The organism is Nocardia sienata NBRC 100364 (genome assembly GCF_001613205.1).
Taxonomy (GTDB): domain Bacteria; phylum Actinomycetota; class Actinomycetes; order Mycobacteriales; family Mycobacteriaceae; genus Nocardia; species Nocardia sienata.
Genome location: NZ_BDBX01000003.1, coordinates 344,029 through 401,699, shown reverse-complemented (window position 1 = coordinate 401,699; position 57,671 = coordinate 344,029). Strand labels below are relative to the sequence as shown.

Sequence of the window (57,671 nt, the reverse complement as noted above, 5' to 3'; positions counted from 1 at the left end):
CCGGTGCGCTGTGCTTGGAACTGCTGCCCACCGGAGGCCCCGGCCCGTACCGCGTCTACGAGATTCTGCACACCCCCGCCGACCTCATCACCTGGGCCGGCCGGTCCCGGCTCACCCCCACTCCCGAGCTCACGGTCACCGCGGCCGAGGTCACCGCCGCACGCCACCTCCGCGACACCCTGTTCGAGATCACCCGCGCCCGCTCCCAGGGCGAACCGTCCACCGCGCGCGACCTGGATGTGCTGAACGATTTCGCCACCGCGGCGCCGCTGATTCCCCGGATCACCGCCACCGGCGTCCGCGCCTGGGTCCCGGATACCGGCACCGCACTGCTGTCGACCGTGGCCCGCGACGCCATCGACCTGCTCACCGGACCGCACGCCGGCCGTATCCGGACCTGCTCGGCCGCCGACTGTCAACTCATCTACGTCGATACTTCGCGACCCGGCCGCCGCCGCTGGTGCTCGATGGAGCACTGCGGCAACCGCAACAAAGTACGCGCGCACCGCGCCCGCACCCCCGAGAAAGAAGGATGACCACCATGCCCACCGGACTCACCGCGGACGCCGGCTGGCAGATCGGCGTCTCCCGTACGCTGCCCCAGCCGCCGGATATCGTCTGGCACCACCTCATCGGCGCGGCGGGTACGGCCTGCTGGCTGGGTCCCGGCGCCGACCCCACCTTCACACCCGGTGCGCGATATCGCACCGACACCGGAGTGACCGGTGAAATACGCGGCTACCGCCCCGGTGAGCGCATCCGGCTCACCTACGGCCCCACCACCGTGCAGGTCACACTCACCCCCGCGACCGGGCACCGGACTCGCGTACGTTTCCATCAGGAACGGATGTCGAGCGCCGCGGAGCGCGAACAGCAGCGGGCGCACTGGCAGCGGGTCATGGACGAGCTGGCCGCGGCATTGGACATGTACCGCCCCGGGTCAGCCGGCGGCGACCTCGATACGCGGTGAATGGGTGACCGGGAAATTCACCGACGCCGCGATGAAGCATTTGGCATGGGCGTCGCGGTGCAGCTCCCGAGCCCGGTCTGCCATCTCCGCGGCTGCCACGGTGACCACCGGCCGAAGCTCCACCCCGGTGAAACGGCCACCGCCGTCACTGTCCTCGGCCATGGTCCCCACCGCGTCGTCGTGATAATCGAGCACAGTGACGCCGCCGGTCGCACAGAGGTGCAGATACCACAGCAGATGGCATTGACTCAGCGAGGCGAGCAACAACAGCTCCGGATTCCAGCGGCCCGCGTCGCCGCGGAAGGCGGGGTCGGCGGACCCGAGTAGCTCGGGGCGTCCCGGCACCCGGGAAACGTGGGTGCGGTCGTAGGACCGGTAATCGACCGTTCCGCGTTCACCCGCCCCGGTCCACTCGGTGCGGCATTCGTAACGGTGCGTCTTACCTGTCATGCCTGCGATCGTCGCGCGAGGCGGGGTCGTTTGTCGAATGACGACGTCGCGGCTCAATCGTCCGGTTCTTGCCTCAGATCCAACCCGATCGGGGTGACCGCCGGGATCTCCCCGGACGCCATGACAGCCCGCGCCAGCGGACGCAGCGTACGAAGCAGTTCCGCGCGTTCGCCGGAGGTCAGCCCCGTGTACGCCGTCGCGGCCGCGGCGTCGGTGCGTGTCTCGATCTCGGCTTTCAGCGCCCTCCCTTGTGCGGTGGGGCCGTCGTCGCCGGCCAGCCCTTTGCCGCGCAGCGTGTCCAGCCGGACCGCCCATTCCTCGTCACCGAAATCCCTGGATACCGTGTAGACCTCGCGCGGGACCCGGTTCGCCAGGGCCTGCAGCACATGCGATTCGCGCCCGTCGATTCCGGCGGCGACCAGCGCGGCGATATGCCCGTCACCGCGGTGTTCCCGCAACAGTGTCGCCGCATGCCACAACCGCGCCACCGGGTCCCGCGGTTCGGGCAGTGCCCGGTTGGCGGCGAACAGCGCCCGCCCTTCCGCCGGCGCCGCGGCCGCCGCCCGCGCCGCGAGTTCCGCCGCCGCCGCGACCTCGGGACCTTCGGCGAGCTCCCCGAACTGACGGCGCAGCGCCGCGGCGGCACCGTGCTGCCGGGCGGTCAGCGCGGCGTCCGGGGCCGCGAAATCCCATGCGGCGGGCAGGGCTGCGCGCACGCGCTCGATGGTGAAGTTGTAGAACAGTGCGTGCACCACTTCGGGTCCGGGGGCGCCGAGCGGGGCGGCGCGGCCGGCGAAGTAACCCATCCAGAAGCCGCGATACCCTGCCGTTCTCAGCGCCTGGAGCGGTTCGGGTGAGAAGTAGGTGACGGCGTGCAGCGGTTCGAGCAGCAGCCATGCCTGCCGCGCGAAGGCGGGGAGTTCGGTGCTCATGCCGCCACGCTACTGCGCCCGGCGCCGCGTGGGCCGGGCGTTCATGCGGGCCACTGGAACTCGGGGTCTCGGCTGTAGTCCAGGCGCCGCTGATCCAGTGCCATGGACACCATCTGCCGGGCTCCCGGCCCGATGATCGTGCGCAGCGGCGGGTCGGACAGGTCCACCAGTTCAAGGACGGCCGCGGCGGCCACTGCCGGGTCGGCGTCTGCCCATTCGGACTCTTCGGGTTCGGCCGACCCGGCGGGCCCGGCGTGCGGATCGGGGTAGTCGGGGGTGCCCAGTATCCCGGCGCGCAGGTCGGTGTAGGCGGGGTGCGCGGTGGCGAAACGCATACTGGAACCGGCCCAGTCGGTGGCGAACCCGCCCAGTTGCGCGATGGTGACGGCGACGCCGAACGGGCGGAGTTCGTCGGCGAGTGCCGCGCTGAATCCTTCCAGGGCCCATTTCCCGGCGTTGTACATGCTGAACAGCGGCATGCTACCGACCGCGCCGACGGTGGAGATCTGCACTATGTGGCCGGACCCCCGGGTCCGTAGGTGGGGGAGTGCTGCCTGGCAGACCCAGACGGAGCCGTAGAAATTGGTGTCCAGCTGGTCGCGGATCTCGGATTCGGTGAATTCCTCGACCGCACCGACGAGACCGTATCCGGCGTTGTTGACGATGATGTCGAGGCCTCCGGTGACCTCGACGGCCCGGTGCACGGTGGCCTGTACCTGGTCACGATCGCGGACGTCGAGCGGCAGCACCGTGAGCCGTTCCTGCGCGAGGTCCTGCAGTGCGTGCGGGTCCCGTGCGGTGCCGACCACGTGGTCACCGTTGGCGAGCGCGGCTTCGGTGAAGGCGCGTCCAAGGCCGCGACCGGCGCCGGTGACGAACCATGTTCTGGTCACTAGAACCCCTTTCGAAACGAGACGTTGCGTCTCGATGAGAATGTCAGACGCTCACTCCACTGTCAAGACGAGACGTTCCGTCTCAGAGGGCTGGGGTGGGACAGACGCCTCGGAGATCCGACGCCGAGGACCGAGCTCCAGGCGAGGTGGATCCCAAGCGATTTCAAGTCGGCGCCCACGATGAGGGCGGCTATGGACGTGTCGGGACGAATACGCGGCAGTACCTTCTACTTCGGTGCCCGGAAACCGCCGATCTTCTGCTCGAGCAGTTCGGCCAGCCGCAGCGGGGTGTGGTCCTCGAACATCGGACCGATGAGCTGCACTCCCACCGGCAGCCCCTCGGGCGACCGGCCCGCCGGTACGGCGGTGGCGGGCAGGCCGGGCATGGTGGCCACACCGGCCCAGACGAGCTGGTCGAAGTACGGGTACTCGACGCCGTCGATGTCGATATGGCGGTCCTCCAGACCTCCGTTGTGGTCGTGCGGGAAGGCGGGGGTGGGCGTGATGGGGCACACCACGGCATCGAACTCGGCGAAGAGTCGCCGCCAGCCGTGGCGGTGGAGTTCGCGACGGTTGTGTGCCTCGACCCAGTCACGGTGGCCGAGCACCATGCCGCGCAGCCGCGCCGCATCGAGACTCCGGTCGCCCGCGCTCAGCGCGGTGGCGCGGGTCCGCAGCTGTTCGTACACGTCGACGGGAAGGCCTGCGGCGGCGTTCGACAGCATCAGCAGCATGTAGAGCGTCGCCGCTTCGGTCAGGTCGGGCAGCAGCGGACTGCGCCGTTCGACGCGGGCGCCTTCGTCGACGAGCGCCTCGGCGACCCGGTTCACGCCCGCCCGCACCGCCGATCCGGTCGGGATGAGCGGATGATCCTCGATGATCAGGACACGGAAGTCCGACAGCCGCTCGTGGCGCGGGGGCGGCAGTGCGAGGTCGTAAGCGATGCCGTGGGTCAGCGGGTCCGGTCCGGCCATCACGTCGAGCAGCAGCGCGAGGTCGCGGGCGGTGCGCGCCATCGGGCCGACGACGGCGAGGTCGAGGTCGATCGGCAGGGCCGGCCCGGGCGGCGCGACCATGCCGCGGGCCGGGGCCAGCCCGAGCGTCGGCTTGTGCGCGTATACGCCGCAGAAATGCGCGGGGGTGCGCAGCGAACCGGCGAGGTCGGAACCGATGGACAGCGCGCCGAATCCGGACGCCAGCGCGGCCGCCGAACCGCCGGACGACCCACCCGGCGTGCGGCCGTGATCCCACGGATTGTTGGTGGTGCCGTAGACCTCGTTGAAGCTCTGGATATCTCGCAGCACCAACGGCACATTGGTCTTACCGAGCACCACCGCGCCGGCGGCCTTCAACCGCGACACCTGCACCGCGTCCTCGGTCGGTACATAGTTCGCGTGCTGCGGCAGGCCCCAGGTCGTCGGCAGCCCGGCGATGTCGTAGGACTCCTTGACCGTCACCGGAATACCGAGCAGCGGCCGATCCTCACCGCGGGCGCGCGCCTGGTCGGCGCGGCGTGCGGCGGCCCGCGCACGGTCGAAATCCGGCACACAGATCGCATTGATCGCTCGGTCGTCCCGCTCGATACGGGCGATCGCCTCATCGGTCAGCTCCACCGATGTCACTTCACCGGTACGCAAGGCGGCCGCGAGTTCTTCCGCCGAATGAAAACTCCAATTCATGAAATCCGACGCTATTGGCCTGCCGGAGAGGGCATAAAATGCCGCTTCGCACAACGGAAGGCGGCACCGACCACCTGCTCCGGTTGAAGTCACAGGCTCGTTTTGCCATCGACGAGGTCCCGCCCCAGGTCACAGCGTCGGCAGCGGGCCGGCTCCATGAGCACAGGGCACAAGAATGCCATGCCGTGCAACGGGACAGATGTCTCAATACCTATCCCCGGCGATCTCACGCTCTCACCGGCATCCGGGGCCAGTCTCTGAGTGAACCTGTCGATCACGAGTCGTATCGTGCCGGGCAACCACTTACACCCACGTAAGACATCTTCTCAACGCCGGATCCCGCTCGGATGCACCACCACCGCCTCGTCATGGCCGGCGGTCGAGCGAATGGTGTGTGAGGGAAAGAGATATCTGCCGCTATGGACGGCGATGACACCACATCGTGTCGAATCTGCAGGGAGTTCGCCCTGCGGATCCCGGGCTGGACTGCATACATTCCCAGCTATTGGCTGTTACGAGCCGCCTGGGATCCCGACCGCCGGTTCTTCGAAGGCCCGCTGCACTTCTCCTGCCTCGAGCAGTGGAAACATCGCGAAGCCTTCCAGCAGGAGTTGGCCGGGATCCTCACCGGTCGGGGCCGCGCCCTCACCTTGAGGGGACCGAGTTCACGATGAACCAGCCTGGCTACTACTTCGGTGAGCTGCTTCACCAGGACCCGGACTGCGCCATCCATCGCAACACCGCCAGAGACTGCATACAGGAAGCCTGCTGTGCCTGACCAGGCCGCCGCCCCATAGCTGGGCCAGCTCGATATCGGCTTACGCCTCCACGAGCACCGCATTGGCCGCGGCGAGTGTGTCGAACCGCAGATAGTGCTGGTCGACGTGGTGCAGCCGGTCCAGGGTCAGAGCCCCACCCCGGGCGAGACAACGGGTTTGAACCCGACGTTCATCGCATGCGCGCACAGCACCGCCGCAATCGACAGGGCGAGTTCCGCTACACGGGCGGGGTTCCCGGAGACGAGGGTGAATGCCTCGGTGAACTCGGGCAGCCATGACATCACCTCCAGCGCCAGCTCCGGCAGGTCCACCCGCGGCAACATCGCCTCCACCCGGTGCCGCAGGTCGGTCAGCGAAGGTGGATCCGGTACCGCGGTCAGCGCGGCAACGTGCAGGCGACCCTCGGCGTCCACGCTGGCCGGGGCGTCGTCGCCGAGCCGGCCGATCAGTTCCCTCCCTGAAGGGGTACCGGTAGTAACCGCCGAAAACCAACGGATATGGGTAGCCGTAGCTGATCGCTGGTGAGTTCGGGTTCGGCCTGCGGTGAGGGCTGGTTGCTGGGCAACTACCTGCGCCAGTTCACCCCCGCGGGGCTCGCGTCGGTGGGTTTCGCCGGCGGGGACGTGTACGTGCCGGGCTCACGCCGGTATGCCGACCCGGCCGCCTACCTGCTCACCAGCGAGCAGTGGGAACCGCAACGCACCGAGTTCTGCCGCCTGGTCGGTCGCTCGGCCGACCCTAGTGTCGCCCTGGCCGCAGTCGTCGAGGAACTGAACACCGCGGTCGGTGAACTCGAGACGGTGCTCGCCGAGCGCGAGGGCCCGGTGCGCCTGGACGGGGAATCCGGGGATCTGGTCATCTCCCCGTTGACCGCCGAGGACGTTCCGGCCGAGGCGATCGCGCTCAAGGCCGAGCCGACCGAGATGCTGCCGTTCGCGCCGATCGTGTCGTTGCTGATCGAGACTCCGCGCCAGGCGGCGAAGCCGCGCGGCGATTCGGTGGAGCGGGCTTCCTCATTGGCCAGCACGCGGATCGTGGATGTCTGACCACTCGGTATGCGACATAGGGCGCTCGGGGACATGACCGTGTTGTTCAGTGGCGGTGACAGACTGTGCTGATGACTGACTCGATGCGGCGCCGGGGTCGGCCGGCGAGACTGTCCCGCGAGGCGGTGGTCGCGGCTGCAGAACAGATTGTGGAGTCCGAGGGTATCGAAGCGTTGACCATGCGCCGCGTCGCAGATCGGCTGTCGAGTTCTCCCACGGCGATCTACCGGCATGTGCGTGACAAGGACGAGATGCTGCTGGCGCTGCTGGACGAGGTTGCGGGTGAGCTCGGTCGGCCGGATCTACCCGAAGATCCGCGGCAGCGACTGGTGGTGTTGTGGCGGCTGCTGTACGGCACTCTTGCCGCGCGCCCCTGGGTGGTGGGTGTCCTGGTCGGTAAGGATCTTGCCAGCCGGGCGATCTTGTGGGTGGTCGAGGAGATCTTGCAGGCATTTGTGGCCTGTGGCCTGGACCGTGAGCAGGCGGCGTCCGCATATCGCGCGGTGTGGCAGTTCACGGTCGGGGTCCTAACCATCCGGAGTGGGTCTGATCGAGCCCGCTCCGAGGCGGGTCGGTTCGGCCAGGCGAGCGTGGTCATAGAAGCCGATTCGGAACTGACCCCCACGATCGCCGCGCTGGCCGCTGATTGGCCGCATCCCTGGGAGAACTACGAGTACGGACTCACCGCGTTGCTCGATGGTCTGATCGCGCGGTCTTGACCCTCCACGTCTATTTGTTAACGTGTTAACAAATAGACGTGGAGGAACTCGTGGAAGACGTTGATGTTGTAGTGATCGGTTCGGGGGCGGCCGGCTTGGCTGCCGCGCTCGCGGCCGCGGACGGTGGGGCCGAGGTCGCGGTGCTGGAGGCCTCCTCGCGGTGGGGCGGCTCGACGGCGGTCTCGGGTGGACAGATCTGGGCGCCGGGCAATCATCGAATGCGTCAAGCCGGCTACCCCGACTCCGCCGAGAATGCCCTGGCCTATTGCCGCGCCGCAGCCCCCGGGCGTGAGGACGACCTGGTCGTGACATTCGTCCAGGCGACACCGGAGACCGTGCGATTCCTCGAGGAACGCACTCCAATCGAATTCTCGGTGGTAACGGCATATCCCGACACTTTCGTCGAGCTGCCGGGCGGCCATTCGTCGCGCCACCTCGAAGTCCGCCCGGTGGCCCTCGGGGATCTCGGCGCGGTCGAGGAACTGGTCTGGCCAGCGTCGCTTTTCGCACCAGTACTCACCAACCAAGAAGTGTGCGAACACAGTCTCTTCTCCGGTGGGCAACCACCACTGGAACTGATCGCACAACGCAGCGCGGACGATGTGGTAACCCTCGGAGCAGGCTTGGTCGCCGGACTGCTGCACGGCTGCCGCGCCCTGGGAGTCGGTTTGGTGCGCGGATGCCGGGTGGTCGAACTGCTCCGCGCCGACAACGGCCGGATCGCGGGTGTGCGGGCCGAACAGGACGGTGCCGCCCGCACGGTGCGTGCCCGGCGAGGCGTCATTCTGGCCACCGGGGGATTCGAACACGACGCCGAATTGCGTTCTCGATTGCTGTCCGGGCCGCTCACCCACCCGGTGACCCCGCCGGTGCAGAACGGAGACGGCTTGCGGTTGGCCGGACGGGTCGGCGCGGCGATGGCGTATCCGGGAGAGTACTGGTCCTGGCCCGCCTACCAGGCCCCCGGCACGGTCTGGCCCGACCTGCAAGCGACACCTCAGGCGCAACTGGTGCTGCCGGAACGGTCACTGCCACACGTGCTCTGGATCAACGCCGCCGGGCACCGGTTCGTCAACGAGTCCAGCCACAACTGCGCCGCTGCCTTCGCCGAACTCGACCCCAACACCCACCGGCCCAGAAACCTGCCGGCCTGGGCGATCGGCGACGCTCAATTCCGTGCCAAGTACTCGGTCGCAGGCATCCCCGCAGGCTCGCAGGCACCGGACTGGCTGATCCAAGCGGACAGCATCCACGATCTCGCCGCCCGTCTCGGCATCGACCCGGACGCTCTGGCGGCCACCGTCTCCCGATTCAACACCATGGCCGCGACCGGCCGCGACGAGGATTTCGGCCGCGGACGCTCCCGCTACGAGCATGCTTTCGGAGACCCGGCCGCAGCGCATCCGAACCTCGGTCCAGTGAGCGAGCCCCCGTTCTTCGCCCTCCCCGTACACCCGGGAGCAGTCGGTACCAAGGGCGGAGCCCGTATCGACCGGCAAGCCCGCGTTCTCGATTGGACAGGACACCCGATCCCCGGTCTCTACGCTGCGGGGAATGCAGCCGCGGCCGTCTTCGGGCCCGGCACCATCGCCGGGGGACTGACGATCGCTTCTGCCCTCACCTGGGGCCGCATCGCCGGCCGTGACGCGGCACGAACCCACTGAACTACTTTCCAACCGACAAGGAGTACACGCATGTTCTTGATCACGGCAGCTACCGGAAACGTAGGCCGAGCCCTCGTCGAGCGGCTCCGCGCCGCCGGCGCCGACGTCACAGCCCTCACTCGCAACCCCGCAGCCGCCGGCCTGCCTCCAGGAGTCGATACAGTACCGGCGCTGGATGGACGGTTCCCGCTCGACGGGGTCGACACGGTATTCCTCAACGCCGCCGCGGTACACGGGACCGCCGAGCAGTTCCTGTCTCAAGCGGTTACGCACGGTGTGCGCCGCATCGTGCTGCTGTCCTCCTCGTCGGTGCTCGACAACCATCCCGACAATCACACCGGTGTCGCACACCGCGAACTCGAACGCCGCATCGAACAGACCGGAATGGAATGGGTATTCCTACGCTCCGGCATGTTCGCCACCAACACCGTGTGGTGGGCACCCACGATTCGTGCACACGGCGTCGTTCGCGCCGCCCACGCGAAGGCTCGCATCGCTCCGATCCATGAGCAAGACCTGGCCGCCGCAGCGGCCGCCGCGATGCTGGAAGACAGTCTCGCCGGGACTGCGCCCGTGCTCACCGGCCCGGAGCTGATCACCCAAGCCGGACAAGCGGAGTTGATCGGCGAAGCCCTCGGCCGACCGGTCCGGTTCGAAGAAGTCTCCCCCGCCATCGGTCATCAACTGCTGACCAAGCAGCACACCCCTCCCCACATCGCCGACTCACTGCTGCGGTACTACCACCGCGCCATCCTGCACCCGATCGAACCAACCCCCATTTCGACGATCCTGCCCTCAGAGCAGCCACGCACCTATCGACAGTGGATTCACGACCACCGAGCGAACTTCGCTGCCCCGTAGCGGATGTCCACGGACCGGAATCAGGCCGTTGATTCGACCCGCTGGTCACTCGTCGTCCTCCGGGCCGTCCGGGTCGCGTAGCGGCCGGTGGGTGCCGCCGAGCTCGGGCAGGTTGAAATTGTAGGGGCCAGACGGAGGTGTTTGCGCATGAACGCCGACAGCCGGGTGGCGTCTTCGTCGCGGACCGGATAGTCCTGGGCGCGTAGCGGGTGTACCGCCCGGTCCAGGTACACCGAATTCCACAGCACGATGCAATTCAAGATCAGGCCGAGCGCGGACAGTTGATTCTCCATCCCGTCCAAGTAGGCACGGGTGACCTCACCCTTGTGGCCGTGGAACACCGTACGGCCCAGGTCGTGCCGCCCTTCCTGCAGGTTGGCCTGGGCTTTGGCTTCGCGGCGGTACCCGCTCGGATACACCACTACCCCCGACGACGCGCGAACGCCGACCCCGTAAACGACGGATCGCCCGGGAATCCGAAGACTCCCGGGCGATCCGCTACCGCGGTCCGGTCACACCGGACGGATCAGGCCAGATCGAACCGATCCGCGTTCATGACCTTGTTCCAGGCGGAGACGAAGTCGCGCACGAACTTCTCCTTCGCGTCGTCGGCCGCGTACACCTCGGCCACCGCGCGCAGTTCGGAGTTCGAGCCGAACACCAGGTCGTAGCGGGTACCGGTCCACTTGACCTCGCCGGTCGCGGTATCGCGGGCCTCGAAGGTCTCCTGGGATTCGTCGATCGACTTCCACTCGATTCCCATATCGAGCAGGTTCACGAAGAAGTCGTTGCTCAGCGTCCCGACGTTGTCGGTGAACACGCCCTGCTGCGACTGCTTGTAATTCGCGCCCAGTACCCGCAGACCACCGACCAGCACGGTCATCTCCGGCGCGGTCAGGTTCAGCAGGTTCGCGCGGTCGATCAGCAGGTGCTCCGACGGCAGCCGGTGGCCCTTGCCGATGTAGTTGCGGAACCCGTCGGCGCGCGGTTCGAGCACCCCGAAGGAGTCGACATCGGTCTGCTCCTGCAACGCGTCGTTACGACCGGGCGTCACCGGTACGGTGACCTGCACACCCGCCGCCTTCGCGGCCTGTTCCACACCGGCGGCGCCGGCGATCACAATCAGGTCGGCCAGCGATACCTTCTTGCCGCCGGTCTGGGCGCCGTTGAACGATTCCTGGATCTTCTCCAGCGCGCTCAGCACGGTCGCCAGCTGCTCGGGTTCGTTGATATCCCAGCTCTTCTGCGGTTCCAGGCGGATGCGGGCGCCGTTGGCGCCGCCGCGCTTGTCACTGGACCGGAACGTCGACGCCGACGCCCACGCCGTGGAGACCAGCTGCGGCACGGTCAGGCCCGCGGTCAGCACCTGCTCTTTGAGCGCGGCGATATCGGCCTCGTCGATCACCTCGAAATCCACGGGCGGGATCGGGTCCTGCCAGATCAGCACCTCGGAGGGCACCTCCGCGCCGAGATACCGCTCGATCGGGCCCATATCGCGGTGGGTCAGCTTGTACCAGGCGCGGGCGAAGGCGTCCGCGAACTGATCCGGGTTCTCCAGGAAGCGCCGCGAGATGACCTCGAACTCGGGATCGAAGCGCAAGGCGAGGTCGGTGGTCAGCATGGTCGGCTTCTTACGGGCATCCGAATGCGCGTCCGGGATGATCGCGTCGGCGTCCTTGGCCACCCACTGGTTGGCGCCGGCCGGGCTCTTGGTGAGCTCCCATTCGTAACCGAACAGGATCTCGAAGAAATCATTGGTCCACTGGGTCGGCTTGGTGGTCCAGGTGACCTCCAGACCGCTGGTGATCGCGTCGGCGCCCTTACCGGTGCCGTGTGTGCTCTTCCAGCCGAGACCCTGCTGCTCGATGAGCCCGCCCTCGGGTTCGGCGCCGACCAGCGCGGCATCGCCGGCGCCGTGGGTCTTGCCGAAGGTATGACCGCCGGCGATCAGCGCGACGGTCTCCTCGTGGTCCATCGCCATCCGGCCGAATGTTTCCTTGATGTCCACGGCCGAGGCCAGCGGGTCCGGATTACCGTTCGGCCCTTCGGGGTTGACATAGATCAGGCCCATCTGGACCGCACCCAGCGGGCTCTCCAGATCGCGGTCACCGGTGTAGCGCTCGTCTTCCAGCCATACCGACTCGGGGCCCCAGTAGACGTCCTCGTCCGGTTCCCACAGGTCGGCGCGGCCGCCGGCGAAGCCGAAGGTCTCGAATCCCATGGATTCCAGGGCGACATTACCGGCGAAGATCATGAGGTCGGCCCAGGACAGCTTCTTGCCGTACTTCTTCTTGACCGGCCACAGCAGTCGGCGGGCCTTGTCCAGGTTGCCGTTGTCGGGCCAGCTGTTCAGTGGCGCGAAACGCTGCATGCCGCCACCACCGCCGCCGCGGCCGTCGATGGTGCGGTAGGTGCCGGCGCTGTGCCAGGCCATCCGGACCATCAGCGGGCCGTAGTGACCGAAGTCGGCGGGCCACCAGTCCTGGGAGTTGGTCAGGATCTCGGTGATATCGCGACGGACCTCGTTCAGGTCGAGGGTCTTGAACTCCGTCGCGTAGTCGAAGTCGGGCTCCATCGGATCGGATGCGGGCGCGTTCTTGCGCAGGATCTTCAGGTTGAGCTGGTTGGGCCACCAGTCACGGTTGCCGGCACCCGTCGTGGGGTGTTTGGCCGCGAACGGGCACTGGCCTGTGGTGCTGTCGGACACTGCGTTCCTTCCGGTGAAACAGGGGTCGTTACGAATCGGTCGATACAGAACAGTCGGGGCACAGGCCCCAGTAGATGACCTCGGCTTCCTCGATGGTGAAACCGTGGTCGTCGGCGGCGGTCAGGCAGGGTGCGGAGCCGGTGGCGCAATCGACGTCGGCGATCGCGCCGCAGCCGCGGCACACGAGATGGTGGTGGTTGTCGGCGACCCGGGTCTCGTACCGGGCCACCGAACCGGTGGGCTGGATCCGGCGCAGCAGGCCGGCGGATGTGAGCGCGCGCAACACGTCGTACACCGCTTGATGCGATACCGCACCCAGGGAGTCGCGTACCCGGGCGATGATCGAGTCGGTATCGGCGTGCGGGCTCTGGTGTACCGCGCGCAGCACCGCCAGACGGGGTGCGGTCACACGGAGCGCGGCCCCGCGCAACATGTTCTCGAACTCCGCGGTCGTGGTCACGATTCGGAGCTTACCGGTTTTCTTGAATCAATCAAGTATTAGTTTGAATCAAGATCTTGGCGCCGGGCAAGCCCAGTTCTGTCCAGGTTTCCTGGGATGCGACCCCCACGCTTCACGAACGGGCCGGGCCGCCCGGGAGGAGCAGAATATATGCGGCGCGCGGCCCGCCGCAGGGTTATCACCGCAATCGCTACGGCCGTCTTCGGCTGCGCGGGCACGGCAGCGCCGGCCGCGAGAACGGCCGGCGCCCGCCGACCGGACCACACGGACCCCGCGCCGCACTCACCGGACAGATCGCGCCGTCACCTCGGTAATACCGAGGTATTATCGTGGCAGTCGTGGAGTACGAATGGCACGCATCCAGCGAACCGTTCCTTCGGCACTTCGAGGTCGCGGCCTGGGAAGTGGTGGAGGTGCTGTACTCGCCGCGGCGGTGGTCGCGTCCGGCGACCACCGCTCAGGGACTGGCGGTGCTCACCGTATGGGGCCGTACCGAGGACGGGCGGCCACTGGTGGTGGTCCTGCGACCGCGTTCGCACCCCGACCGGTGGCAGATCCTCATGGCCGCGCCCATGGGGGACCGTCAGCTCGCCGAATTCACCGCATGGGAGGCGACCCGAGATGAATAACGAACACGACCCCGGTTTCCCGCGCAGCGCCGCCGAAGCCGAACAGTTCCTCGATGGGCTGGCCTTCGACGACACCGCGCAGGTGCCGCCGCTCCCGCCGACCACCGACGAGGTCGAACGCGGAATGGTCACGACCTCGCTCAAGCTTCCGCAGGATATGCGTGAACGTATACGCGAGGTCGCCGCGGCGCACTGTCTCACACCATCGATGCTGATCCGCCAGTACATCGAACTGGGGCTGTCCAGCGAGCAGCCCGAGCGCATGATCCCGTTGTCGGACGCCATCCGGGTGCTGTCCAGCCTCCGGCCCACCGCCTGAGTCCTGCCGCCGCACCCATCGGGCGTGCGGCGCTCACGCGTGCCCTCCGCACGCCCCGCCGGACATCCGTACGCGATTGCGCCGCTTCCGCGCACGGCACCGCGCCCGGCCGCCCCTCCGGGCCGCCCTGCGGCCGCGCATTTCCCGGAACGGGCCCGCGCCGATCCGCACCGGCGGGACGATTTCGGAACCGGCTGCCGAATCATCTGATACGCCGAAGCATCAATTCCGCTCCCGCAGCCCCTTTCGGGCGGCCTTCAAGAGGCTCTGGGGCCTGGCGTTGCGGACCTCGCTCGAACTCGCTTATTATGGCGTTCCGAAGCTGGTCGTCGAGATTATCGAGAACCCACTTCGACGACTGCCGGTCCGATTGCTCGAATTACGGGCAGATCGGCACGACATGGATTCTCCCGATTGTCGGGGTCGCGGAGAATCCGCCGGGACAACAGGCGCAAAGGTAAGCCACGGCCAGAAGGCGATTTGGTGCAACCGATGACTACCGACATCGTTCGCTTCCCGCTCAGCGACCCCGACATAACTCCGAGCCACATTCGTGACCTGCATGTATCCCAAACCATGAAAGGTAACGATGCGTGCACACGCAGTTCGGACTCCGAAGACGGCAGGCACGCCGGGTGCCGGTTGCGCAGCCACCCGGCCCGCCGAAGAACGGCGGAATATCTCATGTCTTCCGGTGGCTTTCCGATAGATCCGGCCGGATGACAGGTTGAGTCCCGGTTTTTATGACACCGGGTATGGACCGACTCCAATTATTTCTTTTCGGATTCGAAGCGAGACAGGGTGGGCGCTACCGCCTGCCACCACCGATGGGCAAGTCTCGATTTGGCGACATAAATTGTTGTTCCACTGAAATCCCCTGCGCATTTCAGGAGAAATGACCGGCTTAATCGGCCGGTTTCCCCGATGCCGGGAAATGGAGGACAGGTGACCCAGTCCAAGCGCAATATCGACAGCGGTCCGAGCCGGTCGGATTCATCGGAGGTCGACTCCTCCGCAACAGACCACTCGGCTTCGGGTAACGGTTCGGGTGTCACATTCACCGGCCCGCCACGCCGCGACGTCCTCCGGTTGTCGGCCGCCCAGCGAGGGATCTGGTTCGCCCAGCACCTCGCGGGCTCGTCACCGATCTCGGTGGCCCAATACGTCGAGATCGTCGGTGAACTGCAACCCGACCTGCTCCTGGAGGCCTGCCAGGCCGCCGACCGCGAATTCGGTCCCGGGCACCTCCATCTGATCGAGGTCGACGGCGAACCGTGCCAGTACATCGACGAGACCGGATCACCGGCCTCGGTGGTGGACCTGCGCCGCCGTGCCGATCCGGTCGCGACCGCGCATCGCCTCATGGTCGAGGACTATTCGGCGCCACTGGACCTGCTCGGCGACTATCTCATGAAGTGCATCGTGTACCAGGTGGGCGACAACCACTACCTGTGGTATCAGCGCGCGCACCATATCGCCCTGGACGGGTTCGCCGCGGTGACGATGGTGCACCGCATCACCGAGTTGTACAACGCGTGGATACACGGAGACGACGCACCCCCGGCCACCGCGAAAGACCTGGGCGACATCATCGAACAGGATCTCGCGTACCGAGGATCGGAACGCTTCGACAACGACCGCAAGTACTGGACCGAACACCTCGCGGGCGCTCCGCCCGTGGTCAGCCTGGCCGGACGCGTCAGCAAACCCACCATCCACCCCGAACTCGTCAGCGCCCCCTTGCCGGAAGACACTGCGCGACTGCTGGACAGCGTGGTCACCGACCGCGGTACCAGCGTCACCCCGATCGTCGTCGGGGCGTTCGCCGCCTACCTGGCCCGGATGACCGGAAGCGACGAGGTGCTGCTGAGCCTGCCGGTATCGGGCCGGCATTCGGCGGTGCTGCGCCGTTCGGGTGGCATGGTCGCCAATGTGGTGCCGCTGCGCGTGCAGGTCACCGACCGCACCGTCGGGGAGCTGATCGACGCCACCCAGAGCGAACTGACCAGCGCGCTTCGCCGGCAGCGCTACCGCCAGGAAGACATCTTCCACGATATGGGGATCGCCCGGGACGAGGCGGCCTCGTTCGGTCCGGCCGTGAACCTCATGATGGTGGACAACGAAATCGTGCTGGGGGAGACGACCGGTCGTCTCCACGTGCTCACCTCCGGCCCGACCGCCGACCTGTTCGTCAACATCTATCCGGGCGCGGGCCGCGACAGCACCCACATCGATTTCCAGGGCAACCCGGACATCTACAGTGCCGCCGAACTCGCCGGGCATCACCGGCGATTCCTCATGTTCCTGCACGAGTTCCTCGCCGGCGGAACAGAGAACCGGGTCAGCGGGCTGCCGTTGCTCGAAGCACAGGAGCGGGCCGCACTGCTGCCCGTGCGCGGACCCCACGGCACCGGCACTCGGCTGCTGCCCGACATCCTCGCCGAGACCGCCCGCCGTCACCGTCGCGGCACCGCGATCGCCGCGCCCGGCCGCACCGTGACCTACGACGAACTGGACACCGAGTCCTCCCGGTTGGCCCGCCATCTCATCGCTGCGGGGGCCGGGCCGGAAACCGCGGTGGCGATCCTGTTGCGGCGCTCGGTGGAGTCGGTGGTCGCGGCGTGGGCGGTCGCCAAAACGGGGGCCGCCATCGTGCAGGTCGATCCGGAGTATCCGCCCGCCCGTATCGAGCACATGGTCGTCGACAGCGGTGCGGCGGTGGCGATCACCGTCGACGACCACCGGGAACGGCTGCCCCGGCAGGTGCGCCCGGTCGTGCTGGACGATCCCGGCGCCCGGCGGGCATACGAGCCCTACCCGGCCGATCCGATCACCGACGCCGACCGGATCCGCCCACTGCGGCCCGCCGACCTGGCCTATCTCACCTACACGTCGGGATCCACCGGGCTCCCGAAAGGGGTGCAGGTCACCCATACCGGACTGGCGAACCTCATCACCGACCGCGGCGACACCTACGGTATCGACGCGTCAGCCCGCGTATCCTATGCTCTCTCACCCAGTTTCGATGCCTCGCAGGAACAGTTCCTCACCTGCTTCGCCGCCGGCGCCACCCTGGTGATCGTGCCGCCGGAAGTGATCGGCGGCGAACCGCTGACCCGGCTGCTCGCCGAACAACGCGTCACACATCTGACACTGACCCCTGCCGTGCTGGCGACCGTCGACCCCGAGCCGCTCACCGATCTGCGTGTCGTGGTGGTCGGTGGAGACGTGTGCCCGCCACACGTCATCGAACGGTGGACCGGGTCCTGGACGATGTACAACGAATACGGTCCCACCGAGACCACCATCACCGCCGCCGGAGCCCCCATCGAACCCAACCGTGATCTCACCGTCGGCGGACCGATCCGCGGCGTCTCCGCCATGGTGCTGGACCGGGCCTTGCAACCGGTCCCCAAAGGCACCGCCGGCGAACTGTATCTGGCCGGGCCGGGCCTTGCGCGCGGCTACAGTCACCGTTTCGGCGAAACCGCGGCCCGCTTCGTCGCCGGCCCCTACGGCGACCCCGGGGACCGCATGTATCGCACCGGCGACCTCGCGCGCTGGTCCGGTGACGGCGACGAGATGACGCTGGAACTGATGGGACGCAGCGATTTCCAGGTCAAGATCCGCGGCTACCGGATCGAGCCGGGTGAGATCGACGCCGCTCTCACCGGGCATCCCGACGTGGACCTGTCGGTCACCGTGCCGGTGCGCAACAAGGCCGACGCGACTGTGCTCGCCACCTATGTCGTTCCCGTACACGGCCGCCGGATCGACACCGTCGACCTGCAGCGCTACGCCCGCGAAACCCTGCCCCCGCACATGGTTCCCGCGGTGATCCTGCCGCTGGACAGCCTGCCGGTGAACGCGTTCGGCAAACTGGACCGCAAAGCGCTCCCCGAACCCGATTTCGGGACCGCCCCGGCCGGGCGGGCACCGGCCACCCCCCGGGAGAACCTGGTGGCCGGTCTGTTCGCCGAGGTGCTGGGAGTCGCGCAGGCCGGGGCCGACGACAGTTTCTTCGCGCTCGGCGGCGACAGCATCCTGTCGATCCAGCTGGTGGCGCGCGCCAAGGCGGCCGGATTGAGCTTCTCCACCCAGGATGTGTTCGACGCCAAAACCGTCGCAGGGCTGGCCGCCGTGGCGACCGATGCCGCCGACGCGCCGCGGCTGGCCGAACTGCCCGGCGGCGGGGTCGGGCCGATGCCGCTGTCGCCGATCATGCACGCCATGCTCGCCCGCGGGCACTACAACCGGTTCGCGCAGGCCACCCTCGTGCAGCTCCCGGACGACGTCGACCACGCGGATCTGGTCCGCGCCCTACAGGCCGTGCTGGACCGGCACGACATGCTGCGTGCCGTCCTGCGCGGCGCCGAATCACTGGATCGGTTCGTCGACGTCCTCGACCGCGGGACGGTCGACGCCGACACCGCCCTGACAGCGGTGACACTGACCCGGCGCGACGCCGCCGAGGTCGACAGCCACCTGCAGGCGGCCGCGGACCGCCTGGACCCCGCCGACGGGGTACTGCTGCAGGCCGTCCGGCTGCAGGACCCCACCGGCCCCGACCTGCTGTGGCTGGTGATCCACCACCTCGCCGTCGACGCCGTGTCCTGGCGGATCCTGCTCACCGACCTCGCGCAGGCCTGGGCGCAGGTGTCCGAGGGCGGCGAACCACAGTTCCCCGCGCCCAGCACGTCGGTGCGGCGCTGGGCGCACGGCCTGGTCGAACAGGCGCCGGCCCGGCGCGCCACCGAACTCGGCCTGTGGCGCGGTATCCACGAACTGGGTGACCGGCTGCTCGGGCCACGCCGCCTGGACCCCCAACGCGATGTCGTGGCGACGGCGGGCCGCGTCCGGATCCGTATTCCCGCCGATATCACCGAGGCGGTGCTCACCACCGTCCCGGCCCGCTACCACGGCAACGCCAACGACCCGCTGCTGACGGCGCTCGCGCTGGCGCTGGGTGAGTGGCGACGCCGGCGCGGCATGGCCGCCGGCGCGGAACTGATCTCGCTGGAAGGGCACGGCCGCGAGGATCAGGCGGTGCCGGGCGCCGACCTCAGCGCCACGGTGGGCTGGTTCACCACCCGGTTCCCGATCCGGCTGGAACTCCACGATATCGACCCGGAGGAGGCGTTCGCCGGCGGAGCGGCCGCGGGACGCGCCGTCGAGCAGGTAAAAGAGCAGCTGCGGGCGGTGCCGGACAACGGCATCGGCTACGGCATGCTGCGCTGCCTCGACCCACAGGGCAGCACCGAGCTGGGCAGCTCACCGGAACCTCAGATCAGTTTCAACTATCTGGGGCGGGTGGGTGTCCGCGAACATTCGGGGGCGTGGACACCCACCCGTGAGTTCACCTCGTTGACCGCGACGAGCGATCCGCGGATGGCGCTGCCCGCGCTGCTCGATATCAACGCGATCGCCGAACCGGGACCCGACGGCCTCGAACTGGACGCGACCTGGGAATTCGCCGCACAAGTGCTCGACGCCGCCGAGGTCGACGAACTCGCCGGCCTGTGGGTGCGGGCGCTGCGGGCCCTGGCCGGCCATATCCGCTCCGAATCCGCGGGCGGCTTCACCCCTTCGGATTTCCCGCTGGTCACCGTGTCACAGGACGACATCGACCAGTGGCTGCGCGACTACCCGTCGCTGACCGACGTGTGGCCGCTGACCGCACTGCAGGCCGGGTTGCTGTTCCACGCCGTCTACGACCGCGACACCACCGACGGCTACACGGTGCAGGCGGCGCTCACCTTCGCCGGCGAGGTCGACACGGACCGGATGCACCGATCCGCCCAGACACTCGTCGACCGCCACGACAGCCTGCGCACCGCGTTCGTCGAGAGCACCGGCGGCCCCCGCCAGCTCGTGCTCGGCGACACCCGGGCCGACTGGCAGTACTCCGATCTGCGCGAGGCCCCCGACCCCGAGGCGCGCGACCGCGCCTTCCGCGAGCTCGCGGTCGCGGCCACCGCACCGTTCGACCCGGCTCGTCCGCCGCTGCTGCGTTTCCATCTCGTGCGCACCGGCACCGATGAGTACCGGCTGCTGGTCACCAACCATCATCTCGTACTCGACGGCTGGTCGATGCCGCTGCTGATCCACGAACTGCTCGTGCTGTACGCCTCCGGCGACCAGGCCGCCGCACTCGCCCCGCCGCGCTCCTACCGCGACTATCTGCAGTGGCTGCACGACCGGGACCGCGACGCGGCGACCGAGGCGTGGCAGCGGATGCTCGCCGGCGTCGAGAGCCCGACACGGGTCACCGCGCGCCCCGACCGTGCGGTCACCGCGCACAGCGGCGAAACCGGCCGCGCGCTCGACGCCGCGACCACCGCCGCGATACTCGGCCTGGGCCGCACCCACGGAGTCACCGCCAACACCGCCATCCAGGTCGCGTGGGCGCTGCTGCTCACGACACTCACCGGCCGCGCCGATGTGGTGTTCGGGAACACGGTCTCGGAGCGCCCGCCACATATCCAGGGCGTCGAGCACATGGTCGGACTGTTCATCAACACCCTGCCGGTGCGGGTCCGCACGGATCCCCACGAGACCGTCGCCGATCTGCTGACCCGCGTCCAATCCGAACAGGCTTCGATGCTGGCGCACCGGCACATCGGCCTGGCCGAACTCCAGCGGGCCACCGGCATCGCCGACATGTTCGACACGGTGACGGTGCTGGAGTCCTATCCGCTCGACCGCGAAGGACTGTCCCGTGATCTCGGTGCCGCCGGGCTGCGGCTCATCGAAATCGACGCCCAGGACGCCACCCCGTATCCGCTGAGCCTGCAGGTGACCCCGCCGGCGCGAGACGCCTCCGGCACCGAGGAGAACAGCACCTACACGGTGACGTTGCGTTTCGCCACCGACCACTTCGACACCGACACCGCCCGCACGCTGCTCGAACGATTCGAACTGCTGCTGACCCGGCTCGTCACCGACCCGGATCGCCGGATCGCCGCCGTGTCCGCCGCCCGCGACAGCGAACGCGCCGAACTGCGCTCGGTCCGTGGCGCGCCACCGGCCGGGGAACGCACCCTGCACGACATCCTGTCGGCCACCGCGCGCCGCTACCCGGACGCACCGGCCGTCCGTTCCGGTGACACCACCCTGACCTACCGCGAACTCGATCGGCGCGCCGACGCCTTGGCGCATCGGCTCATCGAACGCGGCGCCGCCCCGGAAACATTCGTGGCCCTGGCCCTGCCGCGCTCCGCCGAACTGGCCGTCGCGATCTGGGCGGTGGCCCGCACCGGTGCGGCGTTCGTGCCCCTCGATCCCGCCAACCCGCCCGAACGCCTCGCCGAACTACTGGCCGATTCCCGCAGCACGCTCGGCATCACCGCCGACACGGTCGCCCCGAATCTCCCGACCACGGTGGACTGGCTCATCGCCGACCTCACCGGGCCACCCGAGCCCGGCACCGAACCGGTCACTCCCGCACACCTGCACCCCGGCAACGCCGCCTACCTCATCTACACCTCCGGGTCGACAGGTAAACCGAAAGCGGTGCACATCACTCACCGCGGCCTGGCCGATGTCGTCGCCGCCCAAGCCGAGGCGTTCGCCGCGTCCACCGATTCGACGGTGCTCCAGGTCGCCTCGCCGGGCTTCGACGCCTGTGTCTCCGAACTGCTGCTGGCCCACAGCAGCGGCGCCTGCCTGCTGGTGGCACCGCCGCAGGTGTACGGCGGCAGCGATCTCGAAGAACTGCTGCGCGCCCAGCGCGTCACCCACGCCATCATCACCCCGTCGGTCCTGGGCACCATGGATCCGGCCGGACTGCCCGCACTGGGCACGGTCGCGGTCGTCGGCGAGGCCACCGGAACCGATCTGGTGAACCACTGGGCACCCGGCCGCCGGCTCATGAACCACTACGGGCCGACCGAATGCACCATCTGGGCAACCGGATCCGAGGTGCTGCATCCCGGTGAACCGGTCACCATCGGCGGCCCGATCCGCGGCGTGACGGCCGCGGTGCTCGACATGTGGCTGCGACCGGTACCGCCCGGGGTCGCCGGGGAACTGTATCTCGGCGGGCCCGGCCTGGCCCGCGGCTACTACGACCGCCCGGCCGTCACCGCCTCCCGGTTCGTCGCCGACCCGCACTCGGCTCACGGCGACCGCATGTACCGCACCGGTGACTCGGTGCGGTGGGTGCACGGCCGTACCGGCCCGGAACTGGAATACCTGGGCCGCAGCGACCAGCAGGTCAAGATCCACGGCCTGCGTATAGAACCGGGTGAGGTCGACGCCCACCTGGCCCGCCACCCGGCCGTCGCGCAGGTGGCCACCGTCGCCCAGGACGGCCCGGCCGGAGAACCGGTCCTGGTGTCCTATGTCGTCTCCGCTCCGGGGACCGCCCTCGATGTGGCGGCACTACACGACGACCTCGCCGAGTCGCTGGCCAGCTACATGAATCCCGCCGCGATCGTGGAACTCGACGCGATGCCGCTGACCCCGGTCGGCAAGATCGACCGCGCAGCGCTGCGCCGCCACGTGTTCCGCGCCGAGCAGGCACCCGGCCGGGCGCCGTCCACTCCCGCCGAGCGTGTTCTGGCGCAGCTGTTCACCGAAGTCCTGCATCTGGACACCGTCTCCGCCGACAGCAACTTCTTCGCCCTCGGCGGCGACAGCATCGTCTCGATGCGGCTGGTGGCGCTGGCGCGTTCGGCCGGGCTGACCCTCACTCCGCGCGATGTGTTCGAGGGTAAAACCGTCGCCGCTCTGGCCGCGATGGCCCGGCACGACTCCGACACCACGACCACCGCGGACCTACCGGGGCGCGCGCACCGTATCGAGGACCGCGCCTACCGGCCCGCGGACTTCCCGCTCGTCACCCTCACCCGAGCCGATATCGAGCAACTGGAACAGCGATACGACACCCTGGCCGATGTGTGGCCGCTGTCGCCCATGCAATCCGGCATCCACTTCCACTCCACCTTCGATCCCGCCGCCGCAGACACATACACCGTGCAGACGGTGATCGGCTTCACCGGCCGCGTCGACGGCGACCGCCTGCGGCAGGCCGCGCAGGCGGTGGTCGACCGGCACGACATCCTGCGTGCCGCGTTCGCGCAAACCCCCGCCGGACCGTGCCAGATCGTCCTCGACCACGCCGAAGTGCCGTACCGGGAAGTCGATCTCGCGGCCCGCGGCGACGACCTCACCGCCGAATGGGACCGCATCGCCACCGCCGACGCGGCCGCCGGGTTCGACCTGTCGGCCCCACCCCTGATCCGCTTCACCCTCATCCGCGCCGAATCCGGTGCGGCCCGGCTGCTGATCACCAACCACCATGTCATCCTGGACGGCTGGTCGATGCCGCTGCTGCTACGAGAACTACTCGACTACTACGGCGCGCCCGAACACATCGGCGCCGCCGGCGAAGCCCCCTCCTACCGCGACTACCTGACCTGGCTCACCCGCCAGGACCTCACCGCTTCCAAGGCCGCCTGGGCGCAGGAATACGCGGACGTGGATTCACCCACTCGCGTCGCCCGCGGCACCGGAACGGCCGACGCCGCGGCCGCCGAGGTCACCGCCGAACTACCGGCCGGCCATGTCGCACGCCTGCGGGCCGTGGCCGCCGACGCCGCCGTCACCGTCAACACGGCCGTCGCCGCCGCGTGGGCGCTGAACCTGCGCACCCTCACCGGCGAAACCGACGTGATCTTCGGTTCCGCGGTCTCCGGCCGCCCCCCGGAACTGTCCCGTGTCGATCAGACCCTCGGCATGTTCCTCAACACGATCCCGGTCCGAGTCCGGCTCGACCCGGCGGCATCACTGCGAGAGTTGCTCACACATCTGCAGGACCAGCACGCCCGCATGCTCGACCACCATTACGTCGGGCTCCCCGATATCCACCGCAGCGCCGGGACCACCGAACTGTTCGACACCGCGATCGCCTTCCAGTCCTTCCCCGTGGACCGGCCGGCCCTGCAGCAACTCGTCGAATCCGCGGGCCTGCGCGTGGACGAGATCACCGGCGTCGACGCCACCCCGTACCCGTTGAGTCTCGTCGTCGCACCGAAACAGGACGAGCACGAGACCGGGCAGGGCCTGCACATCACCCTGCGTTTCCTCGACCACTCCTTCGACACCGCGCAGGCGCACGCCATCCTCGACCGATTCGTCGAACTGCTGCATCGCATCGCCCACGACCCGGCCACCCGACTCGCCGAGCTCCCCTCGAACGACGGGCAGGACCCGGTCCTGCCCGCCCCCCGCACGCGGCACCTCCCCGCCACCACCCTCGGCGGGCTGTTCGCCGCCACCGTGGCCGCCGCCCCCGACGCCATCGCGGTCACCTTCGGTTCGCGCGCGCTGACCTACCGGCAGCTCGACGCCCACGCGAACCGCCTCGCCCGGCTGCTGCTGCGCCGCGGCGGCCGCCCCGGAACCCTGGTCGCCGCCGCATTGCCCCGGTCCCTCGACGCGATCGTTACCGCGTGGGCCGCCGCGAAAGCGGGCGCCACGTTCCTGCCGATGGACCCGAACCTGCCCGCCGACCGCATCGAATTCCTCCTGTCGGACTCCGGCGCCACCCTGGGAGTCACCGATGCCGCGTCCCGGCCGCGCCTGCCCGACAACGTCGACTGGCTCATCGTGGACACCGGAATGGAGACCGGCAGCGGCGATCCGGCCCTGTCCGCACCGATCACCGATGCCGAACGCGGCGGACCGATCCACCCGGACCATCCGGCGTATGTGATCTACACCTCCGGATCCACCGGCACCCCCAAGGGTGTTCTGGTGACCCACCGGGCACTCCCCGATGTAATGGCGGCGCAACGCCGGATACTCGGGGCCGGCCCCGCCGCAACCGTCCTGCAGGTCGCCTCACCCAACTTCGACGCCTCGGTGTTCGAACTGCTGATGGCGCACGGCTCCGGCGGCCGGCTGGTCATCGCGCCACCGGACGTGTACGGCGGCCCGGAACTGGCCGCCCTGATGCGGCGTGAGCGCATCACCCACACCCTTTTGACCCCCTCCGCGTTGGCGACCCTCCCACACGAGGGCCTCGGCGAACTCCGGGTGCTCTGCAGCGCCGGCGAACCGGTCGGCCCCGAACTCGTCGAGCGGTGGGCGCCCAACCGCGCCATGGTCAACCTCTACGGTCCCAGCGAAACCACGATTTGGGCCACCTCGAACGCCGCACTCACCCCGGGCGAACCGATCACCATCGGCGGACCGAGCGGACCGGTTTCGGCCGTGGTCCTCGACACCTGGCTGCGGCCGGTGCCGGCCGGGGTCGCGGGCGAACTGTACCTGTTCGGACCCGGCCTGGCCGACTCCTACATCGGCCGCGCCGGACTGAGCGCCGCCCGCTTCACGGCCTGCCCGTTCGACGAACCCGGTCACCGCATGTACCGCACCGGCGATATCGTGCGCCGCACCGACACCGATGACCTGGAATTCCTGGGACGCAACGATTTCCAGATAAAGATCCGCGGCAACCGGATCGAACTGGGGGAGATCGACGCCGTCCTCGGCGCGCGCCCGGATGTGGCGTTCGCGGTGACGGTGCCCCGCACCACCGAGGACCGGCCGGCAGTGCTCGTGTCCTATGTGGTGCCCACCGCCGGCCACACCGTGTCCGGCGAGGACCTGACCGCCGGCCTGGCCGAAGCCCTACCCGCCTACATGGTGCCCGCCGCGGTCCTCGTCCTCGACGAACTCCCACTGACCTCCAACGGAAAACTGGACCGCACCCGCCTACCGGACCCGGTCTTCGCCACCCAGGAATACCGCGCACCCTCGACACCGGCGGAAACGGTGGTCGCCGAAGCCTTCCACCATGTGCTCGGCATCGCCCGGGTGGGCGCCGACGACAACTTCTTCGAACTCGGCGGCGACTCGCTCAGCGCCTCCCTGGCCGTGGCGCGCGTCGGAGCCGCCCTCGGTGTGCGAGTTCCGGTGCGGTCGATGTTCGAAACACCCACCGTCGCAGGACTCGCCGCCCACGTGGAAACCCTCACCGGCGGCGACCGGATACCCCTCACCGCCGGAGCGCGCCCCGACCCCATCCCGTTGTCGCTGGCACAGCAGCGGATGTGGTTCCTCAACCGCTTCGAACCCGACTCCGCCGCCTACAACATCCCGGTGATGCTGCGACTGACCGGCGACCTGGACACCGAAGCCCTCGCCACCGCCCTGCGCGACGTCGCCGGACGCCACGAAGTGCTGCGCACCATCTACCCCGAAACCGCCGGCGAACCCGAGCAGGTGATCCTCGACGAACCCGAGATCACCCTGGAACCCGTACACATCGCACCGTCCCTGATCCCCGACGTGGTCGGCGAATTCATGCGCCGCGGCTTCGACGTCACCGTGCAGGTGCCGATGCGTGTCGAACTGTTCGCCCTCGACACCGACGGTCACACCGCGGAATACCTGCTGGTCCTGGTCGTGCACCATATCGCCGGCGACGGCCAGTCCATGGGCCCGCTGGCCCGCGACGTGATGCGCGCCTACGCCGCCCGCACCGCCGGCCATGCGCCGCTGTGGGAACCCCTGCCGGTGCAGTACGCCGACTTCGCACTGTGGCAGCGCCGGACCCTGGGCTCCGCGCAGGACCCCGCCTCGCTCATGTCGGCGCAACTGGAGTACTGGCGCACCACACTGGCCGGCGCACCCGACCGGCTCGACCTACCGGCCGACCGGCCCCGCCCCGCGGTCGCATCCCTGGCCGGTGGCCGCGTCCCGCTCGATATCGGCGCCGATCTACACGGCAAACTGACCGAACTGGCCCGCTCCCGCGGCACCTCCCTGTTCATGGTCCTGCACGCTGCCCTGGCAGCGGTACTGGGCCGTCTGAGCAGCAGCGACGATGTGGTCATCGGCACCCCTGTCGCCGGCCGCGGCGAACCCGGACTCGACGACCTCGTCGGCATGTTCGTCAACACCCTGGTGCTGCGCACTCCCATCCACGCCGGCGAACCCTTCACCGACCTGCTGACACGCACGAAGGAAACCGATCTGCAGGCCTTCGAACACGCTGACGTACCGTTCGAACGGGTCGTGGAAGAACTGAAACCGGAACGTTCCGCCGACCGGCATCCGCTGTTCCAGATCGCGCTGGCGTTCCAGAACCTGTCCACGGTCGACGTGGCGCTCCCCGACGTCACCGTGTCCCGCGCCGACGTCGACACCGGCATGTGCCAATTCGACCTGCAACTCGTCGTCTCCGACAACTACGGCACCGGCGGCGCGGCACAGGGCATCTCCGGCATGCTGATCTTCGCCCGCGACCTGTTCGACGAAGCGACGGTCGCCGGGTTCGCCCAGCGACTGATCCGGGTCCTGGAAGCCGTCGCCGCCGATCCGGCGACACCGGTCGGCGATCTCGACTGGCTCGACACCGACGAACACACCGCGCTCGTCTCCCAGGTCGGACCGCGCCTCGAAGGCGCACCCGCCCTGCTACCGGACGCGTTCGCCGCCGCCGTCCGCGACAACGGCGACGGTCTCGCCCTCGTCGCCGGCGACACCGCACTCACCTACACCGAACTCGACCTTCGATCCAACCGGCTGGCCCGCGCACTCGTCCGGCACGGCGCCGCACCGGAGAACCCGGTACTCGTCGCCGCCACCCGGTCGGTGGCCTCGGTGATCATGTGGTGGGCGGTCGTGAAATCCGGCGCCACCTATGTGCCGGTGGACCCCCGCTACCCGGCGAGCCGCATCGAACAGATGGTGTCCGACTCCGGCGCCGCACTCGGCGTCACAGTCGCCGCGGCGCGACCCGAACTACCCGACTCCGTGAACTGGCTCGTCCTCGACGACGACACCGTCGCCGCGCACATCGACACCCTGTCCGGCGACCCCGTCACCGACGACGACCGGCGCGCACCACTGCGGGCCACCGATACCGCCTACATCATCTTCACCTCCGGCTCCACCGGCGTACCCAAGGGTGTCGCCGTCGAGCATCGCGCCATCGCCGACTTCCTCGCCGCCCAGCACGCGGCCCACCACACCGGCCACACCTCCCGCGTCCTGCACTTCGCTTCCCCGTCCTTCGACGCCTCCCTGCTGGAGATCATGCTCGCGACCGGCGGCGCCTCCACCCTCGTCCTCGCCCCGGCCGGAATGTACGGCGGCAGCGAACTCGCCGACCTACTGCGCACCCAGCACGTCACCCACGCCTTCGTGACCCCCGTCGCGCTGGCCTCCCTCGACCCCGCCGGCCTCGACGATCTGCAGGTCGTCATGTCCGGCGGTGAGGAAGTGCCCTCGGATCTGGTGAACCGGTGGGCCGGCACCGACCGCGCCGGCACCCGCGAATTCCGGGTGCTGTACGGGCCGACCGAAACCTCGGTCGTGGCCACCGCCGCCCCCCACATGCTTCCCGGCGACCGGGTCCGGATCGGCGCCCCCCGCGCGGGTATGCGAGCCCTCGTCCTGGACTCCCGGCTGCGACCGGTACCGGTCGGAGTGGCCGCGGAGCTGTACCTGGCCGGTCCCGGCCTGGCACGCGGCTACCTGAACAGGACCGCGACCAGCGCCGCCCGGTTCGTCGCCTGCCCCTACGGCGAACCCGGGCAACGTATGTACCGCACCGGTGACGTCGTGCGCTGGACCGCCGACCACGACCTCGAATTCGTCGGACGCAACGACTTCCAGATCAAGGTCCGCGGCTTCCGGGTCGAACTCGGCGAAATCGACGCCGTCCTCAGCGCACGCGAGGACGTATCGTTCGCGGTCACCGTGCCACGCCGCGAAGGCGCGGGACCCGTACTGCTGGTGTCGTATGTGGTCCCGACGCCGGGCGCGAGTATCTCCAGTGAAGAACTCGTCACCGCGGTCGCCGCGACACTGCCGTCCTACATGGTGCCCGCCGCGGTGATGGTGCTCGACGCGATACCGCTGTCACCGAACGGGAAACTCGACCGCAAAGCACTGCCGGCGCCGGTCCTGCAGGCCAGGCAGTTCCGGGCGCCGTCCTCACCGGTCGAAGAGATCGTGGCCGGAGTGTACGCCGAAGTGCTCGGCACCGACGGCCCCGTCGGCGCCGACGACGACTTCTTCGAACTGGGCGGCAACAGCCTGATCGCCACCCGTGTCGCCGCCCGCATCGGCGCCGCACTCGACGCGTCCGTGCCCGTCGCGATGATCTTCGAAGCACCCACCGTCGCGAAACTCGCCGCCCGCGCCGAATCGCACACCGACACCGGCCGCATCGCGCTCACCGCCCAACCCCGCCCCGAGCACGTCCCGCTGTCCTATGCGCAGCAGCGGATGTGGTTCCTGAACCGGTTCGAACCCGACTCCGCCGCCTACAGCATCCCGATCGTCATCCGGCTCACCGGGCAACTCGACATCGACGCCCTGCACGCCGCGGTCGACGATGTGATGACCCGCCACGAAGTACTGCGGACCGTCTACCCGCACCACGACGGCGAACCCGCACAGGTCGTACTGCCCGCCGAAGAAGCCGTACCGCCCATGGCCGTCGCCCGCGTCGACCGATCCGAACTGGTGGACCGGCTCTCCACCTTCGTCTCCACGGTGTTCGACCTCACCACCGAGGTACCGTTCCGGGTGCGGCTGTACGAACTCGACCACGGCGAGTGGATCCTGGCCGTGGTACTGCACCACATCTCCGGCGACGGATCATCGCTGGCCCCGCTGGCCCGCGACATGATGGCCGCCTACTCGGCCCGGCTGCACCACGAACCCCCCGCCTGGCCGCCGCTGTCGGTGCAGTACGCCGACTACGCCATCTGGCAGCACACCGTACTGGGCACCGAGCACGACACCGATTCGCTACTGCACGCCCAGATCGACTATTGGACCGGGCAGCTCGCCGACCTGCCCGCCCTGCTCGAACTGCCCACCGACCGGCCACGTCCGCCCGCCCCGACCTACGCGGGCGCCAACATGCCGATCGAACTCGACGCCGAACTCCACGCGAAACTGGAGCGAGTCGCCCGCGCCCACAACACCACCCTGTTCATGGTCTTCCACGCGGCATTGGCCGCCACTCTGGCCCGGCTCGCGCACACCGACGATATCGCGATCGGCACCCCCTACGCGGGCCGCGGCGAACCCGAACTCGACGACCTCGTCGGCATGTTCGTCAATACCCTCGTACTCCGCACCCGGCTCACCGCGGGAATGTCGTTCACCCAACTGCTCGAACACGTACGCGCAACCGACCTGGCCGCGTTCGGGCACGCCGACGTCCCCTTCGAACGGCTAGTCCAGGAACTCAACCCGGTACGCACCCCCGCGCACCACCCGCTGTTCCAGGTGATGCTGGCCTTCCAGAACCTCACGACCACCGACTTCGAACTACCGGGACTGTCGGTGTCGGCCGTCGAAGCCGACACCGGAACCTCCCTGTTCGATCTGCAGGTCACCGTCTCCGACACCTACGACGACGCCGGCACACCGACCGGTATCAGCGGCGGAATCACCTATGCCACCGACCTGTTCGACAAAGCGACCGCCACCGGCATCGTCGACCGCCTGCTGCGCGTACTCGACGCGATGGCCACCGACCCCACCCGGCCCGTCCACGACGTCGACCTGCTCGACCCCACCGAACGCGACGCCGAACTGATCTGGTGCAACACCACCGCCTACCAACTCGCACAGGGCGAAACACTCGCCTCCGCAGTCACCGCATCGGTCCACAGGCACGCCGACCTGCCCGCCGTGACCACCGCGGACGAGACGCTCACCTACGCGCAGTTCGCGTCCCGCGTCAACCGCCTCGCCCGGCTGCTGATCACCCGCGGCGTCGGTCCCGAAACCCTGGTGGCGCTGCGGATGCCGCGCTCGCTGGACCAGGTCACCGCGATGTACGCGGTACACGCCGCCGGCGGCGGATACGTCCCGATCGACCCCGACCACCCGGCCGAACGCATCGACTACATGCTGGCCACCGCGAACCCCGTCGCCGTCCTGTCCACCCTCGACGACCTCGATCTCACCGGCTTCGACGACGGACCCGTCACCGACCGCGAACGCCTCGCGCCGCTGCGGCCGGAGAACATCGCCTACGTCCTGTTCACCTCCGGCTCCACCGGACGACCCAAAGGGGTCGCGGTATCGCACCGCGCGGCGCTCAACCAACTGCGCTGGATCGTCGGAGCCCACTCCCTGACCCCGGACGATGTGGTGCTGCAGAAGACCCCCGCCACCTTCGACGTCTCGGTGTGGGAACTGTTCGCCACCCTGATGGCCGGCGCCCGGATGATCATCGCGCAACCGTACGGGCACAGCGACCCCGCCTACCTCGCAGACACCATCGCCGCCCACCGGGTCACCCTCACCTCCTTCGTACCCTCCATGCTGGCCGCGTTCGCCGACACAGCCCCCGCCTCGTCCCTGACCTCGCTGCGGGCGCTACTCGTCGGTGGTGAGGCCTTCGGTCAGGACGTGGTATCCGCCGCCCGCCGGGTGATGCCCGACACCGAACTGCACAACCTGTACGGGCCGACCGAATTCACCCTGCACGCCACCGAACATCTGGTCACCGACGCCGACCACGGCAACGTCCCCATGGGCACACCGGTCTGGAACGTCCGCGCCTACGTCCTCGACAGCCGGCTGCAACCCGCACCGCCCGGAGTGGCAGGGGACCTGTACCTGGCCGGTGATCAGATCGCCCGCGGCTACCAGAATCGTCCCGGCCTCACCGCGGAACGATTCGTCGCCGACCCGTTCACCCCGGGTGAACGGCTCTACCGCACCGGTGACCTGGCACGACGCCTCCCCAACGGAGAACTGGAATACCTCGGCCGCACGGACTCCCAGGTGAAACTGCGCGGTCTGCGTATCGAACTCGGCGAGATCGAGGCAGTGCTGGCCGAACACGACAGCGTCGCCCGCGCGATCGTCACCGTGCACACGGCCGCGGCCGGGGACCGGCTCGTCGCCTACCTCGTCCCCACCACCGGCGCCACCCTCGACACCGCCGCGGTCCTCGCCCACGCCGCCACCGAACTGCCCGGCTACATGGTGCCCGGCACCGTCATGGTGCTCGACACCGTGCCGTTCACACCCTCGGGCAAACTCGACCGCGCGCGCCTGCCCGAACCGGAGTTCGCGGCCGGTGAATACCGGGAACCGGCGTCCTGGCTGGAGAACGAAGTGGCCCGCGCGTACGAGCACGTACTCGGTGTGGAGCGCGTCGGGGCCGACGACGATTTCTATGCCCTCGGCGGTAACTCGCTGCGGTCGGTGCAAGTGGTCAGCGAACTGAAGAAGGAACTCGACTACGACGTTCCGGTCAGCTGGATCCTGTCCGCTCCCAGCCCGGCCGACCTGGCCGCACGCATCGAATCGGGGATGCGCTCCGGCGATACCCACCCCGACGCGGTCGCCGCCTTCGGTTTCGATGTTCTGCTGCCGATCCGGGCCGGCGGTGACCTGCCACCACTGTTCTGCATCCATCCCGCCTCGGGTCTGGCCTGGAGCTACCGTCCGTTCGCCGAGTACCTGACACCCGGTCGGCCGATCTACGGCATCCAGGCGCCCCAGATCGGCGGCGAAGTCCCCGGGCCGGCCACCATCGAGGAAACCGCCCGCCGGTACTTCGCCGAGATCCGGGCCGTCCAGCCCCACGGGCCCTACCATCTGCTCGGCTGGTCGCTGGGCGGTCAGATCGCGCACGCGATCGCCGTCGAGATGCGGGCAGCGGGGGAGGAGGTCGCATTGCTGGCACTGCTGGACGCCGAAGCCGCCAACATCGACCCCGCGGAGGTCGTCACGGTCACCGCCGGAGAACTGATCAGCAACCTCGGCCCGGTCCTGGGCATCGACTTCGTGGACCAGGACGCTACCCCGCAGGAGGCGGCAGACCTCATCAGGCGGCACCTCGGCGAAGGCTTCCCGGTCGACGCCGACATGATCGAGCGGATGACCGACGCCTACAACCAGTCCATGCGGGCGGCGAGCATCTGGCGGCCACAGGTTCTCGACGGTGACCTGCTGTACTTCACGGCGACGGTGGATCGCCGTCCCGACGCCACCGGCTGGGCGGGGTGGGCGCCGGTCGTCGGCGGGCAGATCACGAATATCGATATCGATGCGGCCCACCTGGCCATGACCGAGCCGGCGGCGGCCGAGGAGATCGCTCGGATCCTCGACGAACGGCTCCATCGATGAATCCGTGGACAACACCGACCGTTACCTACGGTAATTCTCGGCCAAGCAAGGCGCCGCCGGACCTCGACCGCATAGACAGCCGAATCACTTTCGGGACAGGCGCCCGCCACGCGGGCCGCCCGGTGAGTCGAAGTGCCGGACCGCCCGTAGACGCGACCCGCTCGGCGCGAGGCCGGGCTGCCTGGTTCGATCAGCCGCATCGCCCCGCGCTGTCGACATGCTCGGTCAACTGCCGCAGAGAGATGTGGGATGCTGTTCCAAGGCCTACCGTTGGCCGGAACCGGTTGGGCTGCAAGTAGAATCAACAATTCCGGTTGTCGAGCGCTGCCGCTGCCGCGGATGATGACAGTGAGTATGATCAGCCGACGTGGAACCTGATATGCGCGAAAGCCTTGGCGTGAGAAACCGGCCGGGCTCGGCGTTGACATTTATCTCACCGCGTAGGAACGCAGGCGTCGTCACTCCATCGGGATCCTCTCGGTTTCCGTAGCGAGCTGCGCTCCTGCCGCACTCCGGTCGCGCAGGTGTAGGGATATACGGTCCATACCGTTTGCTGACGTGTCCCTATGTTGCTCTCGGCCGGCGCAGTCGGTTCCCCGGCAAATCAGCATGTTCGTATTCCTGTTACGCATTTGGGAGTCACCCATTGACCACGCCTTTCGAACCACCGTATCGGCAACCCCGGCACGCAGCTCCACAACCGCCACGATCTGTCCCGCCACGTTTCCCGATGTGGGAGAAAGATTTCGCGAACCGCCCGCACGACGCCTATCGGGAGATGCGTCGCGTTCACCCTTCCTTGGCACCGGTGGAAGTGTCGCCCGGTGTCCCGGCCACGCTCGTGATCGGCTATCGCACAGCGGTGCACATCGGCAACGATGCCGCCCATTTTCCGGCCGATCCGCGAACATGGGAGCGAGACATCCCCGATTCGTGCCCGGTGAAGTCGATGATGCAGTATCGCCCGAATGCTCTTCGTAGCGCAGGCGCAGAACACCGGCGCTACCGCGACGCCAGCGTGGCCAGCATCGACAGAATCAACCTGTACAACCTGCACGAAGAGATCGAGGACATCGCTCTCCGGGCAGTCAACGAGTTCTGCGAGCTCGGATCCGCCGACCTGGTCAATCAGTACGCTGTTCCTGTCACCTTCGCCTACCTCAACCGAATGGTCGGTTGCCCCACGGACCTCGGCGACCGCGTCAAACAGGGCATGGCGCTGATGTTCGAAGGCGATCCGAGCGGCAAAGGCAACGCGCTGTTCGTCAACGCGCTGTCGGATCTGATTCGTCTGAAGCAGGAGGAGCCCGGCGACGACGTCACCACGAGACTGATTCGCCATGAGGCCGGCCTGAGCCCCGAGGAGCTCGTGCATCAGCTGGTCACTATCTACGGCGCGGGGATCGAACCGTTGGCCAACCTGATCGGCAATACTCTGCTGCTGATCATGAGGGACGATCGGTTCCACGGAGACAACGCGCTGACGACGACTGACGCGCTCAACGAGCTGCTGTTCAAGGACCCGCCGCTGGCGAATTTCCTCATCACCTATCCACCGCAACCCATCCTCATCGACGAGGTCTGGTTGCCCGCACACCAACCAGTCGTCACCAGCCTGTCGGCGTGTAACAACGACCCGGAGATCGCCGGCGAGTTCACGGACAATCGTTCGCATTTGGCATGGGGCACCGGCCCGCACGCCTGCCCAGCTCAGCAGGTCGCATACGCGGTGGCGAAAAACGCGATTGATCAGCTCCTCGACAAGCTGCCCGATATCGGGCTGGCTCGCCCGGCCGATGACTTGGGCTACCGGCCGGGGCCATTCCATCGCTCACTGGCCGAGCTGCCTGTCGTGTTCGAACCGGTCCGGCGTTTCGCGCCCGTGCCTGCTCCGGCCGGTCGATTCTGAAAACCGGGTCGGCTTCGGGTTGACGCCGTCGGCGTCAACCCGAAGCCGACCCGGAAGCCGACGGTGTAGGGCTATGAGGCAGCCGGATCGGCGACGCCTGTCAAGGCACCAGCGTGCTGTGCAACGAAGTCGCCGCTGAAGGCTGTCCGCAACAGCTCCGGTGGCAGCTCGAACGCACCCGCCAGATCCGGCAGGTGCACAGCCAGGGACTCGTGAAGCTGCTGCCGCAGCTCCACCAGCGGCTTCGCCGTCTTCGGCGCCGGACCGTCCGGGAGCAGGTCGGTTCCGTGAACCTCGTACTGGCCGATGGCGAACAGAGTGATGATCTGCGATATCACTTCCCGCGGCTCGGCAGGAAGTTGCCGGGCACGCTGGGCAAGAGCTTCGACGGCCCGGTGCACGGTACGCGCTTCGGCCGCAGCCAGCGCAAGTTTGTACGTCTTATCCCACCGCGCCTGCCGGGACCCCTCGGCGCCGGCGTAGGCTTCCACCATCCGGTGCTGCAGGAAGCGCGCCCGTGCATCCAGCCAGGCGATCCAGTTCTTCGGGGTGTCGACATCGCAGAGCACTTCGTCCCAGGACTCGGGGGTCCACTCGCTGACCGAGGTCCGAAGATATCGATACGCGGCCTGCAGCGCAATGACGTAGGAGTCGCCCTCCGCCGTCGCCGCAGCATCACGCAACGCGCGGTAGACCACCACCAGGTTGTGGTCGAACACCCCTTGGGCGCCCATCCGGTCCCGCACTTCGCTGGTGACTTTCAGAGCCGTCGAAGTCGTAAGGTACTTGGTCAGCGATACCAGGTCGGTCAGCTCCGGCGCCTGCTCGTCTGCGCCGGACTCGGCGGCCGCGACAAACGCTGCGAGTGCGATCTCCACTGCCGTAGTCGCGACATAAGTGTCTGCCATGGCATCGATGAGCCGATCTCGGTGCGCGGGGACCTCCAAGAGCCGAAGCCGCGGGGCATCGTGGTCCAGGCTGGCGATATCGCGTTGTCCGGCATGCTGAAGGGCGATTGACAGCGCGCCCTGAGAGACCGCCGCCGACATCGCGGAGATCGCCAGCCGGCCCACACGTACCCGGCTGATCGCCCGCCAGACCTGATTGTCTGCGGGGATCGGTTCGACCAGCTGTCCGTTCTCGTCGATACGGGTCCCGGTGTGCGACAGCAGGCAGTCCTTCGACACCCGCACATTGTCGAAACGGGTGATCGAGTTGTCCATGCCCAGGGTCTTGTCGGGCAGACGACGGATCGTGATACCCGGGCGGACCGTTCCGTCCGCGTCCACCAGCCGTACGAGGAAGGGGTAGTTGCCGCGGCCCTCACCATCGATGACGAGGCGGGCGAACACGATCCCGAACCTCGAGATCCCCGGCACAGGCGGCGGCGCGGTGGTCGGCATGTAGTTCACTGCCGCATCGGTCGGCGTATGGATGATGAATCCGCCGCCGTCGGAGGGATCGTAGGTGGCCGTGAGCTCCAGGTTCGGCAGGTCGCTGCCATGACCGGCCTCGGTCAGCACGTAGGCGCCCACCGCGCGACCGGCCAGCAAGTCCTCGAGACAGGCTTTGACCTCCTCGCCGGGAGCCTTCTGCTCCAACAGGGTGCCGAGAACGAGATTGACCTGGACGGTCAGCAACGCACCGAGGTGCGGGTCGACGACCGTGGCCCGCTCGTGCAGGGCAACGAGGCGGCGAATATCAGAGATAGTGTCGGTGGCCGAGAGTTGGGGCAACAGGCGCAGGTACCGCTCGTAGGCCCGCTTCCCGGGGTCCTTCGTGGCCTCCCACCAATCCTGGTCGAAGTCGGACCCGCCGAAAATCCTGTTGTAGTCCTGCGCATCGCTACGCCGATCTCCGAACAACAGGCTCGCAAACTGACCCGGGAACCCATGCGAAACCATAATGCCTCCTGCCTATTTCCAAGCCCCGGCAGCTGACCATCGGCCGCCGGGCATACGGAGGTCGTCGTCAGCGTGAAAGCACCCAGCATGGCCACGGCCGCGAATATCTCACGCGGTAGAGCGAGCTGGAAACATAGTGCGTAGATGCCGAACGACCACCTTCAAGAAGTCAATGCACCACGCACCCTCACATGAGGCTTCGTTCGGCGGCCCGGCCGACGCGGTTCGACGCTCGACTCGCCCGATGTACACTCCAGGGGCCCTGCTCCTCGGAATCCCCGAGCGCACACCATGCCTGGAAACCGCACGCGCCTCGAATGCTCTCCCTGACCAAATTTGGTCATCGGGGCCATCGGTGCGTGCCCGTACAGTACCTGCGCCGGTGCGTCATCCGGCAGCAACCCCGTTGCCACCCAGTTGCCGCTGGCAGACCGATACACGAAACATATTGTGCCACAGACGGTCCACAACGGCATCCCGGACCAGCCACCGCCCCAACGGTCTGGCCTGTGAATAGGACTTCCCTGGCTGGTTGGGCCAATCCAGTCAGCATGGGATCCGCACGGTAGAACGCGCTTTCTGTAAGTTCGCCACGCCTGGATCGCGGTGGCCTATGGCTTGGTTACGCCGCGGAGGCGGGGGCCGCTGCGGAGCCCCGGTCACCTCCGATCGAGCCGACACGTCACCCCTGAGAAAGATCGAGGCCGAAATCTGTCTGCGCAGGCACCACGCACGGGCGCCCGCACAGACAGCGACACCGAATCCACGGCCCAGACCGCTCGACCAAGACGGGTCCGATCCCACGGCCACCCGCCCTGCACAGGAGTGCAGGTATGGAGCCCGCGCAGCCGGACGCTGGGGCGTCAAGCGGGTAGCGCAGGCCACACCCCACAGGAGCGACCGTCAGGATCTCGCCGAGCAGCAGCCCCTCGACAGGTCCGTCCTGGCAGGATCAGCGCCGGAGCCGGTCATCACGGCAGCGGGCCTCCCACGCCGCGGCCAGATCATCGGCCAGTACCGGTGCGCCGAGCACCTCATCGTCGAACTCGAAAGCAGCCAGCAGGGCAGGCAGATGACCGGCGAGTACGTCGATGGCCTCGTAGAGCAGTCCGCCGCGAAGCTGCTGCTTGATCGCTTTCACCGCATCCAGATCGAGCAGTCCGTGGGTGAGGTACCACGACGCGTGCCGGTGGAGCTGGTCCAGCGCGAAAACGTCCCGTACCGCCGCTATCTCAGGATGACCGGCATGCTCTTCGAGCGCCAGCAGGGCTTGTTCGGCGGAGTATGCCTCAGCGAGTTCAAGCGCATCCGGAATCACCTCGAGCCGGGCTTCCAGTGTGGGGACACCCAGGTGTGGCTGTGCTTCCTGGGAGATCGTCAGTGTCCGGGCACTGAGCAAGCGGGCCCGGTCCGCCGGATCGGCGGGATCGTGGAGGACGGGTTCGGGCGGCGGTGTGCCCGCCAGCTGTTTGGCCAGCACCCGACCTGCGACCGACCCCATGACGGAGACATCGCCCTCACCGGTCATCGCGGCGTGACAGACCCCCAGGTAGCCGGCGACCCGGTTGGCGCTGAACATACCCTGGGCAGCCATCTTCACGCGGCAGTCGGTGACCGTCTCCAGCGCGTGCCGCTGGATGAAGTCCTTGGCCAGCATGACCGCCACCACAGGCTCGCGAGCGGTGAGATCTGCACCCACAAGCGAGGTCTTCACCGCGTTGCCATAGAGGGTGCGGGCGACGGTGCCGGCCAGGTCGGTGAGCAGTGTGTCACGCACGTGGGGGATGTCGAGCATGGTCGGCTTGTCGGTGGGCGTCATCGGCACCACTCGCTTGCTCGCATAGTTCAGGGCGATGTAAAGGGAGGCCCGGGCCTCGGCGTTCAAGCACGAGGACAGCGCCAGACGTCCGACGGTCAGCTGACTACTCGCCGAAGCGAACGCGCGCTTACGGCTAGCCTCGTCGCGCCAGGTCAGTACGCCGTGCTCGTCGATGGTGGCGAGGTCGTTGCTCAGCCAGGCATCGCGGTCGACCCGCAGGTTGTCGAAGCTGATCACCGAGTTATCCATGATCACCAGCGGCTGATGACCGAGCTGAGTGATCGTCACACCGGCAGCCGGGGCGCCATCGGCATCGCGCAGACGTGCGGTGAACAGGTGGACGCCCTGATCGGCACCTGCCGAGTCGACGAGCCGGGCACCGACGACGCAGACCCGGGACACCGGAATCCCGACGCTGGGCATGAATTTGCGGGCTTTCGGATCAGGCGTATTGAGCACGAACCCGTCGCCGTCCCAGGTCGCGGTGGTCCGCATGAACTGGATATTGGAGCCGCACTCGTACTCGGTCAGCAGGATGACGCCGACAGCGGTGCCATCGTCGAGATCCAGCAGATACGGCGCGGCCGAATCGGAGTCGGTGAGCGTGGCCAAGCTCCCCGTGGCCAGGTTGTAATGGCCGGAGATCAATGGAATCAGGTCCGTCGCCAGCACCGCGCATTGATCGAACACCGCGAACAGCTTGGGGAGGTCGGTCGCGACAGCACGGGCGCCGATCTGCCGGACGAGGTCGCCCAACTGATCGTAGGCGTTGAGACGCCGCTGCTCCTGGCTCTGCTGCTCCGTGACGGCGTAGTCCGGGTTGCTCAGGATCTTCTGCAGCTGCTGATGAAACTCCGGACTGCCGTGCCGAATGACCTCGGCCAGCGAAGCCTGGTCCACGTACGCGTCGGTAGCCATAACCGCCTCCTACTAGATTCCGTCCCAACGGCCATCGTTCACCGGTGGGCATGCTGGGTCATCGCCTCCGGACCTCGACGCGAACGAACCGGGCGGCCATCGCACTGTCACGCGGACGCCGCCGGGACCGGAGCCGAGGAGCCGGACGGATCACCTGTCAACAGATCAATTCGCCCCACCTTCACCGCGTGGAGCTTCGTGCCGCGGACCGACCGATGGCGGCCGCGCACTGCAGCCCGTTACTGGGCGCGCGCGAAATCCGGTCGCCTCGCGAATAGCGGTAGGCAGAGGGAAGTTCCAACGGCCGCAACCGGACCATCCGGAGTGGTTGGTGGGTAGTCGATTCGGGGCGGCGGGCTCGTGTGCCTGGCCGTATCGCCGAGCTGATGTTGCGGTCGCTTCGAATTGTGGCATTATCGTTGCCACGCAGTTGCTATTGATCGACCGGGGCACGAAAAGTATTGTCTCACAATCGGTCTGCACACGCATAGTGAACGAACACAACAATTGGTCTAGGCCTATGACCTGGCATTCCACGGATAGTCGGCTGACCAGGCCATACTCCGACACGACGAGACATCTCGCCTGTCTGTGAATTCGCTAGAAGTATTGGCAGACCAAACGATCGGTATTGTTTGTGGATTTCAGTGAACTCGGCATACACCGTTGATCGGTCGATCCGCGTGATCGACGCCGGGCGGGTCACGGGCAGGTGGGCCGCGTCGATATCTGAAAGCCCCCGCCTGGCCGTGGACCGTTGAGGCCGAGCGCTCGTGATCAGCTCGAAGCGAGCGCCCGGGGGCGCTTCGATAGCCGGGGAGGCGAGGCCGCTCCTCTAGTTGACATAATGTAGATTATCGGCGTTCCTAAGCAGGCGAGCTCGACGGCGTGGCCTGCCGTCGCGCGCTGTGATGATCGCAGCCCTGTCACTTGGCCGCAGCAAATAGTCACGACGCACTCGCCGTATGCGGTGAGTGCCGATCTTTTTCCCTGCCCATGTTGTTGATTTGTATCGCGGCGATGGATTGACGGACCCACTCGATAATTCGTCACATGACGTATTGCGGCGGTCGGGGTGGGTTGTTGCTGACACGCGACTCATCGGCTGCGATCTTCGGGGTTCGAGTCCGGAGCCGGCGATACCGCCGGCTCCGCCTTCCATCTCGCTTCGAAGTTCCGCGAACGAATCCTCCGGGATGGAGGAAGAGCTTGCCCCTCCCCTCGTCCATCTCCGATTCGATGACCCATAGGCAGCCCCTTTGTATATGTAGCCTTTTCCTTTGTTCTTTTTGGTTCGCCGATTGGCACGAGGTAGCAAGATAATTACATAGTTGGATGCGCATATCGTAGTAAGACTATTGTTTTGCCAGCCTGGCCGCCCGGATTGGGGACCCTGTCTACAAGTTCGCCGACGTCATCCCGGCGCTACGGCGGAGAGGGTCCCGGCTGCAAGCTCGCTGCGCTCTCGATCCCACCAAGGCGCCCCTCCCCTGTTCTCCCCCGCGTCCGGCCGGAAACACAGCCTGCCACGTACCGGGTGTGGGGGTGGACGAGAGCTAGGCTCGGGACGGACTGGGCTCGTATCAGCGACGACCCCCGGAGGCGAGCTATGCGCAGACGTCGGCTGGTAGTTCTCTGTGTCTCGGCGGTGACCGCCGCAGGACTTGTGTCGGGGTGCGGGGACCGGGAACCGACGCCGGTACCGGGGGCGGTCGCGCCCTCTCCCTCGGACCCGCGGCCCGATCAGGCGGCCGGAGTCGCCATACCCGGCGGACGCGTGGACCATATTCTGGGCACGCTCGAATATCGTGCCGAGGAGTTGCTGCGCGACACCGATATTCCGGGGATGGCGGTCGCTGTCGTCTACGACGGCGAGGTGGTGTTCCAGAAGGGTTTCGGAGTGCGGGACGTCGACGGACGGCAGCCGGTGAATCCGGAGACGGTGTTCCAGTTGGCGTCGCTGTCCAAGCCGGTGGGGGCCACGGTGGTCGCGCGTCAGGTTCAGCAGGGAGTGGCGAAGTGGGATACGCCGGTCCGTGAACCCGCGCCGTGGTTCGCGTTGCAGGACCCGTATGTGAGCGACCATGTGACCATCGGCGACCTGTATGCGCACCGTTCGGGGTTGCCCGAACACGCCGGGGACAAGCTGGAGGATCTGGGGTTCGATCGGACCACGATTCTGCAGCGATTGCGGATGTTGCCGTTGACGCCGTTCCGCGATTCCTACGCGTACACCAATTTCGGGCTCACCGCGGCGGCGATCGCGGTCGCCGATGCGTCGAAGCAACGCTGGTCGGCGCTGTCGGAGCAGAGCATCTATCGTCCGCTGGGTATGTCTTCGACCAGTTCCCGGTACGCCGATTTCGTCGCGGCGCGCGACCGCGCCTCCGGGCATGTGCTCGTGGACGGCGAATACCGTCCGGCGCAGCCGGGACGGCAGCCGGATGCCCAGTCCCCCGCCGGAGGCGTCAGTTCGTCGGTAACGGATCTGGCGCAATGGATGATGATGGTGCTGGCGAACGGGAAGCACGGCGGTGAGCAGGTGGTGGCGCCCGAGGCGCTGCTGCCGGCGTTGACCCCGCAGTCGGTGTCGTCTCCACCGGCCGAGCCGGATGCTCGGGCGGGTCAGTACGGGTTCGGTTTCAATGTGGGGAATTCGGCGGCGGGCCGGGTGGTGCTGAGTCATTCGGGGGCATTCGATCAGGGTGCGGCGACCGCGATGACGATGATCCCGTCGGCGAACGTGGGCATCGTGACGCTGACCAATGCCGCGCCGATCGGGGTGCCGGAGACATTGAACGCCGAGTTCGCCGATCTGGTGCAGTTCGGTGAGGTGCGGCAGAACTGGTGGGAGCTCTATTCGAAGGCGTTCGAGCAGTTGAACGCACCGGTCGGCGAGTTGGTCGGGGCTCAGCCGCCGCCGAATCCGGTGCCGGCGCGACCGCTGCAGGATTATGCGGGTGAGTACGGCAACGACTACTTCGGTCCGGCGTCGGTGGCGGTGGACGGTGACGCGCTGCTGTTGACGATGGGGCCGCGCCACGTCGCGATGCCGCTGCGGCATCGCGACGGTGACACGTTCGTCTTCTCCCCGGTGGGCGAGAGCGCGAATCCGGGCAGTATCTCGCAGGCCCGGTTCGACGGGGACCGGTTGTGGCTGGAGTTCTACGACTCCGAGGGGTGCGGTACGTTCGTGCGCTGATCTCGGCGTCAGGCGCCGACGTAGGCGGCGAGGTGTTGGCCGGTGAGGGTGGATCGGGCGGCGACCAGATCGGCGGGGGTGCCTTCGAAGACGATGCGGCCGCCGTCGTGTCCGGCGCCGGGACCGAGGTCGATGATCCAGTCGGCGTGGGCCATCACGGCCTGGTGGTGTTCGATGACGATGACCGATTTACCGGAGTCGACGAGCCGGTCGAGTAGTCCGAGCAGCTGTTCCACATCCGCGAGGTGCAGGCCGGTGGTGGGTTCGTCGAGGATGTAGATTCCGCCTTTCTCGGCCATCTGGGTGGCGAGTTTGATGCGCTGGCGTTCGCCGCCGGACAGGGTGGTGAGTTGCTGGCCGAGGCGCAGGTAGCCGAGTCCGACGTCGGCGAGCCGGTCGAGGATCTTGTGGGCGGCGGGGAGGCGGGCGTCGCCGGAGCCGAAGAACTCTTCGGCTTCGGCCACCGACATATCGAGTACTTCGGCGATATTGCGGCCGCCGAGGGTGTATTCGAGGACCGCGGCCTGGAAGCGTTTGCCTTCGCATTCCTCGCAGGTGGATTCGACGGTGGCCATGACGCCGAGGTCGGTGTAGATCAGGCCGGCGCCGTTGCAGGTGGGGCAGGCGCCTTCGGAGTTGGAGCTGAACAGGGCGGGTTTGACGCCGTTGGCTTTGGCGAAGGCTTTGCGGATGGGGTCGAGGAGGCCGGTGTAGGTGGCCGGATTGCTGCGGCGGGAGCCGCGGATGGCGCCCTGGTCGATGGTGACGACGCCGTCGCGCCCGGAGACCGAGCCGGTGATGAGGGAGCTCTTGCCGGAGCCGGCCACGCCGGTGACGACGACGAGGGCGCCGAGTGGGATGTCGACGTCGATATTGCGCAGGTTGTGGGAGTCGGCGCCGCGGACTTCGAGGGCACCCGAGGGGGTGCGCACGGATTTCTTGAGAGCGGCGCGGTCGTCGAGGTGGCGTCCGGTGAGGGTGTCGCTGGCGCGGAGTCCGTCGACGGTGCCTTCGAAGACGATTTCGCCCCCCTCGCTGCCGGCGCGGGGACCGATATCGACGATGTGGTCGGCGATTTCGATGGCTTCGGGTTTGTGTTCGACGACCAGGACGGTATTGCCCTTGTCGCGGAGTTGGCGCAGCAGGTCGTTCATCCGCTGGATGTCGTGCGGGTGCAGGCCGATGGTGGGTTCGTCGAAGACGTAGGTGACGTCGGTGAGCGAGGAGCCGAGGTGGCGGATCATCTTGGTGCGCTGGGCCTCTCCCCCGGACAGGGTGCCGGAGGGGCGTTCCAGGGAGAGGTAGCCGAGCCCGATATCGGTGAACGAGTCGAGCAGGTGCTGCAGGCCTTTGAGGAGTGGGGCGACCGAGGGTTCGTCGAGTTCGCGGACCCAGTCGGCGAGGTCGCTGATCTGCATGGCGCACAGGTCGGCGATGTTCTTGCCGTTGATCTTGGAGGCGAGGGCTTCCTTGGTGAGGCGGGTGCCGCCGCATTCGGGGCAGGTGGTGAAGGTGACGGCGCGTTCGACGAAGGCCCGGATGTGGGGTTGCATCGCGTCGACGTCTTTGGACAGGAAGGATTTCTGGATGCGCGGGATGAGGCCTTCGTAGGTGACGTTGATGCCTTCGACCTTGATCCTGGTGGGCTCTTTGTAGAGCAGGTCGTGCAGTTGTTTCTTGGTGAACTTCTTGATGGGCTTGTCGGGGTCGAAGTAGCCGCAGCCGCGGAAGATGCGGCCGTACCAGCCGTCCATGCTGTAGCCGGGGATGGTGAGGGCGCCTTCGTTGAGAGAGAGGCTGTCGTCGTAGAGGGCGGTGAGGTCGAAGTCGGTGACCGAGCCCATGCCTTCGCAGCGGGGGCACATGCCGCCGAGGCGGCTGAAGGTGGCTTTTTCGGCGACCGTTTTGGCGCCTTTCTGCACGGTGATGGCACCGCTGGCGGTCACCGACGGCATATTGAAGGAGTATGCGTTGGGTGAGCCGATATGCGGGTCGCCGAGCCGGCTGAACAGAATGCGCAGCATGGCGTTGGCGTCGGTGGCGGTGCCGACGGTGGAGCGGGGATTGGAGCCCATGCGTTCCTGGTCGACGATGATGGCGGTGGTGAGGCCTTCGAGCAGGTCGACGTCGGGCCGGGACAGGGTGGGCATGAAACCTTGGACGAAGGCGCTGTAGGTTTCGTTGATCATCCGCTGGGATTCGGCGGCGATGGTGGCGAAGACCAGGGAGCTCTTGCCGGAACCGGAGACGCCGGTGAATACGGTGAGCCGCCGTTTCGGGATCTCCACGCTGACGTCTTTGAGGTTGTTGACGCGCGCGCCCTGTACCCGGATGAGGTCGTGGCTGTCGGCGGGATGCGTCGCGGACGTCCGTGTTCCGGTCTTCGTGGCGGTGGTCATCTGTCTCCCTGTGGTGCGGTCGCGGTCGTCGACATCGGCCTGTTCGGTTCCTGGCGGTCGAGTGTTACCGACCGGCCCGTCCGGTGGGCGGGCCGGTGTGCATGCCGGATCGGTGGGTGGGTTTGCGGTCAGCGCAGTTGCTGGATGCGGATCATATTGCCCGCGGGGTCGCGGACGGCGCAGTCGCGGATGCCGTAGGGCTGTTCGGTCGGTTCCTGGACCACTTCCACGTCCCCGGCCTGCAGGCGTTCGAAGGTGCCGTCGAGGTCTTCGGTGGCGAGATTGATTCCGGCGTAGGTGCCCTTGGCCATCATTTCGGCGATGGTCGCGCGTTCTTCGTCGGTGATGCCGGGGTCGGCGGCCGGTGGGTGCAGGACGATGGAGGTTCCGGGTTGGCCGACGGGGCCGACGGTGATCCAGCGCAGGCCGTTGTAGCCGACATCGTTGCGGATCTCGAAGCCGAGGGTGTCGCGGTAGAACCCGATGGCGGCTTCGGGATCGTCCTGGGGCAGGTAGCTGGCGTGAATGGTGATGTCCATGCCGATCACGCTAACTGTGGGGTGGTCACCGGGGCTTCTCGATTCCTGATCGGTCTGGTCACCTGTTTGGCGGTGCACGACGGGATGCCGGCGGTGGCGTCGGCTTGTTGCCGCCGGTAGGCGCTGGGCGGCATGCCGACGAGTTCGGTGAAGCGGGTGCTGAAGGTGCCCAGTGAGGAGCAGCCGACGGCGAAGCAGACTTCGGTGACGGTGAGGTCGCCGCGGCGTAGCAGGGCCATCGCGCGTTCGATGCGGCGGGTCATCAGGTATCCGTACGGGGATTCGCCGTAGGCGAGGCGGAACTGGCGGCTGAGGTGTCCGGCGGACATGTTGACGCCCCGGGCGAGCGCCTCGACGTCGAGTGGTTGCGCGTATTCGCGGTCCATCCGGTCGCGGACGCGGCGTAACAGCGCGAGGTCGCGGAGGTGTTGCTCCGCGGTGGGTCTGCTGGTCACGTGGCCGATCGTCCCATATCGTGCTCGGGTTGCCCAGTTCCCGGTGGTGGGTTGCCGGCGTCGTCCGTTGTGCCGAGCCAGGCGAGCGCGGCGACGATGAGCGCGGTGACTCCGGTGTCGAGGGTGGGTTGCAGTACGGGCGCGAAGCGGGAGCTGTGGTTGACCGGGATGTCCTGGAAGAGGGTGCCTTTTTCGACGGCTTCGGCGAAGGCGGCCGGGTCGGTGCCGCCGAGCCCCCAGTAGGTGAATGGGACGCCGAACGCGGCGGGTATTTCGCTGATGTCCTCGCTGGCGGTCTGGGGCTCGATGGTGTGGGCGGCGTCGCCGAAGGCGGTGGTGAAGGCTGCGGCGACCCGGCGGGTGGTTTCGGGGTCGTTGATGGTGGGCGGGAACGTCGTGATCGGCTCGAAGTCGGGTTCGCGTGGGGCGCCGGCTCCGGTGGCTTCGGCGCGCACGATCCGTTCGATGGCGTTGAGGACGTGCTCGCGGACTTCCGGCTCGTAGGTGCGGATATTGATTTCGAGTACGGCGTCGTCGGGGATGAGGTTGGGTCCGGTGCCGGCGTGGATACTGCCGACGGTGACGACCGCGCGGGTGGTGGGCGCGATCTCCCGGGATACCACGGTCTGCAGGCGCAGCACGCACATCGCCGCCATGACGACCGGGTCGACGGCGGCCTGGGGTTGGGAGCCGTGGGCTCCCCGGCCGTGCAGGGTGACGCGGAGGCTGTCGGCGGCGGACAGGAACGGTCCGGGGCAGGTGCCGACGGAGCCCGCGGGATAGGGCAGGACGTGCTGGCCGAGGACGACGTCGGGGGCGGGGATCTTGCCGGTGAGTCCGTCGGCGACCAGGGCGCGGGCGCCGTCACCGTTTTCTTCCGAGGGCTGGAACAGTGCGATGAGCGTGCCGTGCCAGGCCTGCCTGGCCGCGGCCAGCAGGCGGGCGGATCCGAGGAGGCAGGCGACGTGGACGTCGTGTCCGCATGCGTGCATGACCGGTTGCGGGACGCCGTTGCGGTCGACGGTGGCGGTGGAGGCGTAGGGCAGGCCGGTGGCTTCTTTCACCGGGAGGGCGTCCATATCGGCGCGCAGCAGCACGGTGGGGCCGGGGCCGTTGCGGAGGACGCCGGTGACTCCGGTGCCGGCGATGCCGGTGGTGACGTCGTAGCCGTAGCCGCGCAGCGCGGTGGCGGCGAGCGCGGCGGTGCGGTGTTCGCTCATACCGAGCTCGGGGTGGGCGTGCAGGTCGCGGTAGTGGTTCTCGATCTCCTCGCGGGCGGCGTCCAGGCCGGTCAGAACAGTGGCGGCGTCACGATTCATCGGTAGTGCCTCTCTGCTCGGGGTCGGTGTCAGCTGCTGTCTTCGGTGCCGGGGTCGCGGGTACGGCCGCGACGGGTGGTGCGGACGCCGCGGACGGCGGCGGCCAGGCGGGTGTGTGGCTGCCAGTCCAGGCCGTTGGGCAGGCCCCAGCCGTAGCGGACAGCGGCGAGTCGGAGAGCGAGTGAGAAGACGATGCCGGCGACGATCCCGATCGCGGGCGCGCCGAGGTAGGTGCAGACGACCATGGTGCCGGCGACCACGGCGGCGACGGTGGCGTAGAGACCGTTGCCGCCGAAGACGGCCGGGACCCGTCGCAGGAGGACGTCGCGGGTGGCGCCGCCGCCGACGGCGGTGGTGATGCCGAGCAGTACGGCGGGGAGCCAGCCGAGGCCGGCGGCGAGGGTTTTCTGTGCGCCGGTGACCGCCCAGAATCCGATGACGGCGGCGTCGAGTGCGGTGAAGAGGCGATCCCAGGCGTGTTCGCTCAGATGGATTAGGAACGAGATGAGCGTGCCGCCTACGGCGGTGGGCAGGTAGGCGTAGTCGGTGAGCGCTACCGGGGGGCCTTGCTGGAGCAGGGTGTCGCGGATGATGCCGCCGCCGAGGCCGGAGACGATACCGACGACGAGGAACCCGAACAGGTCGAGTTTCTCGGTACGGGACACAGCGCCGCCGAGCATCGCGCAGGCGAAGACGCCGGCGAGGTCGAGATATCGCGTGACCTGGTCGATGGTTTCGGCGGGTGCGGTCACCGCAGCAAACTAACACGCGCGGGAGTAGGCGCGGGGCAGCCGTGGCAGCGGCCGAATTTCGGGCGGATATGGCTGCCCGCGTTGGTCGAGCGGGTCATTCGGAGGCCGGTCCTGGACCGAGTACTTCGACCGGTCTCGCCCACGAAGGCGTTGGCGGTCAGTGGTACGGGGGTCGTGTGCGAGATGCGCCGTGGTCAGCCGGCCTTGGACTTCGCGCGCGCGTAGGCGCGAGCCGCGCGAGCGCGGTCGCCGCAGCGCGTCGAGCACCAGCGGCGGCGGCCGCGGCAGATCAGGTACCGGTTGCACGGGTCGGAGTCGCAGGTTGTGAGGAAGTCGGCGTCGGAGCCGGTGAGTAGATCCGCCGTATCTTCGGCGAGTGTCGCGAGCGCGCGGTCGAGGATCTCGTTGGGCGGACACAGCGCGGCACGGTAGGGGCCGTTCGTCTCATCCCATTGCAGCAGGGCGGCGGTTGGGGTCCGGCTCAGCGCGTCGTTCACGGCGGACAGCGCTGCGGGCAATACCGGATGCCGCTCGACGCGGGCGGCGAACAATGCCCTGACGTGTTCGCGCAGCACGCGCAGCTGCGTTGCGCACATCTCCTGTACGCCGGCATCGGCAGGAGCGAGGCCGCGATCGGCGAGCCATCGATTCGTCGATTGGGGGGTGCCGAGCAGATCGATGAGGTGTCCACCGGGCAGTACATAGGCGCTGTCGGCGAAGTCCAGCGCGAGGTACTGCTCGGCTCCCGGTGCGGGTGGCAACCCAGACAACCCAGTGGTCGAGGTCTCTCGTGCGATGCTCACGCCTCTCATGGTACGACTTGCTTTTATCCGTGAGAACGGCTTACCGTTTCTCACGGATAAATCGAGTTTCATCCGTTAGGGGTTTCAGTGACTTCCGCAGGCACAGCCGATCCACACATCCGCGTTCGTGTATTCGGCGGCCCGACCGCCCTCTTCGAATACGGCGGACTGAGGTTCCTCACCGACCCGACCTTCGACGCACCCCGCGACTACCAGCAGCCCGGCGGCTCGCTGACCAAAACCGCGCCGGCCGCCGCAGCGCCGGCCGATCTCGGCCGCATCGATGTGGTTCTGCTCTCCCACGATGAGCACCCCGACAACCTCGACGACGCCGGTCGCGCCATGCTCGCCGATGTGCCGCTCACCCTCACCACACCGAATGGCGGACAACGCCTCGGGGACGGGGCGACAGGGCTGGTCGACTGGGAGTCGATCACGCTTAATCGCCCTGGTGGTGGCACCATTACCGTGACGGGCGCGCCTGCCATCCACGGACCGGGCGCACGCGAAGAGGTCGAACAGATCACCGGCCAGGTCGTCGGATTCGTACTGACCGGGAAGGGCTTGCCCACCGTCTATGTCAGCGGCGACAATGCCTCGCTCAACGCGGTCGAGGAGATCGCCGAGCGTTTCGCACCGGTGGACACCGCCATCCTCTTCGCCGGCGCGCCTCGCTTCTCTGTTCTCTTCGACGGTGCGCCGATCGTCCTCGACAGTACCCAGGCCGCCGAGGCCGCCGAGCTCCTCGGCGCGCGTCGTGTGATTCCCGTGCACTACGAGGGGTGGGCCCATTTCACCGAAGGCCGTGCCGAATTGATCGAGGCTTTCACTGCTGCCGGACTCCGCGACCGCCTCGACCTGGTCGAGCTGGGCTGACTCTGTCGTGGCGACCTCAGTACCTGCCCGGATCGATGATTTCCCCGGCGCCCGGGCGCAGCGCCGCACCCTGGTGGTCCTGGTCGCCGCCCAAGCGCTGAGCGGCGCGGGGCTGGCGGCGGGGGTAACCGTAGGAGCACTGCTCGCGCGGGACATGCTCGGCTCAACCGGCTTGGCCGGTCTGCCCAGCGCGCTCGGGACCGCGGGGTCCGTGCTGGCAGCCGCCGCCGTCGGACGGATCTCGCAAGCCCGCGGCCGCCGCCCCGGCCTGGTCACCGGGTATCTCACCGGTGCCCTCGGCAGCCTCGGAGTCGTCGCCGCCGCGGTCGTGGACAATCCGTTCCTCCTGTTCGCCGCCCTGTTCGTCTATGGCGCCGGTACCTCCACCAATCTGCAAGCCCGGTATGCCGGAGCTGATCTCGCTCGCCCCGAGCGCCGCGCCCGTGCCGTATCCACCGTGCTGGTCGCCACCACACTCGGCGGAGTGGTGGGTCCCAACCTCACCGCACCCACCAGCGACCTCGCACACGAACTGGGTATCCCCGACCTGGCCGGTCAGTTCCTGCTGGCCGGCGGCGCATACGCGTTGGCAGCCGTGGTGCTTGCCATCTGGCTGCGCCCCGACCCGCTACTACTCGCACGAACGCGCGAGACCGACAGCATCAGCGCACAGCTCGATGATGCCGACGGCCTGCCGCGCCCTCCGGTCGAAAGACGCGGCTCCGGCGTACTGGTCGGTGCGCTGGTAATGGTGCTCACTCAGTTCGTGATGGTCGCGATCATGACCATGACGCCCGTGCACATGCGCAGCAATGGCCACAGCACCGCCGCCGTCGGCCTCCTCATCGCCATCCACATCGGTGCGATGTACTTGCCGTCGCCGCTGACGGGCTGGCTCGTAGATCGCTATGGCCGCTTCACCATCGCCGCCATCTCCGGACCGGGCCTGCTCGGCGCCGGAATCGTCGCTGCTTGCGCTCCCGGCGACTCCGTCGTCCTGTTGACCGTGGCCCTCGCACTGCTCGGTCTCGGCTGGAATTTCGGCCTCGTCGCGGGCACCGCGATAATCACCGACGCCGTACCGCCGGCTACACGCGCCAGAACCCAAGGTTTGGTCGACGTCGGCATCGCCATCGCGGGCGCCGGCGGCGGCATGGCCTCAGGGCTGATCGTCGCTGCTGCCGGCTATCCCCGGCTGGCCGTCGGCGGCGGAATCCTGGCGCTGGCCATCGTGCCCGCGGTCACCGCCGCACGCAAAACCGACTGAGTTGTGATTCAGGCGGCGCACGTCACCGACAGCGTACGACTGGTGGTATCCGATCCTCTCGATCTCCGGACAGCAGATGAGCCCGTGAGTCCCGCCATCTCGACGATGTGCCGACCGACTCCGACCCCGGGGTGACGTGGGTTGTACGGGCGCGCTGGTTCAGCCCATGACGTCGCGGGTCTCGGGGGTCTTCGCCGGGTGGTGGCGGTCGTAGTAGCGGGCTACGCGGACTCGGTTGCCGCTGCGTTGTGGCGAGCACCAGCGGCGGCGGGGATGAACAGCAGGACGCAGTCGTCGGCTTCGCATTGTTTGAGGCGGGCGATCGCCGGATCGGAGAGCAGTTCGACGGCGGATTCGGCCAGGGCGGCGGCCGGCGGGGGGCGGTGGGACAGCAACGCCTCGAGCACCGTGGAGATATGGTCGCGGACCTGCTGCACCTCTCGCAGAGCCTCGGCGGTCAGGTTTTCCGGCGGGTTTTCCGGCAGCCGATCGGCTTGTTGCCGGAGCCAGTCGGCCAACTGATCGGGAGTACTCAGCAGCTCGGCCTGGGCCGTTTCGCCATGTATGTCTTCGACTTCGGCGCTCCGATCGGCCTCCGGCTCGCCGAGCGCCACCCGGAATGGGTCAGGGGGTTGATCGTGCACAACGGAAACTCCTACGAGGCAGGGCTGTCCGACGGCGCGCGGCCGGGCGATCCACTCCGCAGAGCAAACAACACATCCCCCCCACACACACAAGCCGCATCCGTCAGGCGCGGGTATTCACGGCCGCACTCCCACCGGCTGCCAGCCTCATGAGGTCGGTGTCGAGGTCGACGGCGGTAACGCTCCCGCCGGCGCTGCCGAAGCTGTGCTGGTAGCTGTTCCACGATTCGTCTTTGACCTTGTGCGCGAAACCGCTCTCCATCAGCAGCACCAGTTCGAGGGCGGCGCGGTCGATGCGTTTGTCGAGGTCGGTGTCGCTCCAGTCTTCGGAGGCGGCGAACAGGGAGGTGGGCACGGTCATGGTGCGCAGGAAGGCGAACAGGGCGCGCATCTGTTCGTCGACGACCAGGGCGTGCCGGGAGCTGCCGGCGGTCGCGGCCAGGATCACCGGTTTGGCGATGAGCAGGTCGTTGTCGAGGACGTGGAAGAAGGAGGTGAGTAGTCCGCTGGGGGCGGCCTTGTAGACGGGGGCGGCGACGATCAGGCCGTCGGCGGCGGCGAGTGTTTCGATGGCGGCGGTCATCTTGGGGCCCATGAGCTGGGAGACCAGCGCGGTGGTGATCTCGGTGGCGAGTTCGCGGAGGTCGATGACGTGCACGGTGGCGGTGGCGCCGCGCCGGCCGGCGAGGGTGCCGACGCGGGCGGCGACCCGGTCGGCGAGCATGCGGGTCGAGGACGGGTTGCTGGTGCCGCCGCTGACCACGACCAGTCGGTAGGGGGTCGTGCCCTGGCCGTTGGTGGTGTTCATATCTCGTTCCTTTGCGTGGTGTCGGCGAGTTTGCCGCAGAGCTGTTCGAGGGTGCGTAGTTCGTCGTCGGTGAGGGCGCCGGTGAGGGCGCGGGCGACGCCGACGGCGTGGCGGCCGCCGATGCGGCGCTGCCGGGTCCGGCCCTCGTCGGTGAGCGAGAGCCGGACCCCGCGGCCGTCGTGCGGGTCGGGGGTGCGTTGCACGAGGCCGCGGTCGACGAGCCGGTCCACCATCCGCGACAGTGCAGGCTGGGTGAGCAGGACGTGCCGGTTGAGTTCGGCGGGGCGGATGGGTTCGGGGCATTTGGACAGCGTGTAGAGGACGTCGTATTCGCGCATGGTGAGTCCGTGCCACACGTCTTGGGCCGCGAACTGTTTCATCAGTACGGCGTGGGCGGTGAGCACTGCCTCCCAGGCGTCGTTGGCGAGCCGTCCGCTGGTTCTGGTCACTTGTCGGCCAGGGTCTTCGCGGTGTCCTGGTAGGGGCTGGCGCCGGCCAGGTTGTCGCCCTGGTTGGCGTGGGGACGGGCCTGCCGGGCGGGCGCGTCGCCGTATTCGGCGGCGACGCGCGCCCGATGGGTGGGCGCCGGGGCCGATTCGGGGTCGCGGCGGGCCTCCAGTTCCTTGCGCAGTACCGGCACGACTTCCTCGCCGAGCAGGTCGAGCTGGTTCAGCACGGTTTTCAGCGGCAGCCCGGCGTGGTCCATGAGCCACAGCTGGCGCTGGTAGTCGCCGAAGGTGTCGTGGAAGGTGAGGGTTTTGTCGATGACCTCCTGCGGGCTGCCGACCGACAGCGGAGTCATTTCGGCGAAGTCCTCCAGGGAGGGGCCGTGACCGTAGACGGGGGCCTCGTTGAAGTAGGGGCGGAATTCGTTCCAGGCGTCCTGGGATTTCTTGGCGATATAGGCCTGTCCGCCGAGTCCGACGATGGCCTGCTTCTTGGTGCCGTGACCGTAGTGTTCGAAGCGCTGCCGGTAGAACTCGATGAGCTGCAGTGAGTGCGCGGTCGGCCAGAAGATGTGGTTGGCGAAGAAACCGTTGCCGTAGTAGGCGGCCTGTTCGGCGATTTCCGGGGTGCGGATGGAGCCGTGCCAGACGAACGGCGGCACACCGTCGAGCGGGCGCGGGGTGGCGGTGAAGCCCTGCAGCGGGGTGCGGTAGGTGCCTTCCCAGTCGACGACGTCCTCGCGCCACAGCCGGTGCAGGAGGTTGTAGTTCTCCAACGCCAGCGGCAGGCCCGCGCGGATGTCCTTACCGAACCAGGGGTAGACGGGGCCGGTGTTGCCGCGGCCGAGCATGAGATCCATGCGACCTCTGGACAGGTGTTGCAGCATGGCGTAGTCCTCGGCGATCTTCACCGGGTCGTTGGTGGTGATCAGAGTGGTCGCCGTGGTGAGGATCAGTCGCTCGGTGGTGGCGGCGATATGGCCCAGCAGGGTGGTGGGTGAGGAGGAGAAGAACGGCGGGTTGTGATGCTCGCCGATGGCGAAGACGTCGAGGCCGACCTCTTCGGTTTTCCGCGCGATCTGCACGATCGCGTCGATCCGTTCGGCCTCGCTGGGCGTCACGCCGGTCACGGGGTCGCGGGTGATATCGCTGACCGAGAAGATTCCGAACTGCATGGTGTGTCACTCCCACCGTAGGGTTCTATGCGTTTGCATCTACCTGAACGGCAGGGGCAGGGGGGTTATTCCGCTGCCGGCCCGGGCCGGCAGCGGCTGTTCACCTCACGACCGCACGCCGGCGGTCCGCATCAGCGCCAGGGCCGGGTCCGGGACCAGTTGCCGCGGCACGGGCAACCCGGTGCCGTCGCTCTTACGCAGGTACACCACCTCCTGGAAGACCCAGAGGCGTTTGATGTTGCCGTACGGAAGGTGGATCTCCACGGTCTGCGGCAGTCGCAGTTGCACGGCGTCGTGGCCGTAACGGGCCGCCATGAGGGTGCCGGGCCGGGTGTACCGGCGGACATTGGCGTTGCCACGCAGCATCCCCCAGCCGGTGAGGAGCACGCATACCACCAGTTCGAAAGCCAGAACCACGAAAAAGGCACCGAAGAACTCGCCGAAATCGACCTCTTCGCCGGCGCCACGAGAAAACGATTTCGCGATGCCCCCGCCCAGGACCAGGACCGGCAGGATGGCGAGGAAGATCCAGATGGCCGGTAGGCGCCAGGTCATCAGGGCAGTGACGCGGCTGAGCTTGCCGGTGGTGGTGTTGTCGGATACGAAGGCGACATCGAGTGGCACCGGTGCGGGCGGGGCCGGATATGCCGGTCCCCCCGGGCTCGGCTGCGGCGAATACGGCTGGTGCGGATACATGAGCGAGTCCCTCCCCCACGGCCCCGACGGGACCGGATGTGAATTACTGCGGTTTTGTTTGCGCTTCGCACGATACCGACACGAGTGTGGTCCCCCAGAAGACGGAGCCGGGTCAGCGTTTATCGATGTGTGCCCGGATCGGCGCGGGCCGAGCGGTCAGCGAATCGAGGTCCCGGATGGCAGCACAACCGCGGCGGATCATCACAGCGAACATGGCGTCACCGCGTTCGGTGGGGGTGCCGTACGCGGCGCCGAAGATCGCGACCAGCGGAACCTGCAGGGTCGCGAACCGGTAGTCCTGGCGGCAGTCGTCGAGCGTATAACCGTTGACCCCGTGTTCGGTGAGCCGCTGATGGTAGGTGGCGACGAGGTCGTCTTCGGTGGCGCGCCGGACCCCGGAGTCGAGGCCGGTGGCGATGAAGTAGGCGAGATCGCGGGCCGGCAGGCCCAGGTTCACCGTCTGCCAGTCGACGGCGGTGACCACCGGGGGGTCCCCGGCGTCGAACAGCAGGTTGTCGAGGCGGTAGTCGCCGTGCACGAGCGCGAAACGTTCGGGACGGGCCAGCATCCAGTCGGCGATCACCGTGCCGCAGGCGCGCAGGGTGTCGTGGTCTTCGGGGGCGAGCCGGTCACCGAGGCGGTCGAGGAAGATATCGGTGGCGGGGCCGTAGAGTTCCCGCAGTATCTCGGCCTCGGCGGGACCGTTACGGCTGAATCCTTCGATCTCGAGCAGGGTTTCGTCGCACCAGCGGGGGGCGTGCAGGCCGGCGAGGTTGGCGACCGCGGCGTGTGCATGCGCGACCGGGCAGCCGCCGATCTGATCGCCGGGGCGGGCCGGGGCGAGATCTTCGAGCAGTAGAACGAATTCGGCGCCGTCGTCGTGGATCTCTGCGTGGTGGCAGTGCGGTGTGCGGACGGTGACGGTGTGGGCGATCTCGGTGTAGAACCGGACTTCCTGCCGATAGACTCCCGACAGCATGCCGCGTACGCCGGGATCGGCGGCGGGGAGTTTGGCCAGTAGCCGGGCCGGGACGGCGTCGCCGGTGAGCCGGAGCCGGTACACGGTGCCGATCTGGCCGGTACCCGCGGGTTCGGCGGTGACGTGGTGGACGGGACGGCCGAGAACGGCGGTGAGCCACTCGGCGGTGAGGTCGGCGATACCGGTGGGGATGGTCATCGACGGCTCCTGCCGGGGTTGGACGGCAGCTCCACGAAGCGGGCCGGGTCACGGCGCCGTCGCCACGCATCGAGGGTGGGTACGAGTTCGGTGGGGGTATTCCCGTGCAGGATGACGCCGTCGACGCCGGTCGCGAACTGGTCGGCGATTCGCGCAGCGCACTGTTCGGGGGTGCCGCCGGCGGAGGCGGTGAGCCATTCCGCGGGCATCAGGTCTTCGATCGCCGCGAGGGTCGCCGGGTCGGCGACTGCGTCGAGCGCCCCGCCGGCACCGAGGACCAGAGGGTGCGTCCGGAATTCGTCGAGCGCTCGCTCGTCCCATCCGTTGACCTGGACGAGGATCTCGCCGTACCCCTGCAGATAGGTGCCGAGGCGGCCGACGAGTTTGCGTAGCCGGGCAATCTCGCCCTGGGTGTCGTCCACCACGGCCAGCACCGACCAGATACGGAGGGCGGTGGGGTCGCGGCCGGCGGCTTCGGCGGCACCGCGAACGGCGCGCACCGCGCGAGCGGTGGTGTCGTCGGTGAAGAAGGTGTGCAGTACTACGGCGTCGGCGATCTGCCCGGCCAGGCGCAGGGTATCGGCGCCGATCGCGGTGAGCGTGATCGGGATGGCTTCGTCGTAGGTGGGGTCGAGGTGCAGGACCGGGTATTTCCCGGCCGGTCCGTCGTGCCCCGCGACGGTATCGCCGCGCCAGAGGCGCCGGTAGAGCTCGACGGCGTCGCGCAGCTGCGCGGAGGTGATGCGGGGCAGGCCGATGACGTCGAAGAGGGCACCGAACCCGCGTCCGAGGCCGAGGCTGTAGCGGCCACGGGTGAGCCGGTGCAGGGTGACCGCGGCGGAAGCGGTGATCAGCGGGTGGCGGGTGTTGTGGTTGGTGGCGGCGGTGCAGATGCCGAGGCCGGTGGTGACCGCGCCCGCGGCGGCGGCGAGGGCGAACGCTTCTTTGGTGTTGAACCGTTCGGACAGGAACATGGCACCCAGTCCGAGGCGTTCGGCGGCGCGGGCTTCGTCGAGCAGGATGTGGGGGTCGGTGGCGTGGCCGGCGAGGCCGTAGCAACCGAGTTCGGGGAACTCGGGCCGGTGTTGCCCGACCGGGGCCGCCGGGGGCCCTGCGCGACCGGGATCCGCTACCGCGTCCGGGCCGGATTCGCTCATACCGTCCTGCTCTGTTCGCGGCCGCCGATCATGCGGTGTAGTTCGTCCTGGGTCCAGGGCGGGGTGTCGTTGTGGTCGCGGAAGCCGAGGATGCCGGGGGTGGTCCTGTCGTAGCGGCCGACGAATCCGCCGGCGGCGACGAAGATCTGGCCGGTGACCCGCTCGGCGGCCGC

At 68.0% G+C, this 57,671-nt stretch carries 37 protein-coding genes and 2 pseudogenes (2 of these 39 only partly in view); 14 read left to right on the top strand and 25 right to left on the bottom strand.

Going from position 1 to position 57,671, the window contains the following annotated elements:
* Both NS4_RS02800 and NS4_RS02795 read left to right on the top strand, forming a co-directional pair.
* On the top strand, nt 1-536 hold the 3' portion of the coding sequence (locus NS4_RS02800) for a CGNR zinc finger domain-containing protein (protein ID WP_063057845.1). Its footprint begins 67 nt before the window's first position; only the last 536 of its 603 coding nucleotides appear in the window; the start codon falls outside the window, past its left edge; it ends in the stop codon at nt 534-536.
* Nucleotides 533-970 carry an SRPBCC family protein gene (locus tag NS4_RS02795; protein WP_245665001.1) on the top strand — a complete coding sequence of 146 codons (438 nt, stop codon included), beginning with the start codon at nt 533-535 and terminating at the stop codon, nt 968-970. The genes NS4_RS02800 and NS4_RS02795 overlap by 4 nt, the downstream gene beginning before the upstream one ends.
* Here the strand turns inward: NS4_RS02795 and NS4_RS02790 are convergent.
* From NS4_RS02790 to NS4_RS02775, 4 genes are all read right to left on the bottom strand, one after another.
* Nucleotides 941-1,420 (bottom strand): OsmC family protein, encoded by a 480-nt coding sequence (locus NS4_RS02790; protein ID WP_063057844.1) that lies wholly within the window; start codon nt 1,418-1,420, stop codon nt 941-943. The two genes, NS4_RS02795 and NS4_RS02790, sit on opposite strands and share 30 nt — an antisense overlap.
* A gap of 53 nt (nt 1,421-1,473) precedes the next feature.
* On the bottom strand, nt 1,474-2,352 hold the full coding sequence (locus NS4_RS02785; RefSeq protein WP_063057843.1) for an SCO6745 family protein: 879 nt from the start codon (nt 2,350-2,352) through the stop codon (nt 1,474-1,476).
* 41 nt (nt 2,353-2,393) lie between these two features.
* Nucleotides 2,394-3,245, bottom strand: a complete 852-nt coding sequence (locus NS4_RS02780) for an SDR family NAD(P)-dependent oxidoreductase (RefSeq protein WP_063057842.1) — start codon at nt 3,243-3,245, stop codon at nt 2,394-2,396.
* A 227-nt stretch (nt 3,246-3,472) separates the two neighbouring features.
* Nucleotides 3,473-4,924, bottom strand: a complete 1,452-nt coding sequence (locus NS4_RS02775; RefSeq protein ID WP_063057841.1) for an amidase — start codon at nt 4,922-4,924, stop codon at nt 3,473-3,475.
* Between the two features lie 419 nt (nt 4,925-5,343).
* On the opposite strand from NS4_RS02775, the gene NS4_RS32570 reads away from it, so the two are divergent.
* Nucleotides 5,344-5,598 (top strand): hypothetical protein, encoded by a 255-nt coding sequence (locus NS4_RS32570; protein ID WP_063057840.1) that lies wholly within the window; start codon nt 5,344-5,346, stop codon nt 5,596-5,598.
* A gap of 230 nt (nt 5,599-5,828) precedes the next feature.
* Here NS4_RS32570 and NS4_RS02765 read toward each other — a convergent pair whose 3' ends face one another.
* Nucleotides 5,829-6,116, bottom strand: a complete 288-nt coding sequence (locus NS4_RS02765) for a Tn3 family transposase (protein ID WP_063057839.1) — start codon at nt 6,114-6,116, stop codon at nt 5,829-5,831.
* A gap of 192 nt (nt 6,117-6,308) precedes the next feature.
* On the opposite strand from NS4_RS02765, the pseudogene NS4_RS02760 reads away from it, so the two are divergent.
* The 4 genes and pseudogenes from NS4_RS02760 to NS4_RS02745 form a co-directional block, all read left to right on the top strand.
* Nucleotides 6,309-6,677 (top strand): annotated as a pseudogene (locus tag NS4_RS02760) (Tn3 family transposase); the annotation flags it as partial.
* Between the two features lie 143 nt (nt 6,678-6,820).
* Nucleotides 6,821-7,468 carry a TetR/AcrR family transcriptional regulator gene (locus NS4_RS02755; protein WP_063057935.1) on the top strand — a complete coding sequence of 216 codons (648 nt, stop codon included), beginning with the start codon at nt 6,821-6,823 and terminating at the stop codon, nt 7,466-7,468.
* Between the two features lie 50 nt (nt 7,469-7,518).
* Complete coding sequence (locus NS4_RS02750; protein ID WP_169811715.1) at nt 7,519-9,132, top strand: FAD-dependent oxidoreductase; 1,614 nt, start codon at nt 7,519-7,521, stop codon at nt 9,130-9,132.
* Between the two features lie 30 nt (nt 9,133-9,162).
* Entirely contained in the window at nt 9,163-9,993 is an 831-nt protein-coding gene (locus tag NS4_RS02745) for an SDR family oxidoreductase (protein WP_063057836.1), read from the top strand.
* Between the two features lie 20 nt (nt 9,994-10,013).
* Here NS4_RS02745 and NS4_RS02740 read toward each other — a convergent pair whose 3' ends face one another.
* The 3 genes from NS4_RS02740 to NS4_RS02730 form a co-directional block, all read right to left on the bottom strand.
* Nucleotides 10,014-10,412, bottom strand: coding sequence for a Tn3 family transposase (locus NS4_RS02740; RefSeq protein WP_169811714.1), 399 nt, complete (start codon nt 10,410-10,412; stop codon nt 10,014-10,016).
* 107 nt (nt 10,413-10,519) lie between these two features.
* Nucleotides 10,520-12,700, bottom strand: coding sequence for a catalase/peroxidase HPI (gene katG / locus NS4_RS02735; RefSeq protein WP_063057834.1), 2,181 nt, complete (start codon nt 12,698-12,700; stop codon nt 10,520-10,522).
* A 28-nt stretch (nt 12,701-12,728) separates the two neighbouring features.
* The gene (locus NS4_RS02730) at nt 12,729-13,160 is read right to left on the bottom strand and encodes a Fur family transcriptional regulator (RefSeq protein WP_063057833.1); all 432 of its coding nucleotides are present in this window, start codon (nt 13,158-13,160) and stop codon (nt 12,729-12,731) included.
* Between the two features lie 329 nt (nt 13,161-13,489).
* Between NS4_RS02730 and NS4_RS02725 the strand changes: the two genes are divergently transcribed.
* From NS4_RS02725 to NS4_RS02710, 4 genes are all read left to right on the top strand, one after another.
* Complete coding sequence (locus tag NS4_RS02725) at nt 13,490-13,789, top strand: hypothetical protein (RefSeq protein WP_157105853.1); 300 nt, start codon at nt 13,490-13,492, stop codon at nt 13,787-13,789.
* Entirely contained in the window at nt 13,782-14,108 is a 327-nt protein-coding gene (locus tag NS4_RS02720; protein ID WP_063057832.1) for a hypothetical protein, read from the top strand. Before NS4_RS02725 ends, NS4_RS02720 begins: the two co-directional genes overlap by 8 nt.
* Before the next feature lie 945 nt (nt 14,109-15,053).
* Nucleotides 15,054-33,233, top strand: a complete 18,180-nt coding sequence (locus tag NS4_RS02715) for a non-ribosomal peptide synthetase (RefSeq protein WP_063057831.1) — start codon at nt 15,054-15,056, stop codon at nt 33,231-33,233.
* Between the two features lie 730 nt (nt 33,234-33,963).
* The gene (locus NS4_RS02710; protein ID WP_063057830.1) at nt 33,964-35,142 is read left to right on the top strand and encodes a cytochrome P450 family protein; all 1,179 of its coding nucleotides are present in this window, start codon (nt 33,964-33,966) and stop codon (nt 35,140-35,142) included.
* A 71-nt stretch (nt 35,143-35,213) separates the two neighbouring features.
* Here the strand turns inward: NS4_RS02710 and NS4_RS02705 are convergent, their stop codons facing one another.
* Nucleotides 35,214-37,046 (bottom strand): acyl-CoA dehydrogenase family protein, encoded by a 1,833-nt coding sequence (locus NS4_RS02705; protein ID WP_084486556.1) that lies wholly within the window; start codon nt 37,044-37,046, stop codon nt 35,214-35,216.
* 952 nt (nt 37,047-37,998) lie between these two features.
* Nucleotides 37,999-39,783 (bottom strand): acyl-CoA dehydrogenase family protein, encoded by a 1,785-nt coding sequence (locus tag NS4_RS02700; protein ID WP_063057828.1) that lies wholly within the window; start codon nt 39,781-39,783, stop codon nt 37,999-38,001.
* Nucleotides 39,784-41,392: 1,609 nt separating this feature from the next.
* Here NS4_RS02700 and NS4_RS02695 point away from each other — a divergent pair.
* Nucleotides 41,393-42,985: a serine hydrolase gene (locus tag NS4_RS02695; RefSeq protein ID WP_063057827.1), complete on the top strand. Its 1,593-nt coding sequence runs from the start codon at nt 41,393-41,395 to the stop codon at nt 42,983-42,985.
* Nucleotides 42,986-42,993: 8 nt separating this feature from the next.
* Here NS4_RS02695 and NS4_RS02690 read toward each other — a convergent pair whose 3' ends face one another.
* The 6 genes from NS4_RS02690 to NS4_RS02665 form a co-directional block, all read right to left on the bottom strand.
* Nucleotides 42,994-45,384 (bottom strand): ATP-binding cassette domain-containing protein, encoded by a 2,391-nt coding sequence (locus NS4_RS02690; RefSeq protein WP_063057826.1) that lies wholly within the window; start codon nt 45,382-45,384, stop codon nt 42,994-42,996.
* Between the two features lie 128 nt (nt 45,385-45,512).
* Nucleotides 45,513-45,923 carry a VOC family protein gene (locus NS4_RS02685; protein ID WP_063057934.1) on the bottom strand — a complete coding sequence of 137 codons (411 nt, stop codon included), beginning with the start codon at nt 45,921-45,923 and terminating at the stop codon, nt 45,513-45,515.
* A 5-nt stretch (nt 45,924-45,928) separates the two neighbouring features.
* Nucleotides 45,929-46,378 (bottom strand): helix-turn-helix transcriptional regulator, encoded by a 450-nt coding sequence (locus tag NS4_RS02680; protein WP_063057825.1) that lies wholly within the window; start codon nt 46,376-46,378, stop codon nt 45,929-45,931.
* Nucleotides 46,375-47,697 carry an amidohydrolase gene (locus tag NS4_RS02675; protein WP_063057824.1) on the bottom strand — a complete coding sequence of 441 codons (1,323 nt, stop codon included), beginning with the start codon at nt 47,695-47,697 and terminating at the stop codon, nt 46,375-46,377. Before NS4_RS02675 ends, NS4_RS02680 begins: the two co-directional genes overlap by 4 nt.
* A gap of 29 nt (nt 47,698-47,726) precedes the next feature.
* On the bottom strand, nt 47,727-48,449 hold the full coding sequence (locus NS4_RS02670; protein WP_063057823.1) for a trimeric intracellular cation channel family protein: 723 nt from the start codon (nt 48,447-48,449) through the stop codon (nt 47,727-47,729).
* Between the two features lie 194 nt (nt 48,450-48,643).
* Nucleotides 48,644-49,252, bottom strand: a complete 609-nt coding sequence (locus NS4_RS02665) for a CGNR zinc finger domain-containing protein (protein WP_218020287.1) — start codon at nt 49,250-49,252, stop codon at nt 48,644-48,646.
* An 87-nt stretch (nt 49,253-49,339) separates the two neighbouring features.
* Here NS4_RS02665 and NS4_RS02660 point away from each other — a divergent pair, with 87 nt between their 5' ends.
* Entirely contained in the window at nt 49,340-50,128 is a 789-nt protein-coding gene (locus NS4_RS02660) for an MBL fold metallo-hydrolase (protein WP_063057821.1), read from the top strand.
* A gap of 7 nt (nt 50,129-50,135) precedes the next feature.
* Nucleotides 50,136-51,395, top strand: a complete 1,260-nt coding sequence (locus tag NS4_RS02655; protein ID WP_063057820.1) for an MFS transporter — start codon at nt 50,136-50,138, stop codon at nt 51,393-51,395.
* 159 nt (nt 51,396-51,554) lie between these two features.
* On the opposite strand, the gene NS4_RS33810 is transcribed toward NS4_RS02655, so the two are convergent.
* The 9 genes and pseudogenes from NS4_RS33810 to NS4_RS02615 all read right to left on the bottom strand — a co-directional run.
* Nucleotides 51,555-51,701, bottom strand: coding sequence for a CGNR zinc finger domain-containing protein (locus NS4_RS33810; protein WP_369690195.1), 147 nt, complete (start codon nt 51,699-51,701; stop codon nt 51,555-51,557).
* A gap of 59 nt (nt 51,702-51,760) precedes the next feature.
* A pseudogene (locus NS4_RS33805) lies at nt 51,761-52,009 on the bottom strand (ABATE domain-containing protein); the annotation flags it as partial.
* 133 nt (nt 52,010-52,142) lie between these two features.
* Nucleotides 52,143-52,847 (bottom strand): CE1759 family FMN reductase, encoded by a 705-nt coding sequence (locus tag NS4_RS02645; RefSeq protein ID WP_063057818.1) that lies wholly within the window; start codon nt 52,845-52,847, stop codon nt 52,143-52,145.
* Nucleotides 52,844-53,296 (bottom strand): MarR family winged helix-turn-helix transcriptional regulator, encoded by a 453-nt coding sequence (locus tag NS4_RS02640; protein ID WP_063057817.1) that lies wholly within the window; start codon nt 53,294-53,296, stop codon nt 52,844-52,846. The genes NS4_RS02645 and NS4_RS02640 overlap by 4 nt, the downstream gene beginning before the upstream one ends.
* Nucleotides 53,293-54,468 (bottom strand): LLM class flavin-dependent oxidoreductase, encoded by a 1,176-nt coding sequence (locus NS4_RS02635; protein WP_063057816.1) that lies wholly within the window; start codon nt 54,466-54,468, stop codon nt 53,293-53,295. The genes NS4_RS02640 and NS4_RS02635 overlap by 4 nt, the downstream gene beginning before the upstream one ends.
* 105 nt (nt 54,469-54,573) lie before the next feature.
* On the bottom strand, nt 54,574-55,164 hold the full coding sequence (locus NS4_RS02630; RefSeq protein WP_063057815.1) for a hypothetical protein: 591 nt from the start codon (nt 55,162-55,164) through the stop codon (nt 54,574-54,576).
* A 112-nt stretch (nt 55,165-55,276) separates the two neighbouring features.
* On the bottom strand, nt 55,277-56,341 hold the full coding sequence (locus NS4_RS02625; RefSeq protein ID WP_063057814.1) for a phosphotransferase: 1,065 nt from the start codon (nt 56,339-56,341) through the stop codon (nt 55,277-55,279).
* On the bottom strand, nt 56,338-57,498 hold the full coding sequence (locus tag NS4_RS02620; RefSeq protein WP_084486554.1) for a TIGR03857 family LLM class F420-dependent oxidoreductase: 1,161 nt from the start codon (nt 57,496-57,498) through the stop codon (nt 56,338-56,340). The genes NS4_RS02625 and NS4_RS02620 overlap by 4 nt, the downstream gene beginning before the upstream one ends.
* Nucleotides 57,495-57,671 carry the end of an SDR family NAD(P)-dependent oxidoreductase gene (locus NS4_RS02615; protein WP_063057813.1) on the bottom strand. The gene runs 720 nt beyond the window's last position, so only the last 177 of its 897 coding nucleotides appear in the window; its start codon lies off the right edge, out of view; its stop codon occupies nt 57,495-57,497. Before NS4_RS02615 ends, NS4_RS02620 begins: the two co-directional genes overlap by 4 nt.

Coding starts and splice junctions, on each gene's coding strand:
- NS4_RS02745 (WP_063057836.1), top strand. CDS start 9,163: ATGTTCTTGATCACGGCAGCTACCGGAAACGTAGGCCGAGCCCTCGTC.
- NS4_RS02775 (WP_063057841.1), bottom strand. CDS start 4,924: ATGAATTGGAGTTTTCATTCGGCGGAAGAACTCGCGGCCGCCTTGCGT.
- NS4_RS02625 (WP_063057814.1), bottom strand. CDS start 56,341: ATGACCATCCCCACCGGTATCGCCGACCTCACCGCCGAGTGGCTCACC.
- NS4_RS32570 (WP_063057840.1), top strand. CDS start 5,344: ATGGACGGCGATGACACCACATCGTGTCGAATCTGCAGGGAGTTCGCC.
- NS4_RS02720 (WP_063057832.1), top strand. CDS start 13,782: ATGAATAACGAACACGACCCCGGTTTCCCGCGCAGCGCCGCCGAAGCC.
- NS4_RS02705 (WP_084486556.1), bottom strand. CDS start 37,046: ATGGTTTCGCATGGGTTCCCGGGTCAGTTTGCGAGCCTGTTGTTCGGA.
- NS4_RS02755 (WP_063057935.1), top strand. CDS start 6,821: ATGACTGACTCGATGCGGCGCCGGGGTCGGCCGGCGAGACTGTCCCGC.
- NS4_RS02795 (WP_245665001.1), top strand. CDS start 533: ATGACCACCATGCCCACCGGACTCACCGCGGACGCCGGCTGGCAGATC.
- NS4_RS02700 (WP_063057828.1), bottom strand. CDS start 39,783: ATGGCTACCGACGCGTACGTGGACCAGGCTTCGCTGGCCGAGGTCATT.
- NS4_RS02630 (WP_063057815.1), bottom strand. CDS start 55,164: ATGTATCCGCACCAGCCGTATTCGCCGCAGCCGAGCCCGGGGGGACCG.
- NS4_RS02620 (WP_084486554.1), bottom strand. CDS start 57,498: ATGAGCGAATCCGGCCCGGACGCGGTAGCGGATCCCGGTCGCGCAGGG.
- NS4_RS02710 (WP_063057830.1), top strand. CDS start 33,964: ATGTGGGAGAAAGATTTCGCGAACCGCCCGCACGACGCCTATCGGGAG.
- NS4_RS02635 (WP_063057816.1), bottom strand. CDS start 54,468: ATGCAGTTCGGAATCTTCTCGGTCAGCGATATCACCCGCGACCCCGTG.
- NS4_RS02785 (WP_063057843.1), bottom strand. CDS start 2,352: ATGAGCACCGAACTCCCCGCCTTCGCGCGGCAGGCATGGCTGCTGCTC.
- NS4_RS02675 (WP_063057824.1), bottom strand. CDS start 47,697: ATGAATCGTGACGCCGCCACTGTTCTGACCGGCCTGGACGCCGCCCGC.
- NS4_RS02790 (WP_063057844.1), bottom strand. CDS start 1,420: ATGACAGGTAAGACGCACCGTTACGAATGCCGCACCGAGTGGACCGGG.
- NS4_RS02695 (WP_063057827.1), top strand. CDS start 41,393: ATGCGCAGACGTCGGCTGGTAGTTCTCTGTGTCTCGGCGGTGACCGCC.
- NS4_RS33810 (WP_369690195.1), bottom strand. CDS start 51,701: ATGCGAAGCCGACGACTGCGTCCTGCTGTTCATCCCCGCCGCCGCTGG.
- NS4_RS02645 (WP_063057818.1), bottom strand. CDS start 52,847: ATGAACACCACCAACGGCCAGGGCACGACCCCCTACCGACTGGTCGTG.
- NS4_RS02685 (WP_063057934.1), bottom strand. CDS start 45,923: ATGGACATCACCATTCACGCCAGCTACCTGCCCCAGGACGATCCCGAA.
- NS4_RS02690 (WP_063057826.1), bottom strand. CDS start 45,384: ATGACCACCGCCACGAAGACCGGAACACGGACGTCCGCGACGCATCCC.